This window comes from Burkholderia sp. Bp9140 (genome assembly GCF_003853425.1).
Classification (GTDB): domain Bacteria; phylum Pseudomonadota; class Gammaproteobacteria; order Burkholderiales; family Burkholderiaceae; genus Burkholderia.
On the sequence record NZ_QTPQ01000044.1, the window covers coordinates 1 to 57,337 of the forward strand.

Sequence of the window (57,337 nt, forward strand, 5' to 3'; positions counted from 1 at the left end):
GCCACGCGAGTTTCGCCAGCAAGAAAATTCGCTAACCTAAGCGTGACTGCGTGTCCGGTCATGCAGGGGCAAGTCCAGTCGGCAGCGGCTTGCGCGGGACGATGTTGGTTCTGGTCGGGCCGGCTGGCGTGGGGAAGAGCGCATTGGGCGAAGTGCTCTGTCAAATGGAGAATAGGGAGTATTTCGATACGGTTCCTGACGATCCACATCGGATCCCAGCAGCTTGGGTGGAGGCATGGGCAGCCGAGCGTGATCGTTTTGATTGGGTCGATTTCTATGAATCGATTCTCGGTGCGCTGCAAATTCCCCTGATTGGTGAAAGTGTGCCCGAGATCAAGCGCACGCTGGCGGGACGTGAAGTCGTGATGCCGGTGTTTGATCGACATCCACGGCCCACACTTCGCATACTCCGTCAGCGTTTGCGACGTGCGTTGGTGATGCGCTCGCCTGCGCTCATTTTCGTCGATGAGGCGTCAAACATTCTCCTATCCCGTGAGCATGAACATGTGAAGCGGCAGGCCAATACGCTCCGATCTATCGTGAATCGGGCCGACACCAGGCTGTTGCTGACGGGGGCGTACGAGCTTTACGAACTCGTGACGCAAAGTGGACAGCTCGCGCGACGGGGAGAGGTGATTCATTTCAGGCCATATCAACAGGATGAAGCGGAACAGTTTATGCTCGGCTTGATTGCGCTTCAAAACTGCATGCCTTTGAGCCGGCGACCTTCATTAGGGTGCTTCGTCGACAAGTTGTTCGAGCAGTCTCTGGGGTGCATCGGGCACTTGAAGCGAATTCTGGTCAGGGCGATGTCGATCGCGATGGCGGAGGGTAAGCAGATTGATGATTCAATACTCCTTCATAGTTTCTACCCTCCCGCCACGCTTGAACGCCTCCGCCAGGAAATCAGATTGGGGTATCGACGTATCGAAGGCAAGCCTCATCCCGATGAGCCTGAGCAAACGGATTCAGAGCAGGGTCCCGGCGACGCGGTTACTGTCGGGCGCACGGCAGTAGGGAAATCCGTTTCGCGTTCGAAACATGTTGGTCGGACCACGCCCAGCCGCGGCTGGTTTGGAAACTAGCATGCAGGTGTACGACTCGCGATATCGGATGCCGGAGCGGGCGCTGTTTGCCACGGTGCCCCAGGCTATCGATTCGGCTGCGCGTCAAAAGCTGTCTGACTATGTTGTCCACATGGCCGCCGATGCCCAAGTCCCGGTAAGTGTGTTGGTACGCACTTTCGTGGATTGGCCGACGACGACTGCGACAGGGAAAAAGCGGCCGTTTGCCTCTGGACAGCGACTGGGGTATGTCAATGGGGCGGGCAAAACGGCGCAAGCCTGGATTCGGTGTCTCGAGCCCCTTGTTGGTCGGCAAGATTTAGAGCGGCTGACGCTTTTGCCTATTCACCGCACAATTGGCAACATTACCGGCTGGCTGACTAATTCGCGTCGATGGTGTCCAATCTGTCTACAAGAAGATATCGAGCAAGGTCGGCGAATCTATGAACGCCTGATCTGGTCCGTGGGCCTTGTTCGAAGCTGTCCAGAGCATCGCTGCACTCTGACCAATATCTGCCCGCAGTGTGGATTTACGCACTGCCACGAACTTGATCCGCGACGGCTATCGGGTTTTTGTTCCCGATGTGGCGGCTGGTTGGGCGGAAATGCAGATATCCGAGGGTTCTGCCTGGCGTCGCAATATGATCAATGGGTCGCAGAGAATTTTGCTGCGCTGCTGGCATTTCCCGCGGAACGGCTGAATGAATTATCGCCTCAGAATTGGCCCGGTATGCTGGAGGTTGGTATAGAAGCGATGGCGAATCGGAAGGCGGTGAGGTTCGCCGAATTTTGCGCAACCCGGGCGTCGAATATCTGTGCGTGGCGCTCCGGGAAATCGTATCCGTCGATTCGCGCAGTGCTTCGTATCTGTTGGGTGTTCGATATCCCGCTAGTTGATTTTCTGCGAGGCTCACAAGTTGCCTGGACCGATGCGACTGTTCGAGCGCTACCGGTTGGAATGGCAACGGCAGTACCCCGAGCATCCCATCGCGATGAGGATTGGGAGTACATCAGGAACGTGCTGACGAGCTATGCGGCGGGTGACCGCCCATGTGGCAGCATGCGTGCGGTCGCCCGAGAACTTGCCTTGGACCGCAGCGTGCTGCATAGGCATTTTCCCGAGCTGGTGCATCAAATTGCCCGGCTGGGTCAACAAGAGCGCTTGGACGCGGCAGTCGCGCGCGAGATCGAGCGACGCGATAGAATTTTAGCTTGCGCTGTGCGGATAGTTCAGACGTTGCTCTCCCAAGATATTTATCCAAGTTGGCGACGTATCGAGACCATCTTGCGAGACCAGTATCAGATAATTATCACGCGCCGTTACTACTCGTTGCTGCGACGCGCCCAAATCCAAGGCGGGGTCCTTCGTAAAACGACCGAAAGGGCAAAAGAGGTGCGCGGCGTTATGAATTCGAGCCGTTGATAGCTGTATTTTTTGTGGTGCTCCAAAAAAATCACCTAGGAAGCCGCGCGGTATTGCAACTGCTGCTGCGGCGCTCTCCGGTGCTGTTGTAGCCGTTGCCTGACTCCAGCCGCGCTTCAACTTGGCATGAATTCAACCGCGTATGAGTTAGAGGGTCCGGCGGCCGACGGGCTGAATTCGCAATCGCAAAGAGCCGTTCGTGCGGTTCCAGAACGGCCACTCGGTGTCGCGCATGGCCGTTTGCAGACATCGCCGAACGGCATGCCAACGAGATGGAACCTTATCACTGTGCTCCGATTGCACGCTCAAACTCAGGTTTCGCACAAGGAACCTTACCACTACAGCACGATTCCTTTTTTGGTCATTCATTAGCTGACGTGACGTGGAGGTGGGTGATTCTGAGCGGGGCAAGGTGAGGCCACGTCGGGGTACCGTTGGGCGACCGCCACGGCGTCGCCGCCGATGTACCGGTCAGCGCAGTGGTCCCACCGAAGCTCCGGTGATTCGGTGTCGACGCAACGAATCCGCGACGAAGCCCGACGCCTTCATCTCTTCGACGAACGCACCGAGCAACGCGACGGCCGCGTCGCCGCGGCTCTTCGGCACGCCCATCGCCTGACGGATCACCATGAAGCGCTCGTCGAGCAGGCGCAGGCCCGGCGTCTTCGCCACATCGGCTTCGAGCTGCTGCTTCACGCCGGCAGCGACTTCGAGCTGCTGTTCGACGAACGTCGGCACGACGGCCGGCGACGTCGGCGCATGCACGATCTGCGCTGCCTTCAGCTCGCGCGTGAGGAACAGGTCGTACGCGCTGCCCTTGCCGACCACCACGCGGTTGTGCGGCTGGTCGACGTCCGCATTGCCGCGGATCGGCGAATCGTCGCGCACGAGATAGAAGCCTTCGATCAGCACGTACGGTTCGGTGAACGCGACCGTTTCGGCGCGCAGCGGATCGACCGCGAAGAAGCCGAAGTCGGCGCGCTCCTCGGTCAGCGCCTGCACCGATTTACCGGCGGCGTCGAACACCACGAGTTCCAGCTCGGCCGACAGCCGCTCGGCGAACGCGCGCGCGATGTCGATCGACACGCCGAACGGCTCGCCTGTGGCCGGGTCGCGGTTCGCAAGGATCGGGTTGCCGAGATTGATCGACGCGCGCAGCTTGCCGGTCGGGGTGAACGCGGAGAGGACGGAAGGGTCGATGGGCATGAAAGGGCTCGTGGGGGAAGCGGGTGTGCGGGTTGCGCGGGCGCTCAGGGTTTGAGAATGGCGCTGATGCGTGACAGCGCATCGAGCGTATGCAACAGGTGTTGACGCAAGGCTTCCGATGCTTCTTCGTTGCGCTCGCGCTCGAGGAGCTCGAGCACGTGCAGATGCTGCTTCGCATGTTCGACGTAGCGCGCGCGATCCTGCATCGAGCGGTACGACAGCAGCCGGCGCACGCGATTCACGCGCCGGATCGTGTCGATGAAGAAGCTGTTGCCCGATGCTTCGACGAGCGATTCGTGGAACCGTACGCCGCGATCGTGCAGTTGATCGGCGGTATCGGTCTCGATGCCGCCGGCGAGCAGGTGCTTCTCGACCTCGCGACACCGTTCCAGCACGCGCGGGTCGAGACGGTAGCCGGGCTCGAGCAGCGCGGCCGGCTCGAGCGCGAGACGCAGCCGGTACGATTTCAGCAGGCTGTCGGGCGTCGTCAGCATCGGCGAGAACTGCCACCCGTAGCCCGGCTTGCGTTCGGCCCAGCCTTCCTGCGCGATACGCCCGAGCACGGTGGTGAGCTGCGCGTTCGTCAGCCCGTAGCGGGTGCGGATCAGCTGTTCCGAAAATTCGTCGGGCAGCTCGCCCTTCAGGCGATCGTCCGCGATCCGGAAATACACGCTCGTGATCACGTCGGCTTCGCCGAGACCGAGTTCGTCGACGACGTCCGACAGCGGCTCGATCACGGGCTTCGCGACGAAGAAGCCGCGATTGCGCTCGCGTGTCAGGATGCCTTTCTCGTGCAGCAGCGCGAGGGCCTCGTTGACGGGTGAACGGGACACGCGCAGGCGGTCGGCGAGCATCTGCGCGGGCAGGTGCGCGCCGACGTCCAGTCCTTCCGTCTTGATCAGTTCGACAATCTGGGTCGCGATGGAGCGGTCGATCATGTGAGTGAGCATTCGGAGCGCCGCGGGCGGCTTCGGTCTCAAGCCTCCTGCGTCGCCAGGTTCTTCTGCAATATCAGCGGGATGACGCCGCCCGAGCGCAGCAACTCGCATTCGAGACGGGTCTCGACCGCGGCCGTCGCGTCGACGGGCTCGACGCGGCCGTCGGCGCGCACGATGCGCACGGGCACCGTGCAGCGTGGCGACAGCGCGTCGGCCGGCGCGTCGACCTCGAGCTTATCACCTGGCCGGAGGTCCAGCGTGTCGGGGTGGGTGCCCGCGGCGAAGCGCAGCGGCAGGATGCCCATCCCGATCAGGTTCGAGCGGTGAATGCGCTCGAAGCTCGCCGCCAGCACCGCGCGGATGCCGAGCAGCCGCTGGCCTTTCGCGGCCCAGTCGCGCGACGACCCGGTGCCGTAGCGCTCGCCGGCGACGAGCACGACCGGATTGCCTTCCTCTCGGTAACGTGCGGCCGCCTCGAAGATCGGCAACACGTCGCCGCTCGGCACGTGCAGCGTATGCGCGACCGGCATGCCGTCGCGCAGCCGGTTGACGAGGGTCCGGTTGTAGAACGCGGCCCGCATCATCACTTCCCAGTTGCCGCGCCGCGATGCGAACACGTTCAGGTCGTCGCGATCGTCGCCGCGCGATACGAGGAAATCGGCGACGAAGCTGTCCTTCGGGATCGCGCTGGCGGGCGAGATGTGATCGGTCGTCACGTCGTCGCCGAGCACCAGCAGCGGGTACGCGCTGTACGTGCCGAGCTGGCTGCCCTGCGACGCCGACGCGAACGGCGGCCGGCGCAGCGCGGTCGAGGTCGGATCCCACGGGAATTGCGCGCTGTCGGGCGCGTCGAGGTCGTGCCAGGCCGGGTTCGCACTGGCGTGCGCGAATGCGCGCGGGTAGTCGTGCGGATCGGCGGCGGCCGCCGTCAGTTCGGCGACGGCTTCGCGTGTCGGCCACAGGTCGCGCAGGTACACGGGCTGGCCGTCAGCCGCGTGCTGGAGCGGATCGCGGCTCACGTCGATTTCGGCGTCGCCGGCCAGCGCGAACGCGATCACGAGCGGCGGCGACATGATGAAGCCGAGGTCGAGATCCGGGTGGATACGCCCCGGGAAATTGCGGTTGCCCGACAGCATCGCGACCGGCCGGATCGACGCGTCGGCGAGCGCCGCCCGGATCGGCTCGGTCAGTTGCCCTGAGTTGCCGATGCAGGTCGTGCAGCCATACCCGACGATATCGAAGCCGACCGCCGACAGGTCGTCGATCAGCCCGGCCCGTTCGAGATAGGCCGCCGCCGCGGGCGAACCGGGACCGAGCGACGTCTTGACCCATGCCGGCACCTTCAGCCCGAGCGCACGCGCGTTGCGCGCGACGAGGCCGGCTGCGATCAGCAGCGCGGGATCGGACGTGTTCGTGCAGCTCGTGATCGCGGCGATCGCGACCGGATGCTTCGGCATCGACGGATGCGGATGCGCGGGATGGAACGCGAGCCGCGCGAGCGCGGCGGCCGTCTGCGAATGATCGAGCAGGTCCTGCGGGCGGCGCGGCCCGGCGACGTGCATGCCGATCGACGCGAGGTCGATGTCGATCGTGCGCGTGTAGCGCGGTTCGGCATCCGGATCGAACCACAGGCCGGCTTGCCGCGTGAACGCTTCGACGAGCCGGATCGCCGATTCGGATCGGTGGGTCGCGCGCAGGTAGTCGAGCGTGTTGCCGTCGACCGGGAAGAAGCCGGTCGTCGCGCCGTATTCAGGCGCCATGTTCGCGACGACCGCGCGCTCGCCGGCACCGAGCGTGGCGACGCCCGGGCCGAAGAACTCGACGAACTCGCCCGATACGCCGATCGCACGCAGCCGTTGCGTGACGGTCAGCGCGAGATCGGTCGCGAGCACGCCCGCGCGCAACGCGCCGGTCAGCCGCACGCCGATCACGTCGGGAATGCGCTGCATCACGGGCATCCCGAACATCACCGTCTGCGCTTCCAGCCCGCCGACACCCCAGCCGAGCACGCCGATGCCGTTGATCATCGGTGTGTGGCTGTCGGTGCCGATCAGCGTGTCGGGCACGGCCCAGCGCTCGCCGTCGCGCTCGCGCGTCGTGACCACCGTCGCCAGTTGCTCCAGGTTGATCGTATGCATGATCCCGGTGCCCGGCGGATGAATGCGTACGCCCGTCAGCGACTTCGATGCCCAGCGCAGGAACCGGTAGCGCTCCGCGTTGCGACGCAGTTCGAGCTGCAGGTTCAGCGGCGCGGCGTCCGGCCGCGCGAAATATTCGACGGCCAGCGAGTGGTCGACCGACGAATCGACCGGCAGCATCGGGTTCAGCGACACCGGGTCCGCGCCGGCTTCGGCCAGCGCATCACGCATGCCGGCGATATCGACGAGCGCCGGCGTGCTGGTCGTGTCGTGCATCAGCACGCGGTTCGGCTGGAACGCGATCTCGGCCTCGCTCGTCGCTCGGCGGGTCCAGTCGACGATCGCGTCGACCGCTTGCCGCCGCTCGTCGCCATCGGTATTGCGGATCACGTTTTCGAGCAGCAGGCGCAGCACGACGGGCAGTTCGCGCAACGTGGCGCCGAACTGGCCGGGGAGATCGACGAAGCGAAACGTCGCGCCATCGACCGTCAACCGGGCTTGCGAGGGGGAGCTAGTGTTTTCCATGACTGTATTTTTGCACTTTAACAAGTAAAAATGCAATCTAGTGCTAACCCGAGATACAACAATTCAGGAGACGATCGTGACGAAAACAGGCAACGACCCGGCCGAAAACGGTCCGGATCAGATGCGTCGCCGCGTGATAGGGCACACGGCGGCGCTCGGCGCGCTCGCGCTCCTCGGCGCGGCCGCCGGGCCGGTTTCTGCAGACGAATCACACAAGGCTTTGAAAGGAAAAACACCCATGTTTGCTTATGTCGGATCGCGCACCACGCGCGAACGAAACGCCCGCGGCGACGGGATTAGCGTCTACCGCGTCGACGCCGGGACGGGCGCGCTCGAACTCGTGCAGCTCGTCAAGGATCTGGTGAATCCGTCGTTCCTCGCGCTGAGCGCCAACGGCGAACACCTGTATACGGTCCACGGCGACCTGAGCGACATCAGCGCATTCAAGGTCGACCAGGCCAGCGGCAAGCTCACGTTCCTGAATCGCCAGAGCACGCAGGGCAAGAACCCCGTGCATCTCGCGATCGATCCGACCGGCCGCTACGTCGTCGTGTCCAACCATATCGGCGCGAGTATCGCGGTGCTGCCGATCGCGGCCGACGGGACGCTGCAGGAGGTCGCGCAGCTCGTTCCGCTCGAAGGCCCGATCGGTCCGCATCGCATCGAGCAGAAGCAGGCGAAGCCGCACTTCAACCCGTTCGACCCGACCGGGCAATTCGTGATCGTGCCGGACAAGGGGCTCGACCGCGTGTTCTCGTTCCGGTTCAAGGACGGGCGGCTCGCGCCGGCCGATCCGGCGTTCGTCGTCACGCGGGAGACGGCCGGCCCGCGTCACGTCGCGTTTCATCCGAACGGCGCGCTCGCGTATGTCGTCAACGAACTCGACTCGACCGTCACGACCTATCGGTACACGTCGTCGAACGGTGCGCTGACGCCCGTGCAGATCGTGTCGTCGCTGCCGGACACGTACACCGGCAACAGCCGCGCGTCGGAGATCGAGGTCGATCCGACCGGGCGCTTCGTCTACGCATCGAACCGCGGCGACGACAGCATCGCCGTGTTCCGCATCGACCCGGCCAGCGGCCATCTCGCGTTCGTCGCGGCCGAACCGGCCGGCGGCCGCACGCCGCGCTTCATGACCGGCACGCCGGACGGCCGCTTCATGTACGCGCTGAACGAAGACAGCGACAGCATCGTCGCATTCGCGATCGATGCCGCGACGGGCCGCCTCAAGCCGACCGGCTTCTCGGTCGCGTCGGGGAGCCCCGTCTGCATGGTGTTTTCCGGACACCGCGCGTAATCCTTCCCGCCCCATCAGGAGACAGCCGGCGGCAGGTCCGCCGGTGGACAACCATGAATCAAGCAACCCCTATCGACGAACGCGCGCTGGTGCGCAAGATCGCGTGGCGCATCATCCCGTTCGTGTTCGTCCTCTACATCATTTCGTATCTCGACCGCGCGAACATCGGCTATGCCGCGTTGCAGATGAACAAGGAGCTCGCGCTGTCGAGCGAGGCGTTCGGCTTCGCGTCGGGCATCTTCTTCATCGGGTATTTCCTGTTCGAAGTGCCCAGCAACGTGATGCTCAACAAGTTCGGCGCACGCGTGTGGATCGCGCGGATCCTGGTGACGTGGGGTGTCGTGTCGGTGATCTCCGCATTCGTGCAGGACGCGACGCAACTCTACGTGCTGCGGTTCCTGCTCGGCGTGGCGGAAGCGGGTTTCTTCCCCGGCATCATCGTGTACCTGACCTACTGGTTCCGTGCGAAGGAACTTGCGACGACCGTCGCGCTGTTTACGGCCGCGATCCCGGTGTCGTACATCATCGGCGCGCCGCTTTCGACGTGGATCATGGATCACGTCCACTGGTTCCAGTGGAGCGGCTGGCGCTGGATGCTCGTGCTCGAAGGCGCGCCCGCGCTGGTCGGCGGGATCCTGTGTTTCCTGTACCTGACGGACCGCCCGGGCGACGCGAAGTGGCTCACGCCCGCGGAACGCGCGTGGCTGCTGAACGAACTCGACAACGATCGCAAGGCGCGGCCGCGTGCGCAACACCTCGGTTCGCTGAAGACGATGACGAACCCGAAGGTGCTGTACCTGTCGTTCATCTACTTCGTGTACCAGTGCGGCAGCCTCGGCGTCGGTTACTGGATGCCGCAGATCATCAAGGGCTTCTCGTCGAAGCTCTCGCATACCGAGATCGGGCTCATCGCGACGGTGCCCTACGTGATTGCGACGATCGCGATGGTCATGTGGTCGCGTCGTTCGGACCGGCGCAGCGAACGACGCCTGCATTCGGCGATTCCGCTGGCGGTGGCCGCCGCGGCGCTGCTCGGCGCGGGCCTGTCGACGAACCCGTACGTGTCGATCGCGATGATCAGCCTGAGCCTCGCGGGCCTGTACGCGTTCAAGTCGCCGTTCTGGGCGCTGCCGACGCTGTTTCTCAGCCGCTCGACCGCGGCCGTGTCGATCGCGGTGATCAACTCGATCGGCAACCTCGGCGGCTTCGTCGGGCCGTTCATGATCGGCTTCGTCAAGGGAACGGGGCAGAGCGCGACGCCTGGGCTGCTGTTTCTCGCGGCGCTGCTCGTCGTGTCGTTCCTGATGACGTTCTTCATTCGCGTTCACGAACAGCCGGCCGACGACACGCCGTCGAACGTGGTGAACCAGACCCATTGACACGATGACGCGCAATCCGGCGGCGAGCCGGGACATATAACCGAAAGAGGAGATCGATTGATGAAGAAGCTTTCATTTTGCTTGGTTGTACTGAATTCAGTGCCGGCGATCGCGCTGGCGCAAAGCAACGTGACGCTGTACGGGATCATCGACAGCGGCATCAATTACACCAGCAACGTGCAGACGGCACGGACGGCGGCAGGCCCGGTCGGTGGCCATCAGATCGCGATGATCGAAGGCGGGTCGGCCGGCCTGCAGGGGAGTCGCTGGGGGCTCAAGGGCAGCGAGGATCTCGGCGGCGGTCTCAAGGCACTGTTCGTGCTGGAGAGCGGTTTCTACAGCAACAACGGCGTGCTGAACCAGGGCGGCGCGATGTTCGGGCGGCAGGCGTATGTCGGCCTGAGCCATCCGGTCGGCACGGTCACGCTCGGGCGGCAGTACGATCCCGTCGTCGACTTCTACGGGCCGTTCCTCGCCGCGCCGCAGTGGGGCGGCTACATGACCTCGCATCCGGGCGACCTCGACAATGCGTTGAACACGCGCCGCATCAACAATTCGATCAAGTTCCGCAGTGCCAGCTACCGCGGGCTGACGCTCGAAGCGTTGATGAATCTCGGCGGCACCGCCGGGTCGTTCTCGACCAACTGGATCTGGGGTGCCGGCGCGTCGTATGCGGCGGGGCCGTTTTCGATCGGCGCGGGCTACCTGAACGTCCGCAATCCGAACACGTCGTTCTTCGGCGCGAATCCGAATGCCGGCCCGGCGACGAGCAACAACCTCGGCAGCACCGGCAGCGCGAGTGCGCCGGAGAGCAACCCCGTGTTCGCCGGCTATGCGTCCGCGAACCGGCTCGAAATCGCCGGCGTCGGAGCGGGCGTGACGCTGGCCGCCCTCAGCGTCAATCTCGCGTATTCGAATACGCGCTTCGAGGGGCTGGGCTCCGCGTCGGGGCCGAATGCGCTGCGTTACGCGGGCACCGCGGCGTTCAACAACGTCGAGATCAACGCGAAATACCAGTTCACGCCGTCGTTGCAGGCAGGTGTCGCCTACGACTACACGAGAAACGGCGGTGCCGGCGGCAAGGGCGGCGCGAATTACAACCTGTTCAGCGCGGGTGTCGATTACTTCCTGTCGAAGCGCACGGACGTTTATACGGTTGCCGTGTTCGAGAAGGCGAGCGGGACGGATTCGCTCGGGCAGCCGGCGGTTGCGCAGATTACCGGGTTGACGCCGTCCGCGACCGACAAGCAGGTTTCATTGCGGATCGGGTTGCGTCACAGGTTCTGAACAGGCGGGGCGACTGGAACGGCGCGCGTAAAGCCGGGTTTCGGCGGCGTGCCGGTGACACGGGGCGGGCGTTTGCCCGACCCGTTTTTTACCGTGGCGATTACTTGACCGCGACTTCCGTATGCACGACTTGCGGCGGGCTCTTGAAGAACGGGCCCGCCAGCTGTCGCCATGCCTGGAAGTCGTCCGATTGCCGGAAATGCACCATGTGGTCGTCCACGGTGTCCCACTTGACGACGAGCAGGTAGCCGCCGCTGCGCTCGATCACGCGGTGCAGTTCGGCGCCGCCGCAGCCGCGCGCACGCGCGAACAGCGGGAGTGCCTGGCGGACCGCGGCCTCGAACGGCTCGGCCTGCGACGGATCGATGTCGAGCGATGCCATTTCCAGAATCATTGATGCTCCATAGGGGGTGAATGATGCGAACGGATCGTGATGCGACGTGCGCCGGGGCCGGCGCATCCGGCAACGATACCGGAAGTCGGCTGCGCGGTGGTCGCATGCGGTTCCCGCGAAGCCGAAAATGACGTCATGCCTTCCTGATCAGCAGCTTCAGCGACACGGACAACGCGGCGGACACCGCGAGAATCGCCGCCATCGCCCAGATCCCGGCAGCGAACGAGCCGGTCGACTGCTTCAGGAAGCCGACGAGGTAGGGGCCGGCAAAGCCGCCGAGCGTACCGATCGAGTTGATGAACGCGAGCCCGCCGGCCGCCGCGACGCCGGTCAGGAAGCGCGTCGGAATCGTCCAGAAGATCGCGCGGGCCGAGCTGACCGCGACCACCGCGACGCTGAGGCCGACCATCTCCAGCACCACGCCGTGCGAGACGGCGGACAGTGCGAGACCCAGCCCGCCCAGCAGGCATGCGCTGCACAGATGGAAGATCTTGCGGCCGCTGCGGTCCACCGCGCGCGCCCAGATCATCATTCCAGCCACCGCGGCGAGATACGGCACGGTCGACAGCAACCCGATGGATGCGAGGCTGAGCCCGTGACTCTTCAGGATGATCGGCAGCCAGATGCCGACGCCGTACGAACCGAGTACGAAGCCGAACTGGATCGTCGCGAGGAGCAGCACGCGGCCGTCCTTCAGCGCGGCGAACAGCGCCTTCTTCGGCTTCTCGCGCGGTTCCTCGGCGAGCATCGCGACGAGTTCGCTGCGCTCGTCGGACGTGAGCCAGTACGCATCCTTCGGATCGTCGCGCAGCCAGACGAGCACCGCGATGCCGATGAGTACCGCGGGGAGGCCCTGCACGATGAACATCCACTGCCAGCCGTGCAGCCCGGCGACGCCATTCAGGCTCAGCAGCGCCGCCGACATCGGGCCGCCGACGACCGACGACAGCGGCACGCCGAGCATGAACAGCGCCAGCACGCGCACGCGGTACTGCGCGGGGAACCAGCATGCGAGAAAGAACGTGACGCCCGGGAAGAAGCCGGCCTCGGCAATGCCGAGCAGCAGGCGCAGCACGTAGAAGCTGGCCGGCCCCTGCGCGAGCGCCGTCGCGGTTGCCGCGATGCCCCAGGTGATCATGATCCGAGCGAGCCAACGGCGCGCGCCGTAGCGGTACAGCGCGAGGTTGCTCGGGATCTCGAACAGGCAATAGCCGGCAAACAGGATGCCCGCGCCCCAGCCGAACTGCGTCGGGGTCAGCCCGAGCTCGTGGTTCATCGTGAGTGCGGCGAAGCCGACGCTCGTGCGGTCAATATAGTTGAAGACGAACGCGAGCGTCAGCAGCGGCAGCAGGCGCCACGCGTTCTTGCGCAGTGCACGCTGCCGGACGGCTTGCCGGTTCGCGTCGGGAACGGATGCCGTGTCAATCGTCATTGATTCGGAATGCATGATCGATTCTTCGACGATCCCGACGTGCACAGGCGCAGCGCTGCCGGGCGAGATGCGCCATCGCATGCGCATCGGCCCGGTCGCGGCGATCGTCGAATGTGTCTCCGGTGTGTTGTCGTCAGGGCCGCGGTCGTACGGCCCGCTCGGCTTCCCGTTGGCTCAGGCGGCGCGCAGTGCGTGGGCGACCTGCTTGCCGAACGCGTTGCAGCCAATCGTGCCGCCGAGATCCGCGGTGCGCGTGTCGGGGTTCGTGAGCACCGCATCGACGGCTGCGTCGATCGCATCGGCCGCGGCGATGAACGCCGGCTTGCTCCGGTGTTCGCCGATCCAGCGCATCAGCATGCCGACCGACAGGATCATCGACGTCGGGTTTGCCTTGTCCTGGTTCTGGATGTCGGGCGCGGAGCCGTGTTGTGCCTGCGCGCAGCACAGGTCATCGCCGGCCATGATCGAGCCGCCGAGGCCGAGGCTGCCGGACAGTTCCGCGGCGAGATCGCTGAGGATATCGCCGTAGAAGTTCGTCGCGACGAGCACGTCGAAGCGTTCCGGCGCGCGGACCAGGTGCGCGGTCGACGCGTCCACCAGCAGGTCGTTGAGCTCGACTTCGGGGAAGTCCTTCGCGACGCGCCGTACGCATTCGAGGAACAGGCCATCGGTCATGTGGAAGCTGTTCGCCTTGTGGATCGCCGTGACCTTCTTCCTGCGCTTCATCGCGAGTTCGAACGCGCGGCGCGCGATGCGCTCGCTGCAGTGGCGCGTGATCTTGCGCACCGACAGCGCCATGTCCGGCGACGGCATCATCTCGCCCCAGCCGAGGTGCATGTTGCGGTCCGGATAGAAGCCTTCGGTCGCCTCACGCATGATCACGAGGTCCATCTGCTTGCCTTCGCGCATGTTCGACGTGAGGAACGGCCGCGTGCGGGACGGCCGCACGTTCGCGTACAGGTCGAGATCGCAGCGGAACGCGGCCGACACGTTGCGCCCGCCTTGGGCGGGCGGCGGATAGTCGGCGTGCGAGATCGTGCCGAGGATCAGGCCGTCGTAGCCTTTCGCCTGTTCCAGCACGTCAGGGCGCAGCGTCGTGCCGTGCTTGTCGAGGCTCGCGAAGCCGACGTCTTCGTAGTCGTATTGCAGGCCGAGATCGAACAGGCGATCGGCCTGTTCAAGGACGTCGATCGACGCCGCGACGATTTCGGGACCGATGCCGTCGCCGGGGAGAACGAGAATGCGCATGATGGTTCGCTCGGGTTATTTCGAAGAGGTCTGGTGTTCGGCCGATACGGCCCGCGTCTCGCCGCTGTCGGCGAGCGTGCGTGTGGCATCGGTGCGCGCGTAGATCCACAGGATCTTCATCGGCGCGGTGCTCGACACGTTGCGGAAGCGATGCGGCACGTTCGGCGGGATGAAGGTGGTGTCGAGCGGCTTGAGCCGGTATTCGAGCCCGTCGATGTCGAGGATCGCGTCGCCTTCGACGAGCACGACGCTTTCCTGGCAGTTGTGGCTGTGAAACGGGATTTCGACGCCGGGTGCGAACGACGTGTAGCCGGTGATGAAGCTGTCCGAGCCGACGGACTTGCCGACCAGCGGCGTGGTGCTCGCGCCGCCGCCGCGATCGTAGGTCGGCAGGTTGTCGGGTTGCAGCAGCGCGGCGCCCGAAGGGGTCGTGATGGTCATGAAGGACTCCTGAAGTGAATCGTGAAATCAGCGGGCCGGACCGAACCAGACCGTCTTGATGTTGGTGAACTCGCGAATGCCGGCGGCGCCGAGCTCGCGGCCGTAGCCCGACTGCTTGATCCCGCCGAACGGCAGCCGCGCATCCGACGCGACAAGGCCGTTGACGAACACCGCGCCGGCTTCGATCCGGCGCACGAGCTGGCGCGCGGCGTCGAGGTCGGTGGTCCACAACGCGGCACCAAGCCCGAATTCCGTCGCGTTCGCGAGCGGGATCGCCTGCTCGATGCCGTCGACCCGCAAGATCGCGGCCACCGGGCCGAACGTCTCCTCGCACGCGGCGGCCATGTCCGGCGCGACGCGGTCGAGCACCGTCGGTGCATAGAAGAAGCCGGGGCCGGGCAGCGGCGCGCCGCCCGCCTTCAGCACCGCGCCGGCCTCGACCGTGCGCTCGACCTGCCGATGTAGTTCGTCGCGCAGGTTCGCGCGCGCCATCGGGCCGATGGTGGTGTCGCGCCGCGTCGGATCGCCGACCTTCAGTTGCGCGACGCCCGCGCAGAACAGTTCGACGAAGCGGTCCGCGATCTTCTCGTCGACGATGAAACGCTTCGATGAGATGCAGCTCTGGCCGGTGTTCGAGAAGCGCGCCTTCACCGCGGCCTTGGCGGCCGCTTCGACATCGGCGTCGGCGAGCACGATGAACGGATCGGAGCCGCCGAGTTCGAGCACCTGCTTCTTCATCGCGCGCCCGGCCTGCGACGCGACCAGCTTGCCGACCGCGGTCGAGCCGGTCAGCGTGACCGCCGCGATGCGTGGATCGTCGATCAGTCGAGCGACGTGGTCCGGCTCGATCAGCAGAGACGCGACGAGGCCGGCCGGCACGTCCGCGTCGGCGAATACCGCGTTGATCGCCAGCGCGCATTGCGGCACGTTGCCGGCGTGCTTCAGGATCGCACCGTTGCCCGCGCACAGCGCGGGCGCCGCGAAACGGATGAACTGCCACAGCGGGTAGTTCCACGGCATGATCGCGAGCACGACGCCGAGCGGGTCGTACACGACGAAGCTCTCGCTCGCGTTGCTCGCGACGGCTTCGTCGCCGAGATACTGCGCCGCGTGTTCGGCGTAGAAGTGGCACGTCCACGCGGACTTGTCGACTTCGGCTTCCGCTTCGGCGATCGGCTTGCCCATTTCCAGCGTGATCAGCGCGGCGAGCTCGGTCTTGCGGCGCAGCAGCACGTCGCCGATGCGTGCGACGGTCGCGGCGCGCACGGCGAGCGGTTCGCGCGCCCAGCGACGTTGCGCGGTGCTCGCGTCGGCAAGTGCCTGCTCGATTCGCGCGGGCGAGTCGGCGTCGAAGGTGGCCACGATGGTTTCCGTGGCGGGATTCAAGGTGCGAAACATGGTGTTCGTGTCCGTGTTCGTGGAGAGGAAGGGTTCAGGTGGCCGGTCGTTCGGCGAAGCGATAGAGCCGCGCTGGGTTGTCGACGAGGATCCGCTGACGCAGCGCCGCGGCATCCGTCCATCCCAGCAACTGGTTCAGCGCGCCGCCGGCGTCTTCGCGGCCAAACGGTTCGATGCGCGTGAGATCGCCGTCGCGGCTGCTGGCGCTGCCGGTGTGCGGCCAGTCCGACGCCCACAGCATCCGATCGGGGCGCGCGTCGATCAGCGCGCGTGCGATCGGCGCGAGATCGTCGAACTGCGGCGCCTGCCGCGATGCGCGGTACGGCGCGGACAGCTTCACGTACGCGTTGCCGTGCTTCACGAGATCGACGACGGTCGCGAACGCGGCCTGCTGGCCAAGCAGCTTGTCGGCGCGCGCGCCCGCGAAATGGTCGAGCACGACGGGGGCGTCGAGTCGGGTGATGTCTGACGCGAGACCCGCGACGACGTCCAGGTCCGCATAGATCTGGACTGCCCATCCGAGCGGCGCGACCACATCGGACGCGCGCCGCAACTGGGCCGACGCCACGGACAGGTCGCGCTCGCCGCGCACCTGCAGGTTCAGCCGGATGCCACGCACGCCCTGGTCATGCAGCGCCTGTAGTTCGGCATGCGTTGCGGTGTGAGGATCGATGACCGCGACGCCGCGTGCGCGATGCAGCCCGAGTTCCCGCAGGCCCGCGAGCAGGGCTGCGTTGTCGGTGCCGTACACGCTCGGCTGGACCAGCACGATCCGCTCGATCCCGAGCCGCGACTCGAACGCGAGCAGGTCGGCGACGCGTGCGCTCCCCGGCGTGTACGAGCGGTTCGGCGCGAACGGGAAGCGCGCCGCGTCGAACAGGTGCACGTGGCAGTCGCAACTTCCCGACGGCAGCGCCGCGAGTGGGCGAGTCGGGTAGTCCTGCGGATCGACGTTCATCGCTGCTCCCGTGCTGTCGGATGACGAGGCGGCCGAACCCGCGCGTGACAGCGCAAGGCCGCCGATTGCCGCGAGACTTGCGCCGAGTAGTTGCCTGCGCTGCACATGGATCTCCTTGAACGATGTGCTGGTTGGAATGGTTGGTATTTTACGAACTCAAAAGACCATGTAAAGTGTTTTTTGATGTTTCAAAGTACCGGCGAGGGTAAACGCCGATTCCTGGGTCTATTCGATGTGGACGGGGAGATTTCCAGAAATTCGCCAGCTAAGGGACGATGTGTCGCTCGTTTTGTCGCTGCCTACATGGTGGGATTTGTGGTCTGGTGTAGTCGCATAAGACCATGTGGTGGCTGTGGTACGATGCGGTCGTCTTTCGTGATCCGATTCGCCATGACCCGCGCTCTCGCCGACGTGCTCGCGTCGAACATTCATCAGCACATTTCCAATTCCGGCATGGCGCCCGGCACGCGTTTGCCGGAGCGTTCGCTGGCGGAGCAGTTCAACGTGTCGCGCTCGCCGGTGCGCGAGGCGCTGAAGCGGCTGGCCGCTCGCGCGGTCGTGATGCCGCATCCCGACGGCGGTTATGCGGTCGCCGAAAGCGCTGCGCCGCTCGACGCGGTCGATTCACCGGAGCTGGCGGACACCGCCGCGGACGAAGACACCTACCTGTCGATCGCGGAGGACCGGCTCGCCGGCAAGCTCCCCGATCGCGTGACCGAGAACGAGCTGATGCGCCGCTACGGCGTGACGCGCGCGCAGTTGAACGCGATCCTGCGCCGGATGGTGCAGGAGGGATGGATCGAACGACGGCCGGGGCACGGCTGGATGTTCCAGTCGGTGCTGACGTCCGCGGAGACCTATCGACAGGGTTACCGGTACCGGCTTCTGATCGAGGCGGCGGGGATCCTCGAGCCGACGTTCCGCGTCGACCGCGATGCGCTGATGCGCTGCCGCGTCGAGCAGGAAGCGCTCGCGAACGGCGGCGCGCGCACCGCGTCGCCGGCCGCGCTGTTCGATGCGAACAGCCGGCTGCATGAGACGATCGCCGCGTGTTCGGGCAATGTCTTCATCCTCGACGGCCTGCGTCGTCTCGACCGGTTGCGTCGCCTGATGGAGTACCGCAAGGCGGTCGATCGCGACCAGGCGGAGCGTCGATGTCGCGAACACCTGACGCTGATCGATCTGTTGATCACCGATCAGCGCGAGGCGGCGGCCGATTTCATGAAGTTGCATCTGCACAACGCGGTGCGGGAGAAGACTTCCGGTTGATATGTGCCGCCAAGTATTGAGGTCCAGCGCAGATCTTTAGCGCAAATGCGCTCGCGCAATCACGCCGACTCGGCGTCGGGCTCCTTCTCCGCGCGCATGCGGCCGCGCTCTAGTAAGGACGTTTCAGGCGGCGTGATCGGTGTCAGTTCGCCAAGCACAAGCGTCCGCGCTTCCTCTCCTTCAACACCCAAGCCCCGCAGAATTGCTGCCACGATTTGTTCGGGCTCTTCAGCCATTTCACCGTTGTCGGTGAAGCGTTGGATTGTGGTCAGCGCGATTCCGGCGATCACGTCGAGCGCCAGCTCGACCGTGACGCCCTGGAACCTGCCGGCCGCCAGTCCTTGCTGGATGTGGACCGGTAGGTACACGTATATCAGGCTGCTGGGGCCGGCGGCATGCAGGCCGGCCGCTGAAATGAACCGGGCCAGCAGTGGATAGGCGCGTGCGGCATGAAGAAACATCCGCACGCCGCACGCGATTCTTCGGGCAGGATCTTCGTACGCGCCTACTTCCGTCTCGATCAGGCGAAGCAACTCATTGTTGAGTTCCTGCGTCACCGTCTCGAGTAGTTCCTCGTTCGTTCGGAAGTAGTTGTAGAAGGTGCCCTGCGACACATCGGCTGCCGCAATGACGTCCTGGATGACACTGGCACCGACCCCTTTTTCGGCAAAAACCAGCATCGCGCTTTCGATCAGCCGCGCACGCATCCGCTCGCGGCGTTGGGCCGCCACGCGGGTCCGATGGTCAATGGTCGTGGATTCACTCATGTGCCGATTATACGGTGCGGACGAGGGGCGTCAGAGTCATCGGTAGGTAAAAACGATAGTATTGTCATAATGACAACTATCTCATTACAATGAATCAACCCTCGCGAAATCAGGAGCAATCGACGCCATGGATATCCCGTCCATCACGCATGCAATGAACCAGCGCACCGTTCGGGTCGGCGCCCGGCGAATCTTTCTAGCGGAAGCGGGCGAAGGGCCCGCCGTCCTGATGTTGCATGGTGGCGGACCGGGTGCATCGGGTGTGTCGAATTACGCGCGCAACATTGAAGCGCTTGCTCGTCATTACCGGGTGCTGGTGCCGGATATGCCCGGATACGGCAAGTCGACCAAGGGTGTCGATCGCAACGATCCATTCGGCGACTTGGCTGCGAGCATGCTCGGGTTGCTCGATGCGCTCGGCGTCCGACATGCGCATGCGATCGGGAATTCGCTCGGGGGGGCCTGCGCGTTGCGCATGGCGCTAGAGCGGCCCAATGCGATCGATCGACTGGTGCTGATGGGGCCGGGCGGCGTCAATACGACGCGGCAGATTCCGACTCCTGGCCTCAAGCGTTTGCTGAACTACTACAAGGGCTCCGGCCCGAGCCTCGAGAAACTCACTGAGTTCATTCGAGGTGATCTGGTCTTCGACGGTAACCTCGTGCCGGAAGCTGTGATCCAGGAGCGCTTTCAGGCCAGTATCGACCCGGAGGTCGTCGCGAGCCCCCCGCTGCTTGGCCCGAAGGGTATTCCAAAGTTCAGCAAGATCGACTTCACGCGAGACGCGCGACTGGCGTCGGTGCGCAATCCGACACTCGTGTTGTGGGGAGCTGACGATAAGGTCAACCGTCCAAGCGGCGCGCGTGCGCTCCAGCAACGCATGCCGAACTGCGACTCATATATGTTCAGCAATACCGGTCACTGGGTTCAATGGGAGCGGGCGAACGAATTCAATGCCGCCGTGCTGGCGTTCCTGGCGCAGAGCGATGCCAAGGCACGCGCAGCCGCGTCTCGATAAGCGGAGTGTGATGTCATGCCTACTATCGTTAGTCCGCGGCCAACCATAAACAGCCTGTTCGGCCGGGTGCGAATGGGCTACCTGCTGGCCGAATCGGTCCGGCTTCGCGAATGGTCGACGTTCGCGTCCGAGGGGCTTGGTCTGCATGTCGATACATCCGATACGCGGGTCGTCGCATGCCGAATTGATGCGCATCAGCGCCGCCTGATTATTCGCGACGGCGCAGCGGAAGACGTCATTGCGATCGGATGGCAACTGGATGACGAGGCTGCGCTTGAGCTTGCCATCGCACGCATGTCCGCACGCGGGATTCGCGTCGCCGAAGGGAGCCGCGATGAGGCCGTGATGCGTGGCGTGGAGCGGTTCTGGTACTTCGCGGGTCCGAAGAAACTGCGCACCGAACTGTTCACGACCGCAGTTTTTGGCGAACAACCTCTGCAAATGAAGGTTACGGGTTTCGTGACCGGCGCTTCCGGGATGGGGCACGTCGCCGTGACGACCCGGCAACCCGAAGTGATGCAGACGTTTTGGAAGGAGGTGTTCGATGCGCGCCTGTCCGACGAAATTGAAGACAAGATCGACGGTCTGAACCTCGATTTCGCCTTCCTGCGATTCAACGAACGACACCATTCGTTCGCGACTGCATCGACGCGCGGCATTCGCCTGAACCCGCTGCGCACGCAGATTCACCACATGAATCTCCAGTGCGCGTCGATCGACGATGTGACGCAGGCCTATCTGCGGTGCCGTGCGATGGGTTATCCAATCGCCAATGCGATCGGCCAGCATCCAAACGATCGCGAACTTTCTTTCTATGTCGAGACGCCATCGGGTTTCGAGATTGAACTCGGATGGAATCCGATCGTCGTCGACGAGCGGACGTGGCGGCCGACGGTCTATCAGGGCATCAGTCTGTGGGGGCATCGTCCCGAAAACCTCAACCTGGGAGTTAGGCTCGGCCGTGTTCGTCGCGCGCTCGCTTCCCTGGTGCGTCCGGAATTTTCTGTACAAGGAGAGCAGTCATGAACGGAACGCATCCGAATGATGCGTGCGATGTCGCGATCGTAGGATTGGGACCGACCGGCCTCATCCTCGCGCACATGCTTGGCCAGGCCGGTCACCAAGTCGTCGTGCTCGAACGTGAACCCGTGTTCTACGGCAACGCACGAGCCGTCTATACAGACGACGAGTGCATGCGGATCTTTCAGCATCTCAATGTGGTTGACGAGGTGCAGTCGCGGATGATGATGGAGACACCGGTCCAACTCGTTCGACGCGACGGCACGCCGCTTACTCAGTACATGCCGCGGAAGCGGCCATTCGGCTGGCCGGTGATCAACTTCTTTTACCAGCCTTACCTGGAGACGACGCTGGCCGAGACGCTCGCACGTTACCCCAACGTCGAGGTGCGCCGCGGCCGAGAGGTTGTCGATTTCGTACAGGACACTGACAGTGTGAGCGTTACGCATCAGACGACACGTGAAGCGCGGTTCAGTGACAGTACTGACGCCCTCGCGCGCGTGGATGGCGACTCCGATATCAGGACGCTACGGGCGCGCTATCTAGTGGGCGCCGATGGAGGCCGGAGCATCGTTCGCACGAAGCTTGGCATCGAGATGTCTGGCAAGAGCTTTCCGGAACCGTGGCTCGTGGTGGACCTCGAACGCAAGCCGGGAACCGACGCGTTGCGTCACCTGCCGTATTTCAATTTTGTCGTTGATCCGAAGCTGCCAGTCGTGAGCTGTGTTCAGCCGGGTAAATTCCACCGGTTCGAATTCATGCTGATGCCGGGTGAAACGAAGGAAAACATGGAGCGACCGGAAACGGTCAGGAAATATCTTTCTATGTTTGTCGACCCCGACCAGTTCGTGGTCAAGCGCAAACTCGTCTATACGTTCAACGCGCTTATCGCGTCGAAGTGGCGGGTCGGACGCGTGCTGCTCGGCGGCGATGCCGCCCACATGACGCCGCAGTTCATGGGGCAGGGTGCAAGTTCGGGCGTTCGCGATGCCTACAACCTCGGCTGGAAGCTCGACCTTGTATTGCGGGGCCTCGCGGGCGAGGCGTTGCTCGACACGTACCAGTCGGAACGACATGCACATGCGAAGGCAATGATCGATACGTCCGTCCTTCTCAAGGACGTCGTGTCGGCGCGCAGTCTGTCCGCAACGCTGCTGCGGGACGCCTCGCTCGGCATCATTCGCGCCATTCCGCCGCTCAGGCGCTGGTTTCAGGAGGGCGGCTTCAAGCCGATGCCCGTTTATCGAAAGAACGCCTACTTGGGTTTGCCGCGTCGTCACCGGCGTGGCCCCGAGGGGGCGTTGGTTCCACAACCCGAGGTGCGTCTTTTTAACGGCGACCGGAGAAAACTGGATGATCTGCTCGGCCATAGTTTTGCGCTGATCGGACTGAACGTCGATCCATCCCGTTGCATGAATGATGTGTCGCGAGCGACCCTCAGTGCACTCTCGGCCCGCAGCGTCACGATGTACCCATACGGCGGCCGCCCGCAGGGGCTCGAGAGTGTCAATCGGGACAACACGATCGGGGTCGCTGAAGTCGAGGATATCGGAGGGGAGATGATCGCGTGGTTCGGGAAGGCAGGTTTCAGAACGGAAGCCGTTGCCATTTTGAGACCCGACCGTTTCGCGTTTGCTGTCGTTCCCGTCGGCGAACTCGACCAGACGATTCGGCAGCTTCGAGATCAACTCGGATTCCGATCAGGAGCGGGCGATGAATTCGCCCGCACTTCAAAGACCTCGCCGGCCGTCGCCCGAGCGGCTTGATCCACGATTTCAGGTTTCCCCTTCCATGTCCCATTCATTCGACCAAGCAGCCGTTCAGGCGGCTGCGAACGCACTGCGTAATGCACGCGAAACACGCACGCCGATCGACCCGATCGCCGCGCGGTTCGGCATTGCCGGTCTCGAAGCGGCGTATGCCGTCGCGGAACTCAATACAGCTGTCCGGGTCGCCGATGGCCGGAGAATCATCGGCAAGAAGGTTGGTCTGACGTCGGTTGCGGTACAGCAGCAATTGCGGGTCGATCAGCCCGATTTCGGCGTGCTGTTCGATGACATGGAATATCTGGATGGCGATGAGGTGCCGCTGAGCCGACTGATGCAACCGAAGATCGAGGCGGAAGTGGCGTTCGTCGTCGGGCGAGACATAGCAGATGAAGCGCCGAGTTATGGGCAAGTGCTTTCGGCACTCGCCTATGCACTGCCCGCACTGGAAATCGTCGACAGCGCGATCTCGGATTGGCGGATCGCACTCGAGGATACGGTCGCTGACAACGCATCCTGCGGTCTCTACGTGCTCGGGAATCAGCCAGTCTCACTCGGAGGAATTTCCCTTGGGGAACTTGGCATGTCGATGACTCGCCACGGACAGACCGTTTCGACCGGAACGGGTACAGCATGCCTTGGTCATCCGGTACGTGCGGTGTACTGGCTGGCCCGAATGATGGCGCAGCGCGGGCAAATCCTGCGTGAGGGCGACGTGATTCTATCGGGCGCGCTGGGTCCGATGGTCCCAGTTGTTGCAGGAGACGCGATTCATGCGCAGATCGGCGCGCTGGGCAGTGTTAGCTGCCGTATCGGACGAGGGCTGGATCGATGAGCAAGAAATTGAAAGTCGCCATTATCGGCAGCGGGAATATCGGCACCGATTTGATGATCAAGATCCTGCGCCACGGCATCCATCTCGAGATGGGCGCGATGGTGGGGATCGACGCGGCATCGGACGGACTGCAGCGGGCGGCGCGCCTGGGCGTTGCGACGACGCATGAGGGTGTCGAAGGACTTACTCGCATGCCGGTGTTCAGCGAAATCGATATCGTTTTTGACGCGACGTCGGCCACGGCACATACGCATAACGATGCATTCCTGCGCACCGTCAAACCCGGTATTCGCGTCGTGGACTTGACGCCGGCGGCGATCGGGCCGTACTGCATTCCGGTTGTGAACGGAGAACACCGGCTCGATGAGCTAAATGTCAACATGGTGACTTGCGGTGGTCAAGCCACCATTCCCATGGTCGCTGCGGTATCGCGGGTCGCGAAAGTGCACTACGGCGAGATCGTCGCATCCATCTCGAGCAAGAGTGCTGGGCCGGGCACGCGTGCCAACATCGATGAATTCACCGAGACGACGTCACGGGCAATCGAAGTGGTAGGTGGCGCGGTCAAAGGGAAGGCAATCATCGTGCTCAATCCGGCCGAGCCGCCGCTGATGATGCGCGATACGGTGTACACGCTCAGCGATTTTGCCGACGAACGGGAGATCGCGGACTCGGTGACGGCGATGGCGGAAGCCGTTCGGTCGTACGTACCCGGGTATCGCCTGAAGCAACGTGTTCAGTTCGATCGCATCGAGGCAGACAGGCCAATCCGGATACCCGGCGTCGGCGAACGGATGGTCGGCCTCAAGACCTCGATTCTTCTCGAGGTGGAGGGCGCCGCGCACTACCTGCCGTCTTATGCAGGCAACCTCGACATCATGACGAGTGCAGCTAAGGCAACGGCAGAACGGGTCGCGGCCCGTCTAGTGGCCAATCAACAGTGAGTTCCGACCTGATGGACAAGAAGCTCTATATCTCGGACGTGACGTTGCGCGACGGCAGTCATGCAATTCGTCATCAGTATAGCCTCGCGCAAGCCAGACAGATCGCTGCGGCGCTCGATGCGGCCGGTGTGGATTCGATCGAAGTCGCGCATGGCGACGGACTCCAAGGCGGCAGCTTCAATTACGGGTTCGGCGCGCATACCGACGTTGAATGGATTGAAGCCGTGGCTAGTGCCGTCACGCATGCGAAGGTCGCGACACTGCTGCTACCAGGAATCGGCACGGTACACGACCTGAGAGCTGCATACGATGCCGGTGCGCGAATCGTTCGTGTCGCCACCCACTGCACCGAAGCCGATATTTCCCGCCAGCATATCGAGTATGCGCGGGAACTCGGGATGGAGGCCGTGGGTTTCCTCATGATGAGCCACATGCAGGCCCCTCGAGCGCTGGCCGAACAGGCAAGGCTGATGGAGAGCTATGGTGCCACCTGCTGCTACGTGGTGGATTCCGGTGGTGCGATGAACATGAATGACATCCGCGACCGGATGCGGGCATTCAAGGACACGCTGAAGGCAGAAACGCAGACGGGCATCCACGCGCATCACAACTTGAGCCTCGGTGTCGCGAATTCGATTGTCGCGGTGGAAGAGGGCTGCGACCGGATCGATGCAAGCCTCGCTGGCATGGGCGCTGGCGCCGGAAATGCACCGCTTGAGGTATTCGTCGCGGCCGCGAGCCGTCTGGGTTGGCGACACGGCGCCGACATCTACCGTCTGATGGACGCGGCGGATGACATCGTGCGACCGCTCCAGGATCGTCCGGTGCGCGTGGATCGCGAGACGCTCGCACTGGGCTACGCCGGCGTGTATTCGAGCTTCCTGCGTCACGCGGAACGGGCCGCGGCGAAGTACGGCCTCAAAACAGTGGACATACTCGTCGAGCTCGGCCGCCGCGGAATGGTCGGCGGCCAAGAGGACATGATCGTTGACGTCGCACTGGATCTTTTGAGGGAATCCGTATAGCGGCATAGGTTCATGCAGCCCGCTCACGCGGGCGGCGCGATCGGACAGGCGCGCGCCAACGATCGATCATGAACACACGAACAATAAAAATAATTTGTAGTGCATATCTAATGGTAAATGATTGGAGAATCAGATGAACCGTATCGATGTTCATCACCACTTCGTGCCACCGGTCTATCAGGCAGCCATGTCCAGGCATGGTCTGAAAAAGGTTGCGGGCGCTGAGTTGCCGGCATGGAGCGAACATGCGTCGCTGGACGTGATGGATGCGAATGCGATTCGGGTCGCATTGCTGTCGATCTCGGCTCCGGGTGTCTATTTCGGAAACCTTGAAGATGCATGTTCGCTTGCTCGTGCGTGCAACGAATACGCTGCTGAATTGCGTGAGCGGTACCCTGATCGTTTCGGCTCATTTGCCGTGCTGCCGATGCCGTTTACCGAGCACGCATGCAAAGAGGCCATCCATGCGCTCGACGTACTGAAAGCCGACGGCATCGTCCTACTCGGCAGTACGGAAGGCCGGTTCCTGGGTTCGTCCGAATTCGACGAGTTGATGGCGGAACTCGACCGCCGGCGTGCGGTCGTGTTCGTGCATCCCAACTTGCATCGGTCGAGCGAGGAGCTCGGACTAATCGCGCCCGGTTTCCTGATCGAGTTCCTGTGCGACACGACACGGGCGGCCCTGAACCTGATCCTGACCGGGACGATCGAACGTTACCCGAATATCCGCTGGATTCTCGCGCACGCGGGTGGCTTTCTTCCGTACGTCGCGTGGAGACTCTCCCTCGCCAATCTGCTTCCAGAGTTCGTATCGGCCATGCCAGCCGGGATGCTGACCTACATCCGTCGATTCTATTTCGATACCGCGCTTTCGCCCGCTGCGTTTCCGCAGGCGGCGCTGCGTGAACTGGTCGGCCCGTCGCAAATCCTGTTCGGAAGCGACTTCCCGTTTGCGCCCGCACCGGCGACGGCAATGCAATGCGACGCCCTTGAGCATTCTCCCATCTGGCATGCCGACGCGCGTTTGGAGATCGATACCGGAAATGCACTTCGGTTGTTTTCCCGCTTGGGTGGAGCGGTTGCCAGCGCGCCGACGCGCGAGGTCGGGCCACTGATATCACTGAGGCGGGCCGCCGTTGGCGCGAGCGTCCGACTGATCGACCGGCTCAGGAATCGCTGAGCACTGTCGGCCCCACAAAAACAGAAGCGCCCTTATCACAACATTCGGAGACGTCATGAAGCGTACGAGCGCGGCAATTCTCTTGTCGATCGCGGCTATTCCCGCAGCACATGCGCAATCGGCAGGGCAATGGATGATTAATGCCGGCTGGCTGCACCTTGCCCCCCAGGATTCCAGTCAGCCGATGACGGTCAATGCGCTCGGTCACTCGAGCACGGTCGCGGGAAGCGGCGCCAGCGTGTCGGATGCCGATACGCCTGCCTTCACGGCAACCTATTTCATCACGGATCATATTGCGCTAGAGACGATACTGGGTGTTCCGCCGAAGCTGCATCTCAACGGTACCGGGACGCTCGCGGGACTCGGAGAGCTCGGGACGGCACACGCGTGGAGCCCAACGATCCTTGCACAATACCATTTTGGTGAACCGTCAGCACGTTTCCGGCCCTATGTCGGCGCGGGTGGAGCGTACGTCTGGTTCAAGGGCATCGACTTGAGCAACCAGGTTGCAACTGGCCAATTCCTCTATTCGCCGACGCTCGGCACGCGCCTTGAAGGGCCGACTTCTGTCTCGCTCAGTAAGTCGTTTGCGCCGATAGTCAATGCAGGGCTGACGTACAACATCGATTCGCACTGGTCAGTCGGCGTGTCGGCTGCATACGTGTGGCTGTCCACAAAAGCTACGCTCACGACACGTTCCCCGGTCGGTACCGTCACGAGCACGACGAAAGTGAAGATCAATCCGATCATCACTTTCGTGTCGCTTGGCTATCGCTTCTGACAGAAGCCGTGCGTTTGAGGGAACATCCGCGCTCTGGCGAGCTTTTTACTCGGGTGCGGACTCCACTGCCACGTTTGGTAGCGGCAGATTCGCAATTTGAATCGCCTCGTCACGCGAAATACCTAGCGTCTGCAGCACCGCTGCTGCAGCGCGTTCCGCGAATCGATCCCTGCTGTAGCCGATCGCAGCGAGTATGTCCGGGGCCGATTCGTCGCCCGCGCCGAAATTCAGTTCGGCGGCAATTGCCACAAGCACCGTTCCGCCGACCGAAACGAGTGCCATCAATGGATCGTCCACGCCGAAGCGGCCTGCGTTGATTCCCTTTTGCAGATCACGCTCGAGTCGGGGGCCTAAACCTCGTGTCAGTATTCGGGCAGACAAGCCCTCGCGGATCAGGAAACGCCCCCAGACCCGCTCGCGCCGCGCGCGCAGAAGCGTGTGCCGGACGGACACAGCAATCACTTCTGCTGGATCGGTCAGGTTGGCACCGAGACGATCCAACGTATCGGCGAATTCGTCGAACACCCACTCGGACAATGCAGCGTGAATCGCTTCCTTTGATTCGAAGTGGTTATAGAAGGAGCCGAACCCGACGTCTGCCGCTTCGGTGATTTCATTGATCGCCACGCCCTCCATGCCTTTTTCCGCCATCAGCCGCAGTGCGGCTTCAAGTAGCCGCAACCGAGTTTCGCGTTTGCGCCGCGCGCCGCGAGGTTCGCGTGCCGGGGGGGATTTGTCGGCCGTGACCTCAGCAGGCGAGGTGCCGGTCTTCCGGGATAAAGCATTCGACATAGGGTATTCCGCCAGATTGGATCTGGTTTGGAGTATACGTTCAAACATCATAATTGACAAAATTATCAATCATGACTTTAATGTCATGTAAGCGGCGAATCACTGTCGCGGTCTGTGTCGAACGGAGACGGAGCGATGGTGGCAGCGGGTTCAGCAATCGGGATGGGGCGGGACGGTGGCGACGTCGGCACGGCGGGTGCGGGGGCTTGTGCGCTACCGTCGAGCGTCGATGTGTTGGTCGTGGGATGCGGGCCCGTGGGCGCGACGATCGCTAACCTGCTGGGGCGCGATGGCGTCCGCGTGCTGGTGATCGACAAGGCCACGGGGATATTCACGGCACCGCGCGCGATCGCGCTGGACAACGAGGCGCTGCGCATTCTGCAGCTCGCCGGAGTCGCCGATACCGACTTCGAGACCGTTGCAATCCCGTACGTGCGCATGAGGTCGCCTTGGCTCGGCGAATTCGGGCGAGTCAACACGCTCGGCAGTCTCGACGGCCACCCAAAGCTGGTCACCTTCTACCAGCCCGATCTCGAGCGTTGTCTGCGAGCGCGGCTCGCCGCCTGCGATACGGTGCAGACTGCATTCGGTACGACGCTCGCCGGGCTCGATCAGCAGCGCGACCATGTCATTGCGGTGCTGGAAACTGCGGAGTCGAATCGTCATCACGTGCGCGCACGCTACGTCGTCGGCGTTGATGGCGCGAGCTCGCTCGTACGGCAACTAATCGGCCAGGCGTTCGACGGCAAGACGTTCGCGGAAGACTGGCTGATCGTCGATGCGCGCCACGTGCGCAAGCCGATCGATCACGTCGAATTCATCTGCGATCACCGTCGGCCGACGCCGCATATGACGGCGCCCGGAGCGCGCGAGCGCTGGGAATTCATGCTGCGTCCCGGTGAAAAGCGTGCCGAGATGGAGTCCGATACCCGTATTCGCCAATTGCTCGCCCCATGGGGCGGCCTTGACGACATGGAGATCGAGCGCAAGGCCGTCTATCGCTTCCACGCCAGGACGGTAAAGGCATTCAGCCAGGGGCGCGTGTTTCTTGCCGGCGACGCCGCGCATATCACGCCGCCGTTTGTCGGGCAGGGGCTCGTTGCGGGCTTGCGCGACGCCGCGAACCTGTGCTGGAAGCTCGCATCGGTGATTCAGGGACGTGCCGCGCCACGCATTCTCGATACGTACGATCAGGAGCGGCGTCCACACGTGACGGCGATGATCGGCCTCGCGAAATTGATGGGCAAGCTGGTGATGCCGCGCAATGTGGGCGTCGCGTTGGCGACGCATGGCCTGATGCGGCTGATGCGGCTCGTACCGCCACTGCGTGTGCATTTCGACGAACTCGGCATCAAGCCGAAGAACGCATTTCGTCGCGGCCTGTTCGTTCCCGGTCGTTCGAAAACGCGACTCGCGCGGGGCGCGGTGCTTCCCCAGGGCTGGGTGCGGGGTCGCGATGGCGACCTTAGGCTGAGCGACGATGCGTTCGGCGCGCGTGTCGTGCTGATCGGGTTCGGCGCCGACGTGGGTGCCATGCTTGATCCGGCGGTGCTTACGGCGTTGAAGGCCGCGGGCGGCGCGGTCGTCCAGATCGCGCATCGAGGGCAGCGCTTGCATCGCGCTGAACGGTGTTGTTGGGAAGATCTCGAAGGGGTCTTCATGCCGCGCGCGGTGCCATTTGGCTGGGCGACGGTGGTGCGACCCGACAAGACGATCCTGCACGACGGTCCCGCGTCCGACGCGAACCGCATCGTACGCGAGGCGCTGTCGCTGATCGGCGCACCGACCGGTGTATCGGCCTCGTCCATTCCGTCCACCCGTCCGTCCGCCTGAGGGTTACGCATGAAGCTCACGACCGCACAACCGGCTCGCCATTCGAATCCGACGACCAAGGCGTCGGCACTGGCCTACCTGTTGTTTGAACGTCCCGATCTCGACCGGGCCGAGAAATTTCTGAACGACTTCGGGCTGCGCACCGTATCGCGGGACAGCGAGTGGATCTTTCTCAGGGGCACCGCGGCGACACCGTTCTGCTATGCGGTGCGATGGGCCGAGAAGCCTCGCTTCGTCGGCTTCGGTCTCGAAGTCGACGGATTGTCGGCGCTCGAAAGGCTGGCATGCGTGCCGGGTGCGTCTGGTATCGAGCGGGCATTGTGGCCGGGTGGTGGCTATCGCGTGCAGCTCGCCGATCCGTCGGGGTTTCGTGTCGACGCGGTCGCCGGACGGGCGCTCGCGGGCGCTTTGTCGCACCGCCCGCCGCTTGCGGTGAATTCCGTGGATGCCGCCGTGCGGATCAATGAGACGCAGCGCCCTCCCGCTGGCCCATCCGAAGTAATTCGCCTTGGGCACGTGGTGCTCGAGCTAGCGGATTTCCAGGCCACATGTGCGTGGTATACGCACCACTTCGGCTTCATTCCGAGCGACGTGCAGGTGCTGCCGGACGGGTCGCCGGCTGTCACCTTCATGCGTCTCGACCTCGGCGCACGACCTGCCGATCACCATACGCTTGCGCTCGCTCAGGGGTTCGCGCCGTTGTACAGCCACAGTGCGTTCGAGTTGGTGGACGCAGACGCGATCGGCGGTGGTCAACGCGTGCTGCGGGAGAGCGGCTGGGAACATGCATGGGGAATCGGCCGGCACATTCTTGGCAGCCAGATATTCGATTACTGGCAGGACCCCTGGGGCGACAAGCACGAACACTATTGTGACGGCGACCTGTTTACGGCCGACATGCCGATGGGTATCCATGCAGTCAGCCGGGAGGCAATGGCGCAGTGGGGGCCTGCTATGCCACGCAGCTTCACGAAGCCGAAGCTGACGCCGTCAAGCATCGCGGCGCTCGTGCGCAATCTGCGCCGAAGCCCCGATTTGACATTCGCGAAATTGCGCACTCTCGCAAAGCTCTTCGCGTGACATTCGATTTCAGACATATTGAGCGAGGCGTTTTCATGGCACTGCATGTTTTACATTACCTGCACGAAGGTCGTGCACGTTGGGGCGTGGTGAGAAGTGGCTGGATCACTCCAATACCAGGCGCGTTCGAGACGACGGCCGCGTTCGTGCGCGCATGCCGCATCGACGATCTGGCTCGCCTGAGTGGTGAAACGATCGCCGAGGCTGACGTCGAGTGGCTGTCGCCCGTCACGCGCAACCAGCAGTTCGTCTGCCAGGGTGCGAACTACCGGCAACACATGATCGAGTCCGGGATGGATCCGGACGTGAAGGCGTTCAATATGATCTTCACGAAAGCGCCCGGCTGTATCGTGCCGGCGAACGCGGACGTGGTGCGGCCCGTGCACGTGCGTTTTCTCGACTACGAGATCGAGCTGGGGCTCGTCCTCAGGCGCGACATCACGTCACGCGAAAAGATTGCCGCCAGCAATCTGCACGAGTACGTCGCCGGCGCCGTTATCGTCAACGACTATTCGGCACGCGACGTCCAGATTCCGCAGATGCAGTTCTACAAAGGCAAAAGTTATCGGACCTTCGGCCCGGTCGGTCCGTATCTGTGCCTGCTCGACGCGCGCGATATGGCGCAATTGCGCAACCTGGAGCTGACTCTGAGCGTCAATGGAGAGGTGCGCCAGAACGATTCGACCGCAAATCTCGTCTATGGTCCGGCCGAGACGCTTGCTGAACTGTCCGGCCTTCACGATTTGCACGCCGGCGATCTGCTCGCGACCGGAACGCCGTCGGGGTGCGCACTCAGCATCCCGTCGCCGGCAAAGCAGCGGGTCGCGGCACTGCTGCCCGAGCCGATGAAATGGCGAATGTTCACGAAGGTGCAGGCCGGCAGGCGCCAGTACCTCAAGCCGGGTGATCTGGTGGAAGCACGGATTGCGAGCCACGACGGTTCGATCGACCTCGGTGTACAACGCAACCGTGTCGTCGACGAGGTCGCATGAACCCGATCGCTACCGAAGCCGACGTCATTGCGATCGAAACGCAGGGGCCACCGGCCGATCTGCCTGCCAGCACCTACGAGATGATCCGTCAGGGGGCGGCGATCGATCCGTCTGCGCCGGCGTTGTCGTTCTTTCTGCGTACGGCCGACCATCGCAAACCGTTGCGCTGGACCTATGCGGAACTGCTGCGCGACATCACGCGAACCGCGAACCTGTTCGCGCGTCTCGACATCGACCGCCAGTCGGTCGTGGCCTACGTGCTGCCGAATCTGCCGGAAACGCATTTCGTGATCTGGGGCGGCGAGGCCGCAGGCATCGTCTGTGCGATCAACCCATTGCTGGAAGGGGCCGCGATCGCATCGCTGCTGAACGCCGCCGGCGCCCGGGTACTGGTTACGCTGGCGCCGTTCCCGGGCACGGACCTTTGGCCGAAGATCCAGCCAGTGCTGGAGCAGGTGCCGTCGTTGCGGCATCTGTTGCTCGTCGATCTCGCGGGGCAGGTGCGAGGCTGGCGCGGTCTTGCCGCACGAGTCATGCAGCGCCGCGAATGTCGGCGACTTCACGGGCGCAACGATGTGCGCGGTGCCGTGCCAGCACACATCGAGATTCACGATTTCGCGACGTCGATTGCTCGAGAATCGGGCGCGTCGCTGGGGAGCCGTCGCGAATTTGATGCGAACGACTTGTCATCGTTCTTCTGCACCGGCGGGACGACGGGTTTGCCGAAGATCGCGATGCGGCGACACGGCAACGAAGTTGCCAATGCATGGAGCATGGGGCAGGTCCTGGGTACCGGTATCGGCCCCGGCAAGACGCTGTTTTGCGGTCTACCGCTGTTTCACGTGAACGCGGCGATGGTCACGGGGCTCGTCCCTTTCTCGCGTGGCGCTCATGTCGTGCTCGGCACGCCGCAAGGTTATCGCGGCGATGGTGTGATCTCCCGCTTCTGGGAAATCGTCGAGCATCACCGGATCAACTTCTTCAGCGCCGTGCCGACGCTGTATTCGACGCTGCTCGACGTGCCGGTCGAGGGCCGCAACATTCGTTCGCTGGAGTACGGGTTATGCGGCGCGGCGCCGATGCCTGTCGAGGTGTTTCGCACGTTCCAGGCGCGTACTGGTGTGCGCGTCCTTGAAGGCTACGGGCTGACCGAGGGCGCGTGCGTCAGCAGCGTCAACCCGCCGGCCGGAGAACGCCGGCTCGGGTCGATCGGCCTGCGGATTCCGGGCCAAGCGATGAAAGCCGTGATCGTGGATGACCGCGGCGCTTACGTACGGGACTGCGCGGAAGGCGAGACCGGGCTGCTGTTGATCTCGGGGCCGAACGTATTTGCCGGTTATACGCAACCCGCACAAAACGAAGGCCTATGGCTCGACCTCGGCGACGGTGCGCGCTGGCTCAATACAGGCGATCTGGCGCGGCGCGATGCAGAAGGCTATTTCTGGATGACTGGACGGCGAAAGGAACTAATCATTCGCGGCGGCCACAACATCGATCCAGCCACGATCGAGGAGCCGCTGCATCGCCACCCCGCCGTGCAGATCGCGGCGGCGGTCGGGAGGCCAGACACTCACGCGGGGGAATTGCCGGTCGCCTACGTGCAATTGAAGGCGGGTATGCGCGCAACCGAGGACGAACTGGTTGCTTTCATGCGGGAATCCATCGGCGAACGGGCAGCGTTGCCCAAACGCATCCATATCGTCGATGCAATACCGCTAACGGCTGTAGGTAAGACTTTCAAGCCGGAGTTGAAGCGACGCGAGACTCTCGACGCCGTCCGGGATGCGCTAGCCGCAAATGGGATCAATCCCGTAGAGCTGAGTATTAGCGAAGATGGCTCGCTATGTCTCTCTCTATTTGAAGAATCGAACGCTGGACAGACGAAATCGATTCTCGGACGCTTCCCGTTTCGTTTTTCGATAACTGCGGCTGGGTCAGGCGTGGATCTGACGAGTAGGACCGAATGATGCCGGCCGCCTTTCGCTGCACCGGCCGTTTCTAGTTGGAGGTCGGTGAGGCGATTAGGCGGGCCTGACGGAAGCCGATAGCACGTCCCGTTTCAGGGCGCCGGCGACCGCTATAACTGTTTTTCCACGCCCGTTGGCAAACCATGTCATCACAATGGTCAATCTCACTTCGCTCGGTGATGGACCTCAGCGGAGCACACGTCCTTATCGTCGACGATCGTCCGAGCGACTTGCGGCTCCTGATCGAACTCTTGCGAGTTACCAGTTGCCGGATCAGTGTCGCCTTTGATGGTTCACAGGCCTATCACCGTGCGCAGGCAGTTTCGCCGGACCTGATACTGATGGATGTCCGCATGCCCCGGATGGACGGCTTCGCCGTCTGCCGATTGTTGGCCTCGACGCCGTCGACGCAGACTATTCCAGTTGTAATTCTGACCGCCGCGGGTGCGCTCGAGGACCGTCTTGCCGGGCTTGAAACGGGAGCAATCGACTACATCGTAAAGCCGTTCGAGCCGGCAGAGGTCATCGTTCGAATTCGAAATCATATTAAGCGCTCCAGTCGCGATCGGCAGCCTCGAAACGTGCCCGAACTACCGGATAATCCGGACTCCAATTTGGTACGCGCTGCAATCGGAATCCTACTGCATGATTTGCGTAAGTCACCAGCTCTTGACGAACTGGCACACCTCGTCGGCACCCACGAAAAGCGCTTGTCCCGGATTTTTCGCGATTGCTTGGGGCAGACGGTATTCGAGTATTTGCGCGAGACGCGATTGCGCACCGCTATGCACCTTCTTTCGACGACATCGATGAGTATCTCGGATGTAGCCGACGAGATTGGCTTCTCGAGCGCGGCCAATTTTGCCACCGCATTTCGGGAACAACTTGGCGTTAGCCCATCGCGTTGGCGGAAGAGACACCTTGGACAGGATTGTGGCGGAACAAGCGACGAAATGCGGGTGGGCAAGGACTCAAAGTAGTAGCCCCGGAACACCGGCGAGCATGCGTCTTGTCCGACCGCACACGCCTGTTGCTTTACGCGCTGCTTGCCATCGACAAGAGCAGGGGGCGAGCGCGACTGCGATCTGCGCGGACCGCCAGTCGGGTCTGTGAGGCCGGCCGCAAACGTTACCGGTACTGCCGCGATGCGATCACCGCCGTTCTGAGCACATAACGAGAGCGATCTGGCCAGATCTGTCCGATGGTCGCCTCGTAACGAATTCATTGTCTTCGCAAGTCGATCCGGGGGCGGACTCGCGTTACTGTTTCGCCGGCGCGGGGTAAACGCTGATGAGAAAGCTGCCGTACATTTATTGACACCCCTCACAAATCTGCTAAATTTTCCCCATAAATTGACGGTGTATCAATTTTGTCGGACGTAGCGGTGGTGTGCGCTGGGTCCGCATGAATAATTTATCAGTACAACTACCTAATGGAGACGCCCCAATGAAATGGACATGTTCCGCGGTATGCTCGGCCGCTGCGATTCTTGCTGTGCCTGCGTACGCCCAGAGTACCGTTACGCTCTATGGAATCGTCGACGTCGGCGTGACCTACGCGAATAACGCGCAGACCTCAAAGATCGACGGGAAGCCGCACGGTGCCTCACAGTTTGCGTTGAGTGACGCCCATACTACCGGTCTCAGCGGTAGCCGCTGGGGCCTCAAGGGCGTCGAGGACCTGGGTGGTGGCTGGAAGGCGATTTTCAATGTGGAGAACGGGTTCATGGCGAACACCGGTGCATTGGCTCAGGGCGGAGCGGAGTTTGGACGCCAGGCTTGGGTAGGACTGGCCAGCCCTTGGGGCACGGTCACTGCGGGCCGTCAGTACGATCCGTTGGTGGACTATGTGCAACAGTTCGCTGCGTCGGGTGCATTCGCTGGATACATGGGTTCTCATCCGGACGATCTCGACAACCTGACGAATACGAACCGCATCAACAATTCTGTGAAGTTCGCCTCGGCGTCCTACGGCGGCTTCAGGGCCAGCGCCCTCTATAGTTTTGGCGGTGTGCCAGGGAGTCAGGCACAGAACCAGATATGGGGGCTCGGCGCCGGGTACACCGGAGAGCGTTTCGTCATGGGACTCGGGTACCTCAACGCGCGCGATCCGAATGTATCGTTTTACGGCAACACTCCGAATAAAGGTACCGCTGCGGCGAACAACATCGGTTCCGGAGGTAGCTCAACAGCACCCGAGTCCAATCCTGTCTATGCTGGCTATGCATCTGCCAAGACGCTGCAGATCTTCGGGGCGGGAGCCTCTTATACGCTCACAGACACGACGCTTTCTCTGGTTGGTACGAACGTTCGATTTGGCTCGCTGGGATCGTCGTCGGGGCCCAATCCGTTGGGTTATACCGGGGACGCTGTATTTACGAGTGTCGATCTCAACGTTCGATATCGTGCATCACCGATGCTCCAACTCGGCGCAGGCGTTGACTACACGCATCGGAACGCGGTGAAGGGCGACCAGGGGGCAAAATACTTGCAGCTGGATCTTGGCGTAGATTACAGCCTTTCGAAACGCACGGATTTGTATGCATTGGCGGTACTTCAACGTGCGATGGGTCATGATTCGCTCGGACAACCCGCCGTCGCATCAATTGCTGGCTTCAGTCCGTCGGCGACGGATAAACAGATCGGCGTTCGGCTCGGCATCCGGCACAAGTTTTGATGTCGCCGCCAAGCTGAGGTAACGTGTGGCGCCGCTCTATAGAGATGGCAATCGTACGGCGCCACACTTCCAAATAGCAACAAGCCTCGAATCGGTGCGGAGCAACCGGCTGGAATCGATGGGGCGATCAGTTGTTATTTGCCACGCGCTTTCGCCGTGACGTGCGCGGAAGGGAAGACTCCAGCGCTTCTCCATGTGATCGGGGCCACTGTTCGAATCCATCCAGCAGCAGCCGCAGGCCCTCATCAAACGCGCAGTCGGCGCTGAGCTTCGAGAAAGCCGACCCAACCAGCTTGGCTGCTGGATATCGATCGTCCGAGGCGGCTTCAAACTTGTCGCGTATGTAGTCCGAGTGCTCGGCGGGGCTCTGTCGCCCCGCAGCTGCCACGCTTGAAGACAAGAGGTATTGAGCAAGCAAATGGTACGCGAGCGCGGTCTTTTCCGCAGTGAAACCACCCTGCAGAAATGCCGAGGTCGTGTGATTGAACAGCGCCAGGCCGTAGTCCGTCTCGCCTGGTCCGACAGCCTGGAAAAGCCTGAAACGATTGTGCGATGCGATATAGAGGCTGACACCCGGCATTTCACGCGCGAATGCATACGAGATCCGGGCGATTTTCTCGACGTCCGGGCGCCAGTCTCCGGTTAACGCCGGCAACGCTTCAAGCCGTTGACGATAGTAACCGTTTAGTACCCCGGAGATCAGGTCGTCGCGGCTGCCAAGGTAATAGTGGATCAGGCCCGGCGCGACGCCAAATTCCTTTGAGAGCTGCACCATCGAAACCTGGTCAAGAGGCATCGACCGAGCCATCTCGCTGGCGCGCTCGATGATCACTTTCCGGGACAGCAGTGGCTCGGTACCGATCGCTGATGCCGTCTTAGGCGGCCGGCCTCGCCGTCGCGGGACGGTTTCGCCGGCGGATTCGGTTTTGTTTCGGGGTGCATCCGTCATGGTCAGCGCGATGGTTCGTGTGGGGACCGAAAGTTGTTGCGGGAAATTACCGACAGTCTACCTCCAAAATATAATTGACACCATCTCAATATATTTCTACTCTTTGATCAAGTGCTTGAACCGATCAGGAGACGAAGTGGCTGATATTGAAAAGGCGATCGTGACCGCAGGGCTGCGGGGTGCTAACTGGGACCCGGCCCTTATGACGCGCCCATATAAAGTGGTCCCGTATGCACTGCAGACTGCAGACGGTCAGAAGACGCTGGGATTCCTTTTTACGCGGACAGGCGAGGAGCGGACCGTTGTCTCGATCATGCATCCGAGAGAAATGTCCGTGACGCACTATCTCGTTCCGTCCGTGCTCGATGCGGGGTGCGCCTGCTGGGTACAGGGCCCCCGATCAATCGGCAACGATTTGCGGCTGGAGCACGAAATTGCGCTGTTGGACGTTGCAGCTGGCATGACCCACTTGCGCTCGCTGGAATTCGAAAACATCGTTCTGCTTGGAAATTCTGGTGGCGGTGCCCTCTACGCGTTCTATCATCAGCAGTCGCGTCTGGCTCCCGAACAGCGCATCAAGCGCACTCCAGGGGGGCGGGTGACTGGCCTTGGTGGCGTCGTGATGCCGACAGCGGACGGGATGATTCTGGTTTCTCCGCATCCTGGACAGGGGGTGATTCTCCTGAATAGCGTCGATCCGAGTGTGATCGACGAAAACGATCCTATGTCCGTCGATCCGGCACTTGATCCGTTCAGTGCAGATAACGGCTATGACGCGGCAACCAGAACAGCGCGCTATTCTCGCGAATTTTCGACGCGATACAGGACGGCGCAACTTGCGAGAGTGCAGCGCCTGGACGTGCATGCGCGGGCTTTGCTCGCGCGGAAGCAAGATGCGCGCAAGCGTGTCAAGGAAGGGGGCGGGACCGCTATCGATCACCGAGTTGCGGGTTATGCCCCGATATTCCAGGTATGGCGCACCGACGCTGATCTTCGTGCCTGGGATACGTCGATAGACCCATCGGACAGAAAGGCAGGCTCTCTGTGGGGCAACGATCCATTCACATCGAACTGGGGCAGCGTCGCATTTGGACGTGTAGTCACTCCGGAATCGTGGTTGTCCACATGGTCCGGCCTGACGAGTAACGCATCATTCGCGAAGTGTGCGTCGGCGATCGATGTGCCGACGCTTTTGCTGGAGTACTCGGGTGATCAGTGTGCTTTCCCAGAGGATTTCGAATGCATCTACAACGACATAGCGTCGAAAAATAAGACGCGAATCAAGGTTCGTGGAAACCACCATGGCATGGCTTTGAGCAAGGACGAGCCTTCCGGCCGACGGGTCGCGGGTGAGCATATCGCTGAGTGGCTGGGTGCACGCTTCACCGTTTGAGCATTGCATCACCACAGTTACAAGATGGAGACACAGTTGAACGAAAGAGAGTTCAGGCCCAAGCGAGCCTTGCCGGGCGTCCGTTATCCCGACATCGAACGATTGGCCCGCTACGTCGATGCCGGCGTCCTTCAAAAGCAATCGCTGCGTGCCGCGCTTTGTGAGTCCTTTCGCGAGCATGCCGGGCGAAAAATTCTGGTCGGCCCAGAGGGCGAGTTCACCTACGAGGAGTTTGATGAACTTACCGACCGGTTTGGCGCGGCGCTGTTGCGCGAAGGCGCCCGGCCGCTTGATCCTGTCATCTTGCAGTGCGGAAACTGCAACGAACTCCTCATCGCGTTTGTCGGTTGCCTCAAGGCAACGCTAATCCCTCTTTGTGCGCTTCAGGCGTTTCGTAAGCACGAGATTTCCTATCTCGGCAATCTCTGCGAAGCAGTCGTACACGTCGTACAAGGTGACGATGCAAGATTCGACGACGTCGCTTTCGGCGAGGAAATGTGCGATTACGTCCCTTCTCTGAAAATCCTCATTCAGGCCCGTGGGACCCCACGTGGCAGTGCGAACACGTTGTGGTCGCTGATTGACAGCATCGGCACGAACGACGCACGGTCCGTGCTGGCTGATGTCGAGGACGATCCGTTTCAAGTCGCGGTGTATCAGTTGTCGGGAGGCACTACTGGTGTCCCGAAGATAATTCCGCGTTTTCAGAACGAGTACTTGCTGAATATGCGGGCGGTCGCAAGCCGAAACGGCTACCACCGTGACGATGTCCTTTTCATGCCCACGCCGTTCATGCACAACATGAACATGGTCTGTTTCTTTGGGCCAATGATGTTGAACGGTGCGGCCGTGACGGTATGTCCAGACATCAGGCAGGAAACGCTCTGCGACGTAATCGAGCGCTACAGCCCTACCTGGTTTGGCCTTGCCGGTCCGATCTTTTCTCGGGTCGCGGACCAAATGCGGAGGGCATCTGTAGAGGAGAAGCAGCGTCGCAAGCTAATCGGCCCAAAGAATGCAGCGCGTTTGCGAGATGCGCTCGGCTCCCCCTGCTACCACATCTTTGGGATGACCGAAGGAGTGATCATGTTCGCTCATCCTAGTGACCCGCAGCGCATCCTCGACGAGTCGGTCGGTCGACCGGTGTCGGAATATGACGAGGTCCGGATTGTTGAGCCGGGAACAGAAATTGACGTTGATGACGGAGAGGTTGGGGAAGCGTTGTTCCGCGGACCATATACGATCCGCGGATATTTCAAGTCTGAAAGGGAAGACGTTCATCGCTTTACCACTGACGGCTATTACCGATCAGGTGATTTGATGATGGCCGAAGTGATCGACGGCAAGCGCTATTTCTTCTTCCGCGGACGGACGAAAGACGTCGTCGACAGAGGCGGCGAGAAAATCAACGCCGAGGAACTCGAGAATCTCATCAATGCGTGCCCGCGTGTGCATGCCTCCGCAGTTGTCGGAATGCCAGATCCGGTTTATGGCGAAAAGGTGTGCGCGTTCATCGTACCTAAGCCCGGAGTTGAGCCCATCACGCTATCCGAGTTGACCGAATACCTCGATGCCGCGGGTCTAGCCAAATTCAAATGGCCGGAGCGCGTGGAAATCATCCACGAATTTCCCGTCACCGCATCCGGGAAGCTGAGCAAGGCTCTGCTCCGAAAGTGCATTACCGAGCGCCTCAACGAAGAGCGTGCATCAACAACTGCTACCCAAGGCTAAATCATGAACCGTTCAGAACGTGAGGTACTCGTCGCGAATCCGGTGTTGCGTGGTGTTCATCACACCGCGCGTCCGACATGGAAGCTTGAAGAGACGGTCCGTTTCTATCGTGACCTTCTCGGTCTGCCGCTAGTCCATGCAATTTCCGCGCGAGGCTGGGGGCCGGCCGACCACGCGGACTTCCTTCATTTTTTCTTCGACAGCGGAAATGGCAGCACGATCGCGTTTTTCTACTACATCGGTACCGAACGTCCGGAGAAACTTATTCCCACCGATCATTACCAGGACCGAGCAACTCATACCGCGTGGCTTGTCCGTGACGAGACGGAACTGGCTCAATGGCGAACTCGCGTCGAGGAAGTTGGGATTCCGTTGCGATACCAGGTTCGCCACGAAGTAATTGAATCAATCTATTTCAATGATCCCAACGGTTATCCCATCGAGATCACGTACCAGACGCGTCCGTTCGACGACAAGGATAAGGGTGATGCGACTCGCACAATCGAAGCGGCCATCGAACTCGAACGTGCAAGCTACGCCGGCAGTCCCTTTGCGGGCATCGAACCAGTCTGGAAACGAAAAGGGGCCGGATTCAGTGATTCCGGGAGTTTGTCGGTTGCGTCCGTGTTCGTCCTCGATGTGCCGGAGTTTCGTGCTCTCGTCGACGCGGCTGAAGAACGGGGCGGTTACGAAGCCGTGCGAGTAAGCGATGGTTACGTGAGAATCGACGGGGCGCCGGGCCTTACCTTTGAGCGAAAGGAGTTGGGGTTCAAGCCGGCTGTCTGGTACGGCGCGTTAACGGGAGGACTGGTTGGGACCATCGAGCAGTTCGATATGGAAAAGCTGGTAATCGCGCCCGTGAGGCAAGCATGAAGGTCAATATCGTCGGAGGCGGTCCCTCCGGTCTGTTTCTTGCCATCCTCCTCGCGCGCCACGCCCCGCATATCCAGACGGAAGTGATCGAGCAGAATGAAGCTGACGCAACTTTTGGTTTCGGTGTCGTGCTCGCAGACACGGGGCTCACGCGACTGCATCAAGCGGCGCCTGAGCTTTGCACCGATTTGATATCGGCCATGAAGTTCACCTCGCAGCAAACCATCATCACCCAAGAAAGTCCAGTAACCGTGAAGCGGCCTGGGCAAGGCGGTGGCGCTATCCCAAGACTGAAGCTCCTGCAGATCCTTCAGGAGCACGCGACACGTCTTAACATTCCGGTGACCTATGCGTCGCGAATCAACGACATCGATGGTCTCGACGGCGACATCATTGTCGGTGCCGATGGTGTCAATTCAAAAGTGCGATCGAGCGACGAGATCGGATTTGGCACTACTAAGCAAGAACTGACAAACCATTTTGCATGGTTCGGCGTCGGAAAGGCGTTCGAAAATCCTTCCCTCGTATTTCGGGAGTTTTGTGGCGGATGCTTCGTTGCTCACTACTATCCGTATTCGGAGAGCATGAGTACGTTTGTGGCGGAGTGTGACCACGAGACGTGGATCAAACTTGGCCTGGAAGAGATGACTCTTGAACAGAGAGAGGCGCTTTTCGAAGAAGTTTTCGCGACCGAGCTCGACGGTTACCGATTGATTTCAAACAATTCCATTTGGCGGCAGTTTCCGGTCATCCGCAACGCAAACTGGTTCAGTGGAAACCGTGTGCTTGTCGGCGATGCTCTCGCGAGTGCCCATTTCTCGATCGGGTCGGGGACACGTATCGCGATGGAGGATTCGATCGCCTTGGCACAGGCGATTGTCGCAAACGACAGTGATGTCGTTGCTGCGCTCGCCGGTTATGTCGCGCGGCGTAGGGAATCCAAGGACCGCTTGATCAAGGCATCGGAAGCTTCCTATATGTGGTACGAAAACATCCGAGAGTGGATGAACGATCTCAGCCCGCATCAGTTCGTGTACCAGTTCATGACGAGAACGGGACGTGTCGATGCAGGGCGATTGCGCGAGCAGTATCCCGCGTTGGTCCGGGAATTGGAAGTGGCCGGGGCGATTCCCAGCATCGAGGGGCTCTCATGATCCATAGTTACGAGTACGTGCTTCATGAGGAGCCCTTTACCGTCCGGCGTACGGTTCGCTGGGCAGACTGCGATCCTGCTGGTGTCGTATATACCGGTCGGCTCAGCGAGTACGTCCTTAGTGCGGTGGCGCTATTCAAGGATTTTGTCTCAGAGTCGAGTGGCGGTGGACATCGGCCGCTTGGCGAAATCTTCGATGTCGGGCTGCCGTGTCGCGGCATGACATTCGACTTTTGCGGAACGCTTTGGCCCAACGACAGCGTCGATATCGAATGCAGCATAGGCGATATTCGAAGCCGATCGTTCGACATCCTGCTCGAAGGAAAGTCGCTCGATCGGCAACCCGTCTTTCTTTCGAAATTCTCACCCATATGCGTGCGCACCGACGCGCGCATCGGGACTGAAATTCCCGATGCGTTGAGAAGGATCCTTGAAGGCTTTGCGCGTAAGACGCTACAACAAACGGAGTCGACATGAATTATCGCATTGGGCAAATCGTGCCCAGCTCGAATATCACGATGGAGAAGGAGATCCCTGCATTGTTCGGGGCATATATGCAGGCGTACCCGGAGCATCAGTTCACTTTTCACTCGAGCCGGGTTCGTATGCATCGCGTTGTTCCCGAGGAACTTGAGCGCATGAACCGCGATATGGGGCGCTGCGCTATCGAACTCGCGGATGCGCGGGTAGACGTGCTGAGTACCGCGTGCCTTGTCGCAATCATGTGTATGGGTGAGGGGTATCACCGCGCGGCTACGCAATCGCTGTTGGACGCGCTCGATAGTCATCAGACATCCCCAGGGGTGATGACGTCCGCAGGCGCACTTGTGGATGAGTTGAAGAGCTTTGGCGCTCGTCGCATCTCGCTTATGGCTCCGTATTCCGATGCCTTGACGAAGCGGGTCGTCAGCTATATCGAGGCAGAAGGCATCGAAGTCAACGATGCTATCAATTTTTCTATCGAAGACAACCTTGAGGTTGGCGCACGTGATCCGATGCGTCTGATCGAAGACGTTAAACGATTGGATGTCCGTGGCGCCGATACCGTAGTGCTTTCGGCCTGTGTTCAGATGCCGTCGCTGCCGGCAATTCAGATAGCACAAGAGATGTTGGGCATTCCGGTCACCTCTACGGCAGTCTGCACGGCCCGGCAGATGCTGCGGTTGCTAGAGCTTCCGGTTACGGTCAGGGGTGCCGGTGCTTACCTCGGTGATCTTGGCGGGTTGGGGCACTGACGGAAAACATCGATAACAAGTCACAAGGAGACATGGCATGGAAATCGCAACTGATGACGGAACGTCGAAGGGCATTTACATTCGAAACGTACTTGGTGCGGCATTGGGAATGGCGTTCGGATTTGCGGCCATTTTCATCGCAACCAGCGGCGTTTTCAGCCCGGCGATTGTCAAGGAGTTTCATTGGGGGCGGGCGCAGGCGGCCCAGTCGTATTCAGCCTCGATGCTTGGTTTGGCGTTTGTCAGTCCCCTCATCGGCGTCCTGATGGACCGCTTCGGAGTTAAAAGAGTCGTTTTTGTCTCTGCGATTGTATTTGCGATTGCGATGGCCTGCATGGCATCCCAGAAAGGCAATACGGTGAGCTGGGTGGCACTGTCTCTGATTGTCGGTATGTCGGGTGCGGCTACTTCCGTGCTCGGCTACCTCGCTATCCTTCCACAATGGTTCGACCGCCGCCTGGGTTTGGCAATTGGCATTGCGATGGTCGGCTTCGGAATCGGAACGGTCGCGATGCCGGCACTATCGGCACGGTTGATCGCACACGTCGGGTGGCGCGAGGCCTACCAGGTACTAGCAATTGTCTCTTGTGCAGGGGCATTCGTTGCATTCCTTCTGATGCGCGAGAAGCGTGGTTCTCGGCGCGTGGTTCATGTTCGCGGGACCTCCGGCGCCGTCGATGCCGGGGTCGGATCCACGCGAGGGCGACGCGTGAAGGTACTCATGATCTTTGCGGGTGCTCTATGTGCTTCTACCGCCGTACTGTCACTGGTTCCACACCTTCCTGCACTGCTGATGGATCGAGGGATATCCGCTATCGATGCGGCGCGCTGCGCATCGTTTGTCGGGTTCGGTATTCTGATTGGTCGTCTCACATCCGGTCTACTGGTCGATCGAATTCATGCCCCGTTTGTTGCGTGCGTATACTTTGCGTCGGGAGCCATCGGCTTCGTTTTGCTTCGCCAGATCGATAGCTACTATGGTGCGATGGCCGCTTCGATCCTCGTTGGACTCGCGATCGGTGCTGAGGGTGATTTGCTCTCGTATCTCACACGTGCTTACATCGGAATGGAAAAATTCGGTTTGTTTTACGGAATCGTCTTTTCGGGTTACTCACTAGGGGCAGTGATCGGGCCGATGGCAACGGGCTATTATTTCGACGTCAACAAGTCATACGATCTGCCAATGCAGATGGCTCCGTACCTTCTTTTAGCGTCTTGCGTTTTCCTTCTTGGCCTGGGGCGCTATACGAAGCCGGGGGAGCATTCGAATGACTCTCTTTCTAGATTTGCCGTCACCGGCAAGTAATCTTTGAATCATTGGTGGCGACGCGATGGATGCGGTTCGTTGCCCGACTAATCTTCACTTCATATCCGATACATCATGCGAGAAGCTGTAATTGTCTCGACCGCCCGTACCCCGATAACGAAGGCTCATCGGGGCGAGTACAACGCGACACCGGGACCCACACTGGCGTCTTATGCCGTACGCGCGGCCGTCGAGCGCGCTAACATTGATCCGGGCTTGATCGAGGATGTGATCTTGGGCTGCGGCTATCCCGAAGGCGCGACCGGACGGAACATTGCTCGCCAGACTGTGGTTCGCTCCGAGCTCCCGATCTCAATCGCGGGGACCACCGTCAACCGGTTTTGCGCCTCCGGTCTGCAGGCAATAGCATTCGCTGCCGGGCGAATCGTCGTTGATGGCGCGCCGGCAATGATCGCTGGCGGCGTCGAAAGTATCTCGTCGATTCGTACGCGGGAAGATAGTGCGTCTGGTGTCGATCCGTGGATCATGGAGCGAAAGCCCGATCTCTATATGTCGATGATCGAGACAGCTGACATTGTCGCCAAGCGCTATGAAATTAGCCGCGTGGACCAGGACGAATTTTCTGCCCGGAGCCAGAGCCGCACTGAGCTTGCGCAGGCAACGGGTCGGTTCGACGAAGAAATTGTGCCCGTCTCGACCATCATGTCTGTTGCTGACAAGAACTCCGGAACATTCGAAAGGCGTGCCGTAACGGTTAGAAGGGATACATGCAACCGGCCGGGAACCACGGCAGAGGCACTAATGAAGCTGGAGCCGGTTAACGGGCCTGATCGTTTCGTGACAGCAGGAAACGCTTCACAGCTCTCTGACGGTGCTGCTGCCTGCGTCTTGATGGAGGCACGCGAAGCGGAACGTTATGGACTGTCGCCACTTGGCGCCTTCCGTGGGCTCGCACTCGCTGGATGCGAGCCAGACGAAATGGGTATTGGTCCGGTGTTAGCCGTACCGCGACTCTTGGCCCGGCATGGATTGACCGTGGACGACATTGGGCTTTGGGAAATCAATGAGGCTTTTGCGTCACAAGCGATTTATTGCCAGCGTCGGCTCGGAGTACATTCTGAGAGACTAAATGTCAACGGCGGTGCGATTTCGATTGGACATCCGTTTGGCATGACCGGCACCCGAATGGTGGGACACGTGTTGATCGAGGGAAGACGGCGAGGAATCCGCTATGCCGTTGTGACGATGTGTGTCGCTGGTGGTATGGGAGCTGCTGCTCTTTTCGAGGTTTACTGAGGGATGGCGATGCCTTCAAGAAACGGAGCATCAAGCGGACTCGAGGGGGATTCCTCCGTGGCTGTGAGCGAGGCCCCGTGTTTCGATAGTCCCTTCGTTGACTCACTCGGAATTGAACGCGTCACGTGTTCGGCCGGGACATGCGAAGTGGTGTTGCCGCTGAGATCGGCGCATATGAACGCATGGGGTATTGCCCATGGTGGCATCAGTATGACGCTTTCTGACATCTCACTCGCGTTGGCCGCACGCAGTGTGGCAGACTCGGATACAGGTGTTCTGACAATCGAATTGAAGATTAGCTTCATCCAGGCCGGTCGAGGACAGCTCTACGCGCGCGGCCGCTTGTTACATAGGTCAGCGAAGATGGCTTACTGTGAAGGCGAGATTGTCGACGGCAGTGGGTTGTTGGTGGCGAAGTCTCTCGGGACCTTCAAGTACGCGACGAAGCGTTGAGTCAGTCAGTTTTTTGATTTCCGACAGGTGCGACGTACATAGGGGCTATGATGAAAGAGCGGGTTCTTGTAACTGGGGGAGCGAGTGGTATTGGTGCCGCCGTGGCCAGCCGGTGCAGGGAAGACGGTTATGACGTGGTTGTAATCGACAAAGTAGGAGATGGAATAATTGCGGATCTTTCGGATCCAGCGGATTGTGCCAATGCCCTTGCGGACGCCTTGGCAGGGGGGCCAATAACGAGGCTAGTGAATAACGTCGGAATGGTAGCGCCGGCCGACGCAAGTACCCAGACGCTGGAGGATCTCGGAAAGGTCTTGGATCTGAATGTCCGGTGCGCGCATCAGTGTATGCAGGCACTTCTTCCGGGAATGAAGGAGGCTGCGTTCGGTCGTATCGTGAATGTCTCGTCTCGAGCTGCGTTAGGAAAGGAATTGCGCACGGCATATGCAGCGAGTAAGGCGGCTCTGTTGGGGATGACGCGCGTATGGGCACTCGAACTCGGTACCTGGGGAATTACGGCTAACGCAGTTGGTCCTGGCCCGATTCGGACGGAGCTATTCGATGCAGCTAATCCTCCGGAATCCCCGCGGACACGGGCCATTATTGCGAGCGTTCCGGTCAAGCGGCTGGGGGTGCCGGAGGACGTTGCACGAGCAATCGCTTTCTTTCTAGAACCGTCCAGTGGCTTTGTTACGGGACAGACCTTGTATGTTTGTGGCGGCATGACCGTCGGTGTTGCTTCGATCTAAAGCAATACCGGTACAACCTCCAGCCGACACCGGAAACAGAAAAGTTGCCGGTCGCCGGTTTCTCCGTTTCGGATTCAAGATCCAAATCGTGTTGGGACCAGCTTGAAAGCGCAGCACGTGGACGGACGTACGCTTGTAGCCGCTGGGGGCGCCGCTTGTGTCGGTCCGGTGCTGCGTAGCCGGGTTGACGTGTGCGGAGGAGCTCACGCATGTTGCTCGTCACGACTATTTTCCCGTCTGCTTCGGACACACGTTAGAACGCATGTGCCAGAAGGAGAAGGGTCACCGTAACTGTGATTGCTCCTCCAATCCGTGTCGCAATCTGCGCGAATGGCATCAGGTTCATACGGTTGCAGGCCGTGAGTATGGCGACGTCTCCGGTACCACCCTGGCCGCTGTGACAGGCATTCACGATTGCGGTGTCGATCGGATACATTTTCAACCATTTGCCGACAAGGTAGCCGGTGCCCATCAGGGCCGCTACAGTACTCGCGATGGTTACGACGTTTGCGACATTAATGGCAGCGACGAGCTTGTCCCACGGTGTCATTGCAGTTCCGATTGCAAACAGCAACGGGTAAGTGACCGCGGTCGAGAAGAATTGGTAGACAACCCGCGCGCCGCCTTCAAGATTCGGAGAAACAAGCCGACAGACCTTGATGAAGACGGCAATGAAGAGCATCGCCACGGGTGCAGGCAATCCGAGCAACCGATGTCCCAGGAGGCCCACCAGGTACAGGGAGATGGCGGTGATCGCAGCTGCAGCGACAGTATTTACGTCGGGAGTGGACGGCGCCGATTCGTCGACCGGCGTCGTCGGAAGTTCGGCAGCCGGCTGCAGCGTACCGCGTCCGGTCAGGTGCGGTCGCTTTTCACCGACCCAATTGAGAACACCCGAGAATAGGATGGCACACAAGCTTCCGATCATGACCGCCGGTAGGACTTCCGCAAATACCGGACCTTGCGGGATCTTCATAATTTCCGAATAACCGACGGAAAGGGGAATCGCCCCTTCACCTACGCCTCCGGCCATGATCGGGATGACAATGTAGAGAAGGGTGTGCTTGGTGCCGAGGCCGAGCACGGTTCCCACGATGGTTCCGACGATTCCACCAACGATGGACCCGGCAGCGAGTGGAAAGAATATTTTGGCAAATCCTCGGATCAGCACCTCGCGATCCATACTGAAGATGCTGCCAACGATAATCGACGCGATGAACAGATACATGAAGTTGCTCACATGCGTGAAGTTTGTCACCATGCCGATCAACTTGGCAGGAAGCAACTGATGAAACGCGAGAAACGAGGGAAGAAACGTGGCGACGATCGCAGCGGAGCCGATCTTGTTGAAGATTGGCATGCGTTTACCGATCTCCGCACAAGTGAAGCCGCAAAGCACCAGGACCGCGATCGCCATCGAGATCTCACCGGGAACCTTGCCCGTCGTAACGAAGCCTGCCACGAGCGCGATCAGGAGAAGGTAGATCGGCAGCGGAACAATGCCTATGCGCAGTTCAACGATTGCCCACCAACCATAAGGCCAGAAACTGCTTCTACGGATGCCTGCATTATCTGAAGAGAGTTCTCTCGTTTGTTGCATGTAACGTCTCCTATGTAATCTCAAGTTTAACGAGCAACCGTCGTGATATTAAATAAGGTATGCAGAATATATTGGTGAAATTCTCTTAAATTGCCATTCTTTTCGATGCGCAACTCAGATGACTCCCACCGTTTGCGATTGTCAGCAGCCTGAATTCATGAGCGACGCCTCTCGCCAGCCAGGCTTAAACAATGTCCTGGTTCGAACCCCGCGGTGCGGTTCTTCACCGACATCTACGTACCGAAGCGAGCGAAGACAATGCAAACTGGGCTTCCAGTTTCAACGCGGCGGCCCGTTGCAACAGGCCGCCCGCTACCAGATTCGAGCAAGAACTGAACGATCGAATGTGAGTTTTCATTTGCTACATACAGCGTCTTGCCGTCTGGGCCCAGGCAGAGGAACCGCGGAAACGATCCTCCGGTCGGCGTCCACGCAATGTCGGTGGGGAGGCATGTGGTTGGATCGAGACAAAAGGTTGCGATCGTATCGTGGCCTCGGTTCGTGACATACAGCGACCGGCCGTCGGCCGCGATGGCGATTCCTGCTGCACGACTCCAACCGTGGTAGTCACCCGGTATTACCGAGACGGTGTTTACTGCCGTCAGATCACCCGTTGAATGGTTGAACAACCAGCTCGTCAAAGTCGAATCGAGCTCGTTGACGACATAAACGTATGGCCGCAAGGGGTGGAACGCCGCGTGACGTGGACCAGCGCCTTCTCGTGCCCGGGCGCATTTCACAACAGACGAGCCATCGGACAACCATCTTACGGCGAAGACAGTGTCCAGTCCCTTGTCCGGTACGATGTACCAATCACTATCGACGAAGCGTGTGCTGTAGCGGGGTACGTGATGCGGGTGGGACGATACCTGTTCAACGCGATGGGGGCCTGGACGCCCCTCGAGCACAACGGGAAGCGAAGGAGAATTGAGCGAGCCATCGCTGGCGATCGGCACCGGCGTCAAGGATCCGGTCGCATAGCCTGCGATGACGAGCGACGAACCGTCGCGCGAAAATTCGACATGCACAGGGTTGCGTCCAACGCCAGAACGCACATTCAAGGCGCTGAGTAGCCCTGAGACAGAATCGAACCGATAGGCGCTCACTTCGCTTTCGTCGCCATGCACCGCATAAAGCCGGTCTTGTGCCTCGCTTAACGCAAGAAAGCTCGGATTGACCAATGGCTCAAGTGTCTGACAATGCTGCCAGCCACCCGACGGGTCGATCTCGAAAACAGAGATGCCAGTTCCTTCGGCGTTGCGTGCGCGGGTCGTTCGACAGCCTACAAAAGCGAAAGTGCGTTCCATGATTAGCCAGCCTGATCGCTGACGGCCACCTGCGGAAGCAGTATCCCGGGAGTGGCCGGTCGAGCCGGCCGTGGGAGCATCTGGTAACCGAAAAAGCCGAACATCGGGGTTTTCTCCAAGGCAAGCAGGCATTGCTTGCGTTTCGTGTTTGTGCATTCTATGATCATGAAACGCAATAAGCAAATGCATTTGAGGCAGGTGGTTACCCTGAGCGGAGCGCCAGGGAGACTCACGAGGAGAGCGGCAATGGCAAAATCGGTTGTTCACACCAGTTTGGCCTCGGCTCACGCAGCCGTGGTGAACGGCCATTTGTCGCCCGTACAAAATATGGACAGCTCTCTCGAAAGCCCGATCCTTACTCCCTTGCAGACGCGTGTCGCCCGCGAAATCATTGCCCTTGCCAGACGCGAAGATCTGGCAATTGGGGATCGATTGGCGGAATCCCTGCTTGCCGAAAAAATCGGCACGTCCCGCACGCCGGTGAATGCAGCACTCCACCATCTGGCGACGCTCGGTGTCGTTTATTACGACGCGAATCGCGGGTTTTTCATGGCGCAGCCAGCCCGCGATGTGACGGCGGTCGCCGAGCACTTTTTCAACGAACCCGACGATCCGCTGTACCTGAAGATCGCCGACGATCGTCTTTCGCGCCGGCTTCCTGATGTGGTCACGGAGGCCGACCTGATGCGCCAGTACGAAGTTTCGCGTAGCGAATTGCGGCGTGTGTTGTCGAGGATGCAAGAAGAGGGCTGGCTGGAGCGGCAGGTCGGGCATGGTTGGCAATTCATGCCGATGATTGATTCGGTGGACGCGTATGAAGAGAGCTACTTGTTCCGCGCCTCTATCGAGCCGACCGGTGTTATGTCCCCGATGTTCAAAGCAGATCGCGTGGAACTGGAGGAGTTGCGCCGGCGGCAGGAGTTCATTGCCGGCTCCGGCTACCTCACGATGAACTCGGTCGAGCTTTTCGAGGCCAACAGCGAGTTTCACGAAACGATCGCGAAATGGTCTGGCAACCGCTTTATTGCCCAATCCGTCCGTCGCATGGACCGCTTGCGTCGCCTTGTCGAGTATCGGCAGGCAAGAGCTCGCAAGCCGCGCCAGGGACAAGCGAAGGAACACCTTGCCATCCTGGATGCAATCGCCCAAAACGATCTGCTTAAGGCCGCCACGCTGCTTCGGGAGCATATCGATGGCGCGCGCCGGGCGAAGGTGCGCGCTCAGGAGGTGTTCCCCGAAGAATCGTGAATCTGAACAGGTGAGAGACGCCGCGAGATCAACGGCGTTTTTTTAAAACCAAAAGTGCATTTTGTGATCACAAAACACTTAAAGCGGTTTCGGCGACAGGCTCGATACCGCCAGAGCAGCTGGAGACAAATCATGTCGTATCGCCGAGGATGGATCGCCGTCTTCCTGTTTTCCCTCTCCATGATCAATTACATGGATCGGATTGCTCTTTCGATCGCGGCAAAGCCGATCGAACACGAGTTCCACCTCTCCGCGGTGGGCATGGGTTACCTGTTCTCTTCGTTTATCTGGAGTTATGCACTATTTCTTCTGCCGATGGGTTTCCTGGTTGACCGATTTGGTACCAAGCGAATGGCTGGGATCGGGATCTTCGTCTGGTCCGCAGCGACAGCTCTGACCGGCGCCGCGACGAGTTTTGCGAGCCTGATTACTGCGCGCCTGGTGATGGGGGCGGGTGAGTCGACCAGCAACCCAGTCGGGGGCAAGGTCATTCGCCAATGGATCCCGGCAGGTGAACGCGGGATGGTCACGTCGATGTTCAATAGCGGCTCGTATGCTGGCCCGGCCATTTGTTCGGTGCTCCTCGGCGCATTGGTTGCGGCCTTCGGGTGGCGGCTCTCGTTCGTTATCGCTGGAGGCATCGGCTTCGTGTGGCTCGCGGCGTGGCTCGCTTTCTTCAATTCTCCGGAAAAGGTGCGGTGGTTGCAGTCAGACGAGAGAGCGAAGATTCTTCGCGAGCGCAGCTCGACCCCGGTCGTTGTCGACGAAGAGGACGCGAGTACCGCCGGCGGCCTGCGCACGCTGCTCCGGTCGCGCACACTTTGGGGTTTGGCGATCACGCAAGGCTGTAATGTCTATACGCAATATCTTTTCCTGACGTGGCTGCCGAGCTATCTGCAGTCAACGCGACATCTGACGCTGGCCCACACGGGCGCTATCGCAGCGGTTCCTTATGCCGCGGCAGTGCTGTTGTGCATCGGTGTCGGCCGACTCAGCGATCGACACTTGAAAAAGAGCGGTGTTGGATCCGGTCGGCGCCGCAACGCGGTTGCAATGGCGATGCTCACGGGCTCTGCAATCTTGGCTGTCCCGTTCATCTCGAGTCTCGCCACGCTGCTGGTGGTTTTTTCGATCGCGCTGGCAGGGATTGCGTCGACGACCTCGCTGAACTTTGCTCTGCTGAACGATCTGCTGCCGAGTGCCAAGCACGTAGCCAAAGCAATGGCGTTCGTGGTGGTTGGGGGGAATATTTTCGGAATGATCGCTCCGATCGCGACGGGCTACGTGATTCAAGCCACGGGCAGCTACGATTGGGCGTTTGGGATTGCCGGCCTTCTCCTCCTCGTTGGTGCGGTAGTTGTGATGACTATGACTCGTTCGCCGGTAGTTGGCCAGAGTTCCCACACGCAGGCTCCAGCTTCCGCACACTCGTGATCTGCAGGGGCGGGCGAGTTGTGGCGTCCGGTCATTTCAGCACCGGAAGGTCAATTGCACGCTCGCTGGTGACCGGCCCTACAGAGCTGAAGCGATGCGCAATCTCGCGTTCGCGAAGTCTCCCGGCGTCAATGATGTCCGTAAGAGTCTAGCCAACGCCGTATTGACGTCATCGTTTCGATATAGGCGCATTCTGCGCACGGTTGAGCTACAACGACACGCTACGTTTACCGACGGTCCAAAAAGGCCATTACGGCATCGCGTGATCGAAGAACTCGCTTGTCTGCCCCATAGTCGTCAAACAGTTTCTGGTCGCCAATGTACGAGCTCGGTCCCTGACGGCTGTGATACGTCGAAGCCCAATCCAACAACGCTGCGAATGCAGCCGCGTCTCCTCCACGACGTATACCGCGTTGGCGAATGTTCTCAACACATTCCGCTTCGTTGAGACACAGCCAGACCAGTACGGCAGAGTCAGTACGGATCTCGTTGGCGAGAGAGCCGTAAATTCCTTCAATCACCCAGCAGTTGTACGGCCTCGTTGCGCGCACGGGCAACGTTGTACCCGCCGGGAAGCCAATGAATCGAATCCAAGTCTATACAGGGTGATCCCATGCGATTAGCAACTCGTTGGGCAAGCCAGCTTTTTCCCGAGCCCGAATTCCCCACTATCAGCGTTCTTAGCAAATTCATGCGGCGACTCATTTCGTGGAGCGCCGTGGCTGTTCGACGCGAGCGGTTGACGGCAGCGCCGGTGCCACAGTCCCCGACATGAACTCATCAATGCAGTTGACCGGATGATCAGCGATGCGCTTGAGCATATAGGCGAGATACGCCTCGGGATTGATGCCGTTCAGGCGTACGGTGCGGATTAAACTATACATCCCGAGGCACGTTCGCCACCGGAGTTGGAGTCGGCATACAGTCAGTTTCGCCGTCCGAGAGCGATGCCGCGCAGCACTCGCGCGGCGCTCGTATTTCCGATTTCCACGCGCCCGTAACTGCAGTAGTAAATGAGCGCCGGCTAGCGATTTAGCGCGTACCGGATTGCCTTGATCGTGTTCTACGTCGCGGAGAGCGTGGCAAGAGTTGCGTTGAACCGCCGCTTCATGTCGTTGAGCTGCGGCACCCCCAGCTCTTTGCGCACGCGCCAGCGTTCGTTAGGCGGTTCGCCGTGGATCTGGTCCTCAATCGTGTACAGCGCGCCGATCCGCTGCAGCGCGTCACTAGCGAACGTGCAGTGCCTGGTGTCCCGCTGTAGCCGAAACAGCGCTTCACGGTGGCTTCGTACGTATGGTCAAGCCCGTCGGACTTCGAAAGTCGAACGTATGGACTTTTCCTTGAGAAGAGAGGTGAAGGCAATCGCAGAGCGACACGGGGATTTGAAGACCGCATACGCGAATGCGCAGCGTCAGGTCATGGAACAGGACGGATCGAGGGTCGTGTTGAGGGAAATGGAAGGATCCCTGCCTCGTCGGCAGGGATTCTTTGAGACGACGCGCGGCTTACTTGGGCCGGACCGTCCAGTAGGTTCGGGTATTCGTAAACTCGCGAATACCCGCCGTTGCGAGTTCTCGGCCATACCCAGACTTCTTCGTTCCACCGAATGGTACGCGGGCGTCGGATGCTGTCATCGCATTGATGAACGCTGCGCCGGTCGTAACACCCTTGGCAATAGCGAGCGCCCGATCTGTCGACGCCGACCAGATGCTGATCGACAAACCGAAATTGGTCGCGTCGGCCAAACGGATTGCATCGCCATCGTCTTTAGCGACAGCAATAACGGCGAGCGGGCCGAAGGTTTCTTCATCGAACGCCGCGACGCCTGGTGCAGTGTTCCCAATGACCGTGGGCGCGTAAAAATATCCCGGGCCGTCGATTGCCTTGCCGCCGGTAAGCAACTTCGCGCCCGCTTCGAGCGAACGCTTGACTTGGCTATCGAGCGCATCTCGCAGATCTGCTCGAGCGAGGGGCCCCATGTAGGTGCCCGAGTCGGTTGGGTCGCCGACTACGATGGCGTCAACCTTCTTCACGAACTGCTCGGTGAAGGTCTCGGCAATCGCCTCCGAAACGATGAAGCGTTTTGCGCACACGCAGCTCTGGCCGGCGTTGTTGAAACGAGCCTTGACAGCCGCCTCGACCGCCCGCGGGACGTCTGCATCATCGAGTATGACGAATGCGTCAGAGCCGCCGAGCTCAAGTACCGACCGCTTGGATTCGCGCCCCGCCGCGGCGCCGACGGCGGCTCCAGCGCGGTTCGAGCCGGTCAGGGTCACAGCAGCGATGCGGTCGTCACGAATAAGGGTGTCAATGACCTGGGGAACGTTTGGTTCGGCGACGACCAAGGTGATGACGAGATTCTTCGGAAATCCAGCGTCGACGAAAAGCTGTTCGAGGGCCAACGCACAACCTGTTACGTTCGGCGAGTGCTTGAGGACCACACCGTTTCCAGCGGTCAGCGACGGGATCGCGAAGCGCATGACTTGCCATACGGGGAAATTCCACGGCATGACTGCCAGTATGAGGCCGATGGGTTCGTAGCTCACCCACGCGTCGACTCCCTCGATGTTGACTTGCTCGTCGCCGAGAATGCGTTCCGCATTGTCAGCGTAGTAGAGCGCAGTAACGGCGGATTTCTCTACTTCGCCCGCAGCTTCCGCCGCGATTTTGCCCATCTCGATGGTTACGAGTTGGCTAAGTGAAGCGCTTTGGCGTCGGAGTTCCTCGGCGAGCCGCCGGACGGCAGCGACGCGTTGAGCGAGCGGTGCTTTGCCCCAAGACTGGGCCGCGGCATGGCCAGCTGCCACGGCATCGTCAATGCGTTCGGCGCTCCAGCTTTGATAGGTTTCGAGTGCCTCGCCGTTGACTGGATTAACGGTAGTGATTTCAAGTGTCATGACTTGATCCTTCAAATTCTTCTATGACCGCACGCATTGCTTGCACGCGGCAGCATGATTAAGCGTGGTGGAAGAGTTGGGTGCACAGCGTGTTGACCTGGCTACCCTTCACCACGCATCGGTCGGCTGCTTCGCGCCACTTGGCGAAATGCGGTGCGGCTCGGTGCGCGTCAATCGCCGCGTCGTCTTCGTAAAGTTCGTAGAACATGAAATGGAGAGGATCCTTGATGTCCTGCGTCACGTCGAAATACTTGCAGCCGGCCTCGTCGGAGAACGTGCGAGTCGCGTTCTCCTTGATGGCGTCGAGAAAGTCTTCGAGGCGTTCCGGATGGACCTTCAGGGAAACGATAAGCGCGATCATTCAATGCTCCTGGGTGTTAAGCGTGCGCGGAAATGGGCAGTGGGGTGCCAGTTTCTTCGGCGAGTTTGCTCATGCTTTGCCAAGTATTGTCCGCAAGCGTGATTCCGGTCTCACGCAGTTTCTCGGTGTTGCGGTCCTCAAGCTCGCCCGGGAAGAAGATTTCTTCTACGCCATGGGCTTTCGGCACGTCCTTGATCTCATCGATCAGGGTCTCCATGCGACGTTCAAATTCTGCGACCGGCATCATCGACTTGATGTCGATCGTGATCAGCAAATGGCCGCAGCCGCTTGGCTTCGTGGCGTCGTATGGACCAA

49 protein-coding genes and 1 pseudogene (1 of these 50 cut by a window edge) are annotated in these 57,337 nt (G+C 60.9%); 32 read left to right on the plus strand and 18 right to left on the minus strand.

The genetic code is table 11. The annotated features are described in order from the left end of the window. The first annotated feature begins 101 nt into the window (after positions 1 to 101). Positions 102 to 1,085 carry an ATP-binding protein gene (locus tag DIE21_RS30015; RefSeq protein WP_185642872.1) on the plus strand — a complete coding sequence of 328 codons (984 nt, stop codon included), beginning with the start codon at positions 102 to 104 and terminating at the stop codon, positions 1,083 to 1,085. Position 1,086: 1 nt separating this feature from the next. Further along, positions 1,087 to 2,487, plus strand: a complete 1,401-nt coding sequence (locus tag DIE21_RS30020; RefSeq protein WP_185642874.1) for a TniQ family protein — start codon at positions 1,087 to 1,089, stop codon at positions 2,485 to 2,487. Positions 2,488 to 2,958: 471 nt separating this feature from the next. Here the strand turns inward: DIE21_RS30020 and DIE21_RS30025 are convergent, their stop codons facing one another. Genes DIE21_RS30025 through acnA form a run of 3 tightly spaced genes read right to left on the minus strand, consistent with a single transcriptional unit; the run spans position 2,959 to position 7,294 of the window. Continuing rightward, entirely contained in the window at positions 2,959 to 3,693 is a 735-nt protein-coding gene (locus tag DIE21_RS30025) for an ABC transporter substrate-binding protein (RefSeq protein WP_124501079.1), read from the minus strand. Positions 3,694 to 3,737: 44 nt separating this feature from the next. Continuing rightward, positions 3,738 to 4,631 carry a GntR family transcriptional regulator gene (locus tag DIE21_RS30030; protein ID WP_124501080.1) on the minus strand — a complete coding sequence of 298 codons (894 nt, stop codon included), beginning with the start codon at positions 4,629 to 4,631 and terminating at the stop codon, positions 3,738 to 3,740. Positions 4,632 to 4,669: 38 nt separating this feature from the next. Further along, positions 4,670 to 7,294: an aconitate hydratase AcnA gene (gene acnA, locus DIE21_RS30035; protein WP_124501081.1), complete on the minus strand. Its 2,625-nt coding sequence runs from the start codon at positions 7,292 to 7,294 to the stop codon at positions 4,670 to 4,672. Positions 7,295 to 7,532: 238 nt separating this feature from the next. On the opposite strand from acnA, the gene DIE21_RS30040 reads away from it, so the two are divergent. From DIE21_RS30040 to DIE21_RS30050, 3 genes are read left to right on the plus strand one after another with little or no spacing between them, the layout of a single operon-like run. Continuing rightward, positions 7,533 to 8,594, plus strand: a complete 1,062-nt coding sequence (locus DIE21_RS30040) for a lactonase family protein (RefSeq protein WP_124501082.1) — start codon at positions 7,533 to 7,535, stop codon at positions 8,592 to 8,594. Positions 8,595 to 8,647: 53 nt separating this feature from the next. Then, entirely contained in the window at positions 8,648 to 9,973 is a 1,326-nt protein-coding gene (locus DIE21_RS30045) for an MFS transporter (RefSeq protein ID WP_124501083.1), read from the plus strand. 60 nt (positions 9,974 to 10,033) lie between these two features. Beyond that, positions 10,034 to 11,260: a porin gene (locus DIE21_RS30050; protein ID WP_124501084.1), complete on the plus strand. Its 1,227-nt coding sequence runs from the start codon at positions 10,034 to 10,036 to the stop codon at positions 11,258 to 11,260. 100 nt (positions 11,261 to 11,360) lie between these two features. On the opposite strand, the gene DIE21_RS30055 is transcribed toward DIE21_RS30050, so the two are convergent. From DIE21_RS30055 to DIE21_RS30080, 6 genes are all read right to left on the minus strand, one after another. Further along, entirely contained in the window at positions 11,361 to 11,654 is a 294-nt protein-coding gene (locus DIE21_RS30055) for an antibiotic biosynthesis monooxygenase (RefSeq protein WP_124501085.1), read from the minus strand. Positions 11,655 to 11,787: 133 nt separating this feature from the next. Then, positions 11,788 to 13,086 carry an MFS transporter gene (locus DIE21_RS30060; protein ID WP_124489687.1) on the minus strand — a complete coding sequence of 433 codons (1,299 nt, stop codon included), beginning with the start codon at positions 13,084 to 13,086 and terminating at the stop codon, positions 11,788 to 11,790. Between the two features lie 174 nt (positions 13,087 to 13,260). Continuing rightward, positions 13,261 to 14,334: an isocitrate/isopropylmalate dehydrogenase family protein gene (locus DIE21_RS30065; protein ID WP_124501086.1), complete on the minus strand. Its 1,074-nt coding sequence runs from the start codon at positions 14,332 to 14,334 to the stop codon at positions 13,261 to 13,263. Positions 14,335 to 14,349: 15 nt separating this feature from the next. Further along, positions 14,350 to 14,775, minus strand: a complete 426-nt coding sequence (locus DIE21_RS30070) for a cupin domain-containing protein (protein WP_124501087.1) — start codon at positions 14,773 to 14,775, stop codon at positions 14,350 to 14,352. 27 nt (positions 14,776 to 14,802) lie between these two features. Then, on the minus strand, positions 14,803 to 16,173 hold the full coding sequence (locus tag DIE21_RS30075) for an NAD-dependent succinate-semialdehyde dehydrogenase (RefSeq protein WP_124501088.1): 1,371 nt from the start codon (positions 16,171 to 16,173) through the stop codon (positions 14,803 to 14,805). A 34-nt stretch (positions 16,174 to 16,207) separates the two neighbouring features. Then, positions 16,208 to 17,131 carry an amidohydrolase gene (locus tag DIE21_RS30080; protein WP_124501089.1) on the minus strand — a complete coding sequence of 308 codons (924 nt, stop codon included), beginning with the start codon at positions 17,129 to 17,131 and terminating at the stop codon, positions 16,208 to 16,210. Positions 17,132 to 17,314: 183 nt separating this feature from the next. On the opposite strand from DIE21_RS30080, the gene DIE21_RS30085 reads away from it, so the two are divergent. Then, positions 17,315 to 18,400, plus strand: a complete 1,086-nt coding sequence (locus DIE21_RS30085; RefSeq protein ID WP_260426744.1) for a GntR family transcriptional regulator — start codon at positions 17,315 to 17,317, stop codon at positions 18,398 to 18,400. A 59-nt stretch (positions 18,401 to 18,459) separates the two neighbouring features. On the opposite strand, the gene DIE21_RS30090 is transcribed toward DIE21_RS30085, so the two are convergent. Further along, complete coding sequence (locus tag DIE21_RS30090; RefSeq protein WP_124501090.1) at positions 18,460 to 19,167, minus strand: TetR/AcrR family transcriptional regulator; 708 nt, start codon at positions 19,165 to 19,167, stop codon at positions 18,460 to 18,462. Between the two features lie 127 nt (positions 19,168 to 19,294). Here DIE21_RS30090 and DIE21_RS30095 point away from each other — a divergent pair, with 127 nt between their 5' ends. From DIE21_RS30095 to DIE21_RS30130, 8 genes are all read left to right on the plus strand, one after another. Then, the gene (locus DIE21_RS30095) at positions 19,295 to 20,185 is read left to right on the plus strand and encodes an alpha/beta fold hydrolase (RefSeq protein WP_124501091.1); all 891 of its coding nucleotides are present in this window, start codon (positions 19,295 to 19,297) and stop codon (positions 20,183 to 20,185) included. A gap of 15 nt (positions 20,186 to 20,200) precedes the next feature. Next, positions 20,201 to 21,211 (plus strand): VOC family protein, encoded by a 1,011-nt coding sequence (locus tag DIE21_RS30100; RefSeq protein WP_124501092.1) that lies wholly within the window; start codon positions 20,201 to 20,203, stop codon positions 21,209 to 21,211. Beyond that, positions 21,208 to 22,971, plus strand: a complete 1,764-nt coding sequence (locus DIE21_RS30105) for a bifunctional 3-(3-hydroxy-phenyl)propionate/3-hydroxycinnamic acid hydroxylase (protein WP_124501093.1) — start codon at positions 21,208 to 21,210, stop codon at positions 22,969 to 22,971. The genes DIE21_RS30100 and DIE21_RS30105 overlap by 4 nt, the downstream gene beginning before the upstream one ends. Before the next feature lie 25 nt (positions 22,972 to 22,996). Further along, the gene (locus DIE21_RS30110; RefSeq protein ID WP_124501094.1) at positions 22,997 to 23,806 is read left to right on the plus strand and encodes a 2-keto-4-pentenoate hydratase; all 810 of its coding nucleotides are present in this window, start codon (positions 22,997 to 22,999) and stop codon (positions 23,804 to 23,806) included. Next, positions 23,803 to 24,750, plus strand: coding sequence for an acetaldehyde dehydrogenase (acetylating) (locus DIE21_RS30115; RefSeq protein ID WP_124501095.1), 948 nt, complete (start codon positions 23,803 to 23,805; stop codon positions 24,748 to 24,750). The genes DIE21_RS30110 and DIE21_RS30115 overlap by 4 nt, the downstream gene beginning before the upstream one ends. An 11-nt stretch (positions 24,751 to 24,761) precedes the next feature. Continuing rightward, positions 24,762 to 25,775, plus strand: a complete 1,014-nt coding sequence (gene dmpG, locus DIE21_RS30120) for a 4-hydroxy-2-oxovalerate aldolase (RefSeq protein WP_124501096.1) — start codon at positions 24,762 to 24,764, stop codon at positions 25,773 to 25,775. A gap of 133 nt (positions 25,776 to 25,908) precedes the next feature. Then, positions 25,909 to 26,955 (plus strand): amidohydrolase family protein, encoded by a 1,047-nt coding sequence (locus DIE21_RS30125; RefSeq protein WP_124501097.1) that lies wholly within the window; start codon positions 25,909 to 25,911, stop codon positions 26,953 to 26,955. 55 nt (positions 26,956 to 27,010) lie between these two features. Next, a complete protein-coding gene (locus tag DIE21_RS30130) occupies positions 27,011 to 27,736 on the plus strand; it encodes an OmpW family protein (protein ID WP_124501098.1) in 726 nt (241 codons plus the stop codon). Between the two features lie 45 nt (positions 27,737 to 27,781). On the opposite strand, the gene DIE21_RS30135 is transcribed toward DIE21_RS30130, so the two are convergent. Next, a complete protein-coding gene (locus DIE21_RS30135) occupies positions 27,782 to 28,528 on the minus strand; it encodes a TetR/AcrR family transcriptional regulator (protein WP_124501099.1) in 747 nt (248 codons plus the stop codon). A gap of 162 nt (positions 28,529 to 28,690) precedes the next feature. Here DIE21_RS30135 and DIE21_RS30140 point away from each other — a divergent pair, with 162 nt between their 5' ends. From DIE21_RS30140 to DIE21_RS30165, 6 genes are all read left to right on the plus strand, one after another. Beyond that, the gene (locus tag DIE21_RS30140; protein WP_124501137.1) at positions 28,691 to 30,361 is read left to right on the plus strand and encodes a bifunctional 3-(3-hydroxy-phenyl)propionate/3-hydroxycinnamic acid hydroxylase; all 1,671 of its coding nucleotides are present in this window, start codon (positions 28,691 to 28,693) and stop codon (positions 30,359 to 30,361) included. Positions 30,362 to 30,370: 9 nt separating this feature from the next. Continuing rightward, positions 30,371 to 31,441: a VOC family protein gene (locus tag DIE21_RS30145; RefSeq protein WP_124501100.1), complete on the plus strand. Its 1,071-nt coding sequence runs from the start codon at positions 30,371 to 30,373 to the stop codon at positions 31,439 to 31,441. A gap of 35 nt (positions 31,442 to 31,476) precedes the next feature. Further along, complete coding sequence (locus tag DIE21_RS30150) at positions 31,477 to 32,433, plus strand: fumarylacetoacetate hydrolase family protein (RefSeq protein WP_124501101.1); 957 nt, start codon at positions 31,477 to 31,479, stop codon at positions 32,431 to 32,433. Next, the gene (locus DIE21_RS30155; protein ID WP_124501102.1) at positions 32,430 to 34,400 is read left to right on the plus strand and encodes an acyl-CoA synthetase; all 1,971 of its coding nucleotides are present in this window, start codon (positions 32,430 to 32,432) and stop codon (positions 34,398 to 34,400) included. The genes DIE21_RS30150 and DIE21_RS30155 overlap by 4 nt, the downstream gene beginning before the upstream one ends. A gap of 143 nt (positions 34,401 to 34,543) precedes the next feature. Beyond that, positions 34,544 to 35,380, plus strand: coding sequence for a response regulator (locus DIE21_RS30160; RefSeq protein ID WP_124501103.1), 837 nt, complete (start codon positions 34,544 to 34,546; stop codon positions 35,378 to 35,380). 466 nt (positions 35,381 to 35,846) lie between these two features. Further along, complete coding sequence (locus DIE21_RS30165; protein ID WP_124501104.1) at positions 35,847 to 37,076, plus strand: porin; 1,230 nt, start codon at positions 35,847 to 35,849, stop codon at positions 37,074 to 37,076. A 127-nt stretch (positions 37,077 to 37,203) separates the two neighbouring features. Here the strand turns inward: DIE21_RS30165 and DIE21_RS30170 are convergent, their stop codons facing one another. Continuing rightward, on the minus strand, positions 37,204 to 38,025 hold the full coding sequence (locus tag DIE21_RS30170; protein WP_124501105.1) for a TetR/AcrR family transcriptional regulator: 822 nt from the start codon (positions 38,023 to 38,025) through the stop codon (positions 37,204 to 37,206). 202 nt (positions 38,026 to 38,227) lie between these two features. Between DIE21_RS30170 and DIE21_RS30175 the strand changes: the two genes are divergently transcribed. The 10 genes from DIE21_RS30175 (at position 38,228) to DIE21_RS30220 (ending at position 48,175) form a co-directional block, all read left to right on the plus strand. Further along, positions 38,228 to 39,418 carry an alpha/beta hydrolase gene (locus DIE21_RS30175; RefSeq protein WP_124501138.1) on the plus strand — a complete coding sequence of 397 codons (1,191 nt, stop codon included), beginning with the start codon at positions 38,228 to 38,230 and terminating at the stop codon, positions 39,416 to 39,418. A gap of 36 nt (positions 39,419 to 39,454) precedes the next feature. Continuing rightward, complete coding sequence (locus tag DIE21_RS30180) at positions 39,455 to 41,149, plus strand: AMP-binding protein (protein WP_260426745.1); 1,695 nt, start codon at positions 39,455 to 39,457, stop codon at positions 41,147 to 41,149. A gap of 3 nt (positions 41,150 to 41,152) precedes the next feature. Further along, positions 41,153 to 42,022 carry a VOC family protein gene (locus DIE21_RS30185; protein WP_124501107.1) on the plus strand — a complete coding sequence of 290 codons (870 nt, stop codon included), beginning with the start codon at positions 41,153 to 41,155 and terminating at the stop codon, positions 42,020 to 42,022. Beyond that, on the plus strand, positions 42,019 to 43,176 hold the full coding sequence (locus DIE21_RS30190) for an FAD-dependent monooxygenase (RefSeq protein WP_124501108.1): 1,158 nt from the start codon (positions 42,019 to 42,021) through the stop codon (positions 43,174 to 43,176). Before DIE21_RS30185 ends, DIE21_RS30190 begins: the two co-directional genes overlap by 4 nt. Next, entirely contained in the window at positions 43,173 to 43,652 is a 480-nt protein-coding gene (locus DIE21_RS30195) for a thioesterase family protein (RefSeq protein WP_124501109.1), read from the plus strand. The genes DIE21_RS30190 and DIE21_RS30195 overlap by 4 nt, the downstream gene beginning before the upstream one ends. After that, positions 43,649 to 44,410 carry an Asp/Glu racemase gene (locus tag DIE21_RS30200; protein ID WP_124501110.1) on the plus strand — a complete coding sequence of 254 codons (762 nt, stop codon included), beginning with the start codon at positions 43,649 to 43,651 and terminating at the stop codon, positions 44,408 to 44,410. The genes DIE21_RS30195 and DIE21_RS30200 overlap by 4 nt, the downstream gene beginning before the upstream one ends. A 37-nt stretch (positions 44,411 to 44,447) precedes the next feature. Then, positions 44,448 to 45,716 carry an MFS transporter gene (locus DIE21_RS30205; RefSeq protein WP_124501111.1) on the plus strand — a complete coding sequence of 423 codons (1,269 nt, stop codon included), beginning with the start codon at positions 44,448 to 44,450 and terminating at the stop codon, positions 45,714 to 45,716. Between the two features lie 75 nt (positions 45,717 to 45,791). Beyond that, positions 45,792 to 46,973, plus strand: coding sequence for an acetyl-CoA C-acyltransferase (locus tag DIE21_RS30210; protein ID WP_124501112.1), 1,182 nt, complete (start codon positions 45,792 to 45,794; stop codon positions 46,971 to 46,973). A gap of 9 nt (positions 46,974 to 46,982) precedes the next feature. After that, on the plus strand, positions 46,983 to 47,426 hold the full coding sequence (locus DIE21_RS30215; protein WP_124501139.1) for a PaaI family thioesterase: 444 nt from the start codon (positions 46,983 to 46,985) through the stop codon (positions 47,424 to 47,426). A 47-nt stretch (positions 47,427 to 47,473) separates the two neighbouring features. Further along, positions 47,474 to 48,175, plus strand: a complete 702-nt coding sequence (locus tag DIE21_RS30220) for an SDR family oxidoreductase (protein ID WP_124501113.1) — start codon at positions 47,474 to 47,476, stop codon at positions 48,173 to 48,175. Between the two features lie 253 nt (positions 48,176 to 48,428). Here the strand turns inward: DIE21_RS30220 and DIE21_RS30225 are convergent, their stop codons facing one another. Both DIE21_RS30225 and DIE21_RS30230 read right to left on the minus strand, forming a co-directional pair. Then, on the minus strand, positions 48,429 to 49,775 hold the full coding sequence (locus DIE21_RS30225; protein WP_124501114.1) for a 2-hydroxycarboxylate transporter family protein: 1,347 nt from the start codon (positions 49,773 to 49,775) through the stop codon (positions 48,429 to 48,431). A gap of 233 nt (positions 49,776 to 50,008) precedes the next feature. After that, complete coding sequence (locus DIE21_RS30230; RefSeq protein ID WP_185640672.1) at positions 50,009 to 51,082, minus strand: lactonase family protein; 1,074 nt, start codon at positions 51,080 to 51,082, stop codon at positions 50,009 to 50,011. Positions 51,083 to 51,328: 246 nt separating this feature from the next. Here DIE21_RS30230 and DIE21_RS30235 point away from each other — a divergent pair, with 246 nt between their 5' ends. Together DIE21_RS30235 and DIE21_RS30240 are read left to right on the plus strand one after the other, a co-directional pair. Next, the gene (locus DIE21_RS30235) at positions 51,329 to 52,330 is read left to right on the plus strand and encodes a GntR family transcriptional regulator (RefSeq protein WP_260426746.1); all 1,002 of its coding nucleotides are present in this window, start codon (positions 51,329 to 51,331) and stop codon (positions 52,328 to 52,330) included. Positions 52,331 to 52,462: 132 nt separating this feature from the next. Next, on the plus strand, positions 52,463 to 53,764 hold the full coding sequence (locus tag DIE21_RS30240; RefSeq protein ID WP_124501116.1) for an MFS transporter: 1,302 nt from the start codon (positions 52,463 to 52,465) through the stop codon (positions 53,762 to 53,764). Positions 53,765 to 54,465: 701 nt separating this feature from the next. On the opposite strand, the pseudogene DIE21_RS37975 reads toward DIE21_RS30240, so the two are convergent. The 4 genes and pseudogenes from DIE21_RS37975 to DIE21_RS30265 all read right to left on the minus strand — a co-directional run. Beyond that, a pseudogene (locus tag DIE21_RS37975) lies at positions 54,466 to 54,989 on the minus strand (transposase); the annotation flags it as partial. A gap of 280 nt (positions 54,990 to 55,269) precedes the next feature. Further along, complete coding sequence (locus DIE21_RS30255) at positions 55,270 to 56,661, minus strand: aldehyde dehydrogenase family protein (protein WP_124501118.1); 1,392 nt, start codon at positions 56,659 to 56,661, stop codon at positions 55,270 to 55,272. Between the two features lie 58 nt (positions 56,662 to 56,719). Next, the gene (locus DIE21_RS30260) at positions 56,720 to 57,022 is read right to left on the minus strand and encodes a putative quinol monooxygenase (RefSeq protein ID WP_124501119.1); all 303 of its coding nucleotides are present in this window, start codon (positions 57,020 to 57,022) and stop codon (positions 56,720 to 56,722) included. 16 nt (positions 57,023 to 57,038) lie between these two features. Next, a protein-coding gene (locus DIE21_RS30265; RefSeq protein WP_124501120.1) for an Ldh family oxidoreductase crosses the window boundary here: on the minus strand, positions 57,039 to 57,337 show its final stretch. Its footprint extends 757 nt past the window's final position; only the last 299 of its 1,056 coding nucleotides appear in the window; its start codon lies off the right edge, out of view — the gene reads right to left on this strand; its stop codon occupies positions 57,039 to 57,041.

What these genes read in the sequence shown, in the direction of transcription:
- DIE21_RS30175 (WP_124501138.1), top strand. Translation starts at nt 38,228, where the DNA reads ATGACGCGCCCATATAAAGTGGTCCCGTATGCACTGCAGACTGCAGAC.
- DIE21_RS30230 (WP_185640672.1), bottom strand. Translation starts at nt 51,082, where the DNA reads ATGGAACGCACTTTCGCTTTTGTAGGCTGTCGAACGACCCGCGCACGC.
- DIE21_RS30050 (WP_124501084.1), top strand. Translation starts at nt 10,034, where the DNA reads ATGAAGAAGCTTTCATTTTGCTTGGTTGTACTGAATTCAGTGCCGGCG.
- dmpG (WP_124501096.1), top strand. Translation starts at nt 24,762, where the DNA reads ATGGACAAGAAGCTCTATATCTCGGACGTGACGTTGCGCGACGGCAGT.
- DIE21_RS30145 (WP_124501100.1), top strand. Translation starts at nt 30,371, where the DNA reads ATGAAGCTCACGACCGCACAACCGGCTCGCCATTCGAATCCGACGACC.
- DIE21_RS30185 (WP_124501107.1), top strand. Translation starts at nt 41,153, where the DNA reads ATGAACCGTTCAGAACGTGAGGTACTCGTCGCGAATCCGGTGTTGCGT.
- DIE21_RS30110 (WP_124501094.1), top strand. Translation starts at nt 22,997, where the DNA reads ATGTCCCATTCATTCGACCAAGCAGCCGTTCAGGCGGCTGCGAACGCA.
- DIE21_RS30045 (WP_124501083.1), top strand. Translation starts at nt 8,648, where the DNA reads ATGAATCAAGCAACCCCTATCGACGAACGCGCGCTGGTGCGCAAGATC.
- DIE21_RS30100 (WP_124501092.1), top strand. Translation starts at nt 20,201, where the DNA reads ATGCCTACTATCGTTAGTCCGCGGCCAACCATAAACAGCCTGTTCGGC.
- DIE21_RS30020 (WP_185642874.1), top strand. Translation starts at nt 1,087, where the DNA reads ATGCAGGTGTACGACTCGCGATATCGGATGCCGGAGCGGGCGCTGTTT.
- DIE21_RS30195 (WP_124501109.1), top strand. Translation starts at nt 43,173, where the DNA reads ATGATCCATAGTTACGAGTACGTGCTTCATGAGGAGCCCTTTACCGTC.
- DIE21_RS30065 (WP_124501086.1), bottom strand. Translation starts at nt 14,334, where the DNA reads ATGCGCATTCTCGTTCTCCCCGGCGACGGCATCGGTCCCGAAATCGTC.
- DIE21_RS30130 (WP_124501098.1), top strand. Translation starts at nt 27,011, where the DNA reads ATGAAGCGTACGAGCGCGGCAATTCTCTTGTCGATCGCGGCTATTCCC.
- DIE21_RS30060 (WP_124489687.1), bottom strand. Translation starts at nt 13,086, where the DNA reads ATGACGATTGACACGGCATCCGTTCCCGACGCGAACCGGCAAGCCGTC.
- DIE21_RS30240 (WP_124501116.1), top strand. Translation starts at nt 52,463, where the DNA reads ATGTCGTATCGCCGAGGATGGATCGCCGTCTTCCTGTTTTCCCTCTCC.
- DIE21_RS30225 (WP_124501114.1), bottom strand. Translation starts at nt 49,775, where the DNA reads ATGCAACAAACGAGAGAACTCTCTTCAGATAATGCAGGCATCCGTAGA.
- DIE21_RS30150 (WP_124501101.1), top strand. Translation starts at nt 31,477, where the DNA reads ATGGCACTGCATGTTTTACATTACCTGCACGAAGGTCGTGCACGTTGG.
- DIE21_RS30040 (WP_124501082.1), top strand. Translation starts at nt 7,533, where the DNA reads ATGTTTGCTTATGTCGGATCGCGCACCACGCGCGAACGAAACGCCCGC.
- acnA (WP_124501081.1), bottom strand. Translation starts at nt 7,294, where the DNA reads ATGGAAAACACTAGCTCCCCCTCGCAAGCCCGGTTGACGGTCGATGGC.
- DIE21_RS30135 (WP_124501099.1), bottom strand. Translation starts at nt 28,528, where the DNA reads ATGTCGAATGCTTTATCCCGGAAGACCGGCACCTCGCCTGCTGAGGTC.
- DIE21_RS30160 (WP_124501103.1), top strand. Translation starts at nt 34,544, where the DNA reads ATGTCATCACAATGGTCAATCTCACTTCGCTCGGTGATGGACCTCAGC.
- DIE21_RS30095 (WP_124501091.1), top strand. Translation starts at nt 19,295, where the DNA reads ATGGATATCCCGTCCATCACGCATGCAATGAACCAGCGCACCGTTCGG.
- DIE21_RS30170 (WP_124501105.1), bottom strand. Translation starts at nt 38,025, where the DNA reads ATGACGGATGCACCCCGAAACAAAACCGAATCCGCCGGCGAAACCGTC.
- DIE21_RS30200 (WP_124501110.1), top strand. Translation starts at nt 43,649, where the DNA reads ATGAATTATCGCATTGGGCAAATCGTGCCCAGCTCGAATATCACGATG.
- DIE21_RS30090 (WP_124501090.1), bottom strand. Translation starts at nt 19,167, where the DNA reads ATGAGTGAATCCACGACCATTGACCATCGGACCCGCGTGGCGGCCCAA.
- DIE21_RS30220 (WP_124501113.1), top strand. Translation starts at nt 47,474, where the DNA reads ATGATGAAAGAGCGGGTTCTTGTAACTGGGGGAGCGAGTGGTATTGGT.
- DIE21_RS30080 (WP_124501089.1), bottom strand. Translation starts at nt 17,131, where the DNA reads ATGAACGTCGATCCGCAGGACTACCCGACTCGCCCACTCGCGGCGCTG.
- DIE21_RS30260 (WP_124501119.1), bottom strand. Translation starts at nt 57,022, where the DNA reads ATGATCGCGCTTATCGTTTCCCTGAAGGTCCATCCGGAACGCCTCGAA.
- DIE21_RS30205 (WP_124501111.1), top strand. Translation starts at nt 44,448, where the DNA reads ATGGAAATCGCAACTGATGACGGAACGTCGAAGGGCATTTACATTCGA.
- DIE21_RS30105 (WP_124501093.1), top strand. Translation starts at nt 21,208, where the DNA reads ATGAACGGAACGCATCCGAATGATGCGTGCGATGTCGCGATCGTAGGA.
- DIE21_RS30025 (WP_124501079.1), bottom strand. Translation starts at nt 3,693, where the DNA reads ATGCCCATCGACCCTTCCGTCCTCTCCGCGTTCACCCCGACCGGCAAG.
- DIE21_RS30140 (WP_124501137.1), top strand. Translation starts at nt 28,691, where the DNA reads ATGGGGCGGGACGGTGGCGACGTCGGCACGGCGGGTGCGGGGGCTTGT.
- DIE21_RS30085 (WP_260426744.1), top strand. Translation starts at nt 17,315, where the DNA reads ATGTTTCAAAGTACCGGCGAGGGTAAACGCCGATTCCTGGGTCTATTC.
- DIE21_RS30125 (WP_124501097.1), top strand. Translation starts at nt 25,909, where the DNA reads ATGAACCGTATCGATGTTCATCACCACTTCGTGCCACCGGTCTATCAG.
- DIE21_RS30115 (WP_124501095.1), top strand. Translation starts at nt 23,803, where the DNA reads ATGAGCAAGAAATTGAAAGTCGCCATTATCGGCAGCGGGAATATCGGC.
- DIE21_RS30155 (WP_124501102.1), top strand. Translation starts at nt 32,430, where the DNA reads ATGAACCCGATCGCTACCGAAGCCGACGTCATTGCGATCGAAACGCAG.
- DIE21_RS30070 (WP_124501087.1), bottom strand. Translation starts at nt 14,775, where the DNA reads ATGACCATCACGACCCCTTCGGGCGCCGCGCTGCTGCAACCCGACAAC.
- DIE21_RS30215 (WP_124501139.1), top strand. Translation starts at nt 46,983, where the DNA reads ATGCCTTCAAGAAACGGAGCATCAAGCGGACTCGAGGGGGATTCCTCC.
- DIE21_RS30015 (WP_185642872.1), top strand. Translation starts at nt 102, where the DNA reads ATGTTGGTTCTGGTCGGGCCGGCTGGCGTGGGGAAGAGCGCATTGGGC.
- DIE21_RS30255 (WP_124501118.1), bottom strand. Translation starts at nt 56,661, where the DNA reads ATGACACTTGAAATCACTACCGTTAATCCAGTCAACGGCGAGGCACTC.
- DIE21_RS30055 (WP_124501085.1), bottom strand. Translation starts at nt 11,654, where the DNA reads ATGATTCTGGAAATGGCATCGCTCGACATCGATCCGTCGCAGGCCGAG.
- DIE21_RS30190 (WP_124501108.1), top strand. Translation starts at nt 42,019, where the DNA reads ATGAAGGTCAATATCGTCGGAGGCGGTCCCTCCGGTCTGTTTCTTGCC.
- DIE21_RS30075 (WP_124501088.1), bottom strand. Translation starts at nt 16,173, where the DNA reads ATGTTTCGCACCTTGAATCCCGCCACGGAAACCATCGTGGCCACCTTC.
- DIE21_RS30235 (WP_260426746.1), top strand. Translation starts at nt 51,329, where the DNA reads ATGGCAAAATCGGTTGTTCACACCAGTTTGGCCTCGGCTCACGCAGCC.
- DIE21_RS30165 (WP_124501104.1), top strand. Translation starts at nt 35,847, where the DNA reads ATGAAATGGACATGTTCCGCGGTATGCTCGGCCGCTGCGATTCTTGCT.
- DIE21_RS30030 (WP_124501080.1), bottom strand. Translation starts at nt 4,631, where the DNA reads ATGATCGACCGCTCCATCGCGACCCAGATTGTCGAACTGATCAAGACG.
- DIE21_RS30210 (WP_124501112.1), top strand. Translation starts at nt 45,792, where the DNA reads ATGCGAGAAGCTGTAATTGTCTCGACCGCCCGTACCCCGATAACGAAG.